Origin of the sequence: Crenobacter caeni, from assembly GCF_010435965.1 — a bacterium.
Classification (GTDB): Bacteria; Pseudomonadota; Gammaproteobacteria; order Burkholderiales; family Chromobacteriaceae; genus Craterilacuibacter; species Craterilacuibacter caeni.
On the sequence record NZ_JAAGAA010000015.1, the window covers coordinates 57,672 to 112,020 of the forward strand.

A 54,349-nucleotide genomic window follows, 5' to 3' on the forward strand; every position below is an offset into this window, starting at 1 on the left:
TGCCGGACAGGCAGCTCAGAAAGCCCCGCTTTGGCAGACACAGCGCCGGGTGCGGTTCACTGCCGGACAGGCAGCTCAGAAATGGAACACCACCGCCAACGCCGCCGTCACCGTGTTCACTGCCGGACAGGCAGCTCAGAAATGGAGGCGATGAGCCAGAAGCTGCTGGCGAAGGTTCACTGCCGGACAGGCAGCTCAGAAAATACACCTACACTGGTAACCAGATTGGCTGGTGTTCACTGCCGGACAGGCAGCTCAGAAACGTCAGCAGCGGCTACTACCGCATTCGCGCTAAGTTCACTGCCGGACAGGCAGCTCAGAAATGTCTGGCGCGTAGTTCAGCCGGTTGGTGCGCGTTCACTGCCGGACAGGCAGCTCAGAAAGGCAGGTTCAGGCGCCACACAAAACGCCACGGGTTCACTGCCGGACAGGCAGCTCAGAAATATAAGCGCATCGTGCTGTGCCTGGGCGGGACGTTCACTGCCGGACAGGCAGCTCAGAAAGAAACTGCCGCACGTGACTAGGGCGGCCAGCTGTTCACTGCCGGACAGGCAGCTCAGAAATTGCGCCCGGGCGGGCTGTTGGTGGTTGTGTGGTTCACTGCCGGACAGGCAGCTCAGAAATGATGCCCCGGCATCGCCGCCGGCGGCAAGTCGTTCACTGCCGGACAGGCAGCTCAGAAATGACCGACCGGGCCGAATACCTCTGTAGCCTTGTTCACTGCCGGACAGGCAGCTCAGAAAAAATGCTGCTGATCGTATTGGGACATGCTGACGTTCACTGCCGGACAGGCAGCTCAGAAAAGCAAGTACCACGCTTACGACAAGCAGGGCGAGTTCACTGCCGGACAGGCAGCTCAGAAAGGATGGCATCACGCTGCTGACCCCGCTCGACCGTTCACTGCCGGACAGGCAGCTCAGAAATCGTGCTCGGCCTGCGCTCTCGCTTCGCGGTCGTTCACTGCCGGACAGGCAGCTCAGAAAACATACAGATAGTTGGTGGCGCTGGCGGCCAGTGTTCACTGCCGGACAGGCAGCTCAGAAAGTATCAGTCTGTCGCGTGATGTCGAGGTGTGGGTTCACTGCCGGACAGGCAGCTCAGAAATTCTCCCGTGCCGCGTTGTGCTCGGCATAGGTGTTCACTGCCGGACAGGCAGCTCAGAAATCAACGTCTCACGGCTTCGGACGGTTCAAATGGTTCACTGCCGGACAGGCAGCTCAGAAAAAGCGCCGCCCGACCATGCTTGTCTACTGCGAGTTCACTGCCGGACAGGCAGCTCAGAAACGCTGCGCCTGGCGGTGCGCGTACTGGCCGACGTTCACTGCCGGACAGGCAGCTCAGAAAAGCAGAAACCAAGCGCACATCGTCGCGGTGATGTTCACTGCCGGACAGGCAGCTCAGAAAAAGAACGTCGCCCCCAAGCTGGGCCTGAACTGGTTCACTGCCGGACAGGCAGCTCAGAAAAGCCCCATGATGCCGATCTTCTGCCGAAAATCGTTCACTGCCGGACAGGCAGCTCAGAAATCATACGACTTGCCGCCACCTGGCGCACCAATGTTCACTGCCGGACAGGCAGCTCAGAAATTCGCGTTTCGATTTGATCTCAGTCCTCAACAGTTCACTGCCGGACAGGCAGCTCAGAAAACCCTGCACAAGCGATTGTTAAGCAACCGCTTGTTCACTGCCGGACAGGCAGCTCAGAAACTCCTGTTGCGGTGTTGGCCACTGGTCGCCGAGTTCACTGCCGGACAGGCAGCTCAGAAAATGCAGGTGAGCAAGACCAAGGTGCGGCTGGAGTTCACTGCCGGACAGGCAGCTCAGAAATCAGTAACAAACACGCACATACACACTTACCTGTTCACTGCCGGACAGGCAGCTCAGAAATGGCGCACACCTGGTCAGCCGGCCGCCGCCCGGTTCACTGCCGGACAGGCAGCTCAGAAAGACTTCCAGAAACGGCTGCAACCGCTGCTGGAGTTCACTGCCGGACAGGCAGCTCAGAAAAACGTGCAGCTAATCGTTGGCTATCGCGGGATGTTCACTGCCGGACAGGCAGCTCAGAAAAACTGGCGAAGGCCAACGCCGAACGGCGCCAAGTTCACTGCCGGACAGGCAGCTCAGAAAGCATCGAATGGGTGCTGGAGGCGACGCGCGACGTTCACTGCCGGACAGGCAGCTCAGAAAATACCAAAAACATTGGCCGACCATAAGCCGGCGTTCACTGCCGGACAGGCAGCTCAGAAATTCCTGCCATCCGCAAGACCGGCGGCTACCAGGTTCACTGCCGGACAGGCAGCTCAGAAAATCGCAGCCCTGCGCCAGAGCGGCTGGATCATGTTCACTGCCGGACAGGCAGCTCAGAAAAGGCTGATGAAGATTGGCAAATCGTTCAGATTGTTCACTGCCGGACAGGCAGCTCAGAAAGCCTCGCTTCTTCTCTTCCAAATCCTGCTCCTGTTCACTGCCGGACAGGCAGCTCAGAAAATAACCGTTTGACGGTAAATTCGCCATCAATCGTTCACTGCCGGACAGGCAGCTCAGAAAGTCCAGAGCGACCGGCGCCGGCTTGCGCGCTCGTTCACTGCCGGACAGGCAGCTCAGAAATTCGACGATCAGTGCCCCGGCGTCCGGGAACCGTTCACTGCCGGACAGGCAGCTCAGAAAATCCAGTAGCGCCAAAGTGCGCTCTATTTCGAGTTCACTGCCGGACAGGCAGCTCAGAAAAAATGACAACCCCGACACCGAACATCACCCAAGTTCACTGCCGGACAGGCAGCTCAGAAAAGCCAGCTCGTCACCGACACCCGCCCAGTACAGTTCACTGCCGGACAGGCAGCTCAGAAATATGCCGGCTGCAACTACGCGAAGGATGGCTAGTTCACTGCCGGACAGGCAGCTCAGAAAAGGCAGCCGCTTGAGCATGTCGCGCACAGCGAGTTCACTGCCGGACAGGCAGCTCAGAAAAGCGGCGGCACCGGGGTGTAGTCGTAGTCGATGTTCACTGCCGGACAGGCAGCTCAGAAACTGTGCGGCGGCCTTCATGGCAGGAAAGACGCGTTCACTGCCGGACAGGCAGCTCAGAAAACGTAGAGGCGTTCACCAGTGGACAGAAAGCCGTTCACTGCCGGACAGGCAGCTCAGAAATCAAGGGCCACTCCGTCACGCTCGACGTGATGGTTCACTGCCGGACAGGCAGCTCAGAAATAGCTCTTCTTGTAATCGCCGGCTTGTCCGGCGTTCACTGCCGGACAGGCAGCTCAGAAATGCTTCACCACTGTCTTGCGGCACATTTCGCCGTTCACTGCCGGACAGGCAGCTCAGAAAGGCAGCTACAAGGTCGTCGCGTGCGGCGCGATGTTCACTGCCGGACAGGCAGCTCAGAAATATACGCGGCGCCGCCTCCTGCGGCGGCCGTCGTTCACTGCCGGACAGGCAGCTCAGAAATTTCCGGTCTCAAGACCGGCAAGCGCAAGCGAGTTCACTGCCGGACAGGCAGCTCAGAAAGTCTTGCGCGACCAGGCGACCACGCCCGGCCAGTTCACTGCCGGACAGGCAGCTCAGAAAATTCCTGTATCCGCTTAGTGCCTGCTTGCTGAGTTCACTGCCGGACAGGCAGCTCAGAAACAAGTCTGGCGGCAAAACTCCGTTTCAGCTTTGTTCACTGCCGGACAGGCAGCTCAGAAATCAATCAGCCATCCAGCAAATGCGCCAAGTATGTTCACTGCCGGACAGGCAGCTCAGAAATTGCGGACGAACGTCTCCGAGCGGCTGATGCCGTTCACTGCCGGACAGGCAGCTCAGAAAAACAGCACCCGCTCCACCTCATCGTCACTGACGTTCACTGCCGGACAGGCAGCTCAGAAAACCCAATGGCTGGCGCTGCCGCTGCCGGGTACGTTCACTGCCGGACAGGCAGCTCAGAAAGCATCCTGGAGGACGCCGAGCAGGGGCAACTGGTTCACTGCCGGACAGGCAGCTCAGAAAAGCTGACGCTGGCGCGGCTGCTGATGGTCTCGGTTCACTGCCGGACAGGCAGCTCAGAAAGTCACAGCGTCAGGCAGCGGTGGCCACGCGCTGTTCACTGCCGGACAGGCAGCTCAGAAAAGTGCCGATTCGATGTCCGGGTAGATCGCCCGGTTCACTGCCGGACAGGCAGCTCAGAAATTGGGCAAGACCATCTTGGATTGAATAATGCAGTTCACTGCCGGACAGGCAGCTCAGAAATGCCCGGATTCGCGCCAACGCCCGGTACAAGCGTTCACTGCCGGACAGGCAGCTCAGAAATTGATAATGCCCAGGCTCTCCGCCAGCGACGCGTTCACTGCCGGACAGGCAGCTCAGAAAAACGTGATGCCGTCACGCGCGTCACGCTGCGTGTTCACTGCCGGACAGGCAGCTCAGAAATATATCGGAAGAAGCTAACGCTTCTTCCTCTTGTTCACTGCCGGACAGGCAGCTCAGAAACTGACATTCGGGACATCGACCCGACCGGCGCGGTTCACTGCCGGACAGGCAGCTCAGAAATGTTTGCTTCTGCGTGTGTAAGGCTGGTTGAGGTTCACTGCCGGACAGGCAGCTCAGAAAAACACCTTGATGCCCCCGCCTGAGCAGCTGCCGTTCACTGCCGGACAGGCAGCTCAGAAATCTGATCGTATGGCGGCCAGCTCGGCGCCTGAGTTCACTGCCGGACAGGCAGCTCAGAAAATCACCCAATGGGGCGAGCGTGAGCTGGAAGAGTTCACTGCCGGACAGGCAGCTCAGAAAAAAGGGAAAGACGCGGGGACGGTTTCTGGATTGTTCACTGCCGGACAGGCAGCTCAGAAATCGAGCAGCAGATAGCCGCCGTCCGCGCCCAGGTTCACTGCCGGACAGGCAGCTCAGAAAATCAGCTTGTAGAAGGTGGTGCCGCCCGGCCAGTTCACTGCCGGACAGGCAGCTCAGAAAAGCGCGGCGCCGCTACCAAACGTAGCGACGGCGTTCACTGCCGGACAGGCAGCTCAGAAAATGAAGCAACTTGTGGTTGCCGGTAATGCACTGTTCACTGCCGGACAGGCAGCTCAGAAACAAGAGTTTCAACTCCCGCTTGCACGTAGGATGTTCACTGCCGGACAGGCAGCTCAGAAAGACAACAGCCAGCAGGGCGGGGCCGTGGCCGAGTTCACTGCCGGACAGGCAGCTCAGAAAAACGTGCCCCCGTATTGCAGTCCTCAACCTCTGTTCACTGCCGGACAGGCAGCTCAGAAAGCGCCGGTGCCGCCCACGGCAAAACCGGTGATGTTCACTGCCGGACAGGCAGCTCAGAAATATCGGTTAACCGCCGATGACGATTTTACGGAGTTCACTGCCGGACAGGCAGCTCAGAAAGACGCATGGCCTCGCTGACGGCAGCGAGAGTCGTTCACTGCCGGACAGGCAGCTCAGAAAATGTAGCTCAGCAGCTTAACGCGGTCGCCCTCGTGCACTGCCGGGCGGGAGAAAGTGGAGAGGGTGTCACAAGTTGGCATGACTCAGGCGCAACATCAATATCAACGGATCTGCTGGAGAAGCTTGGAATCCGTAATGCTCATAAAACAACTTGGCGCGCTCGTGCAGGGCATGCACGAGTAAGGCACGAACGCCTGTATTCTGCGCAACGTTCACTGTACGGTTGACGGCATCCTGCAACAGTGAACCACCAAGCTTGATGCCTTGGGCACGGTGATCGACCGCAAGTCTGGCCAGGACAATCACGGGCACAGGATCAGGCATGTTTCTACGCACACCGCCTGTCGCGAGTTGATGCGATACGGCACCAGCCGCCATTGCGTAGTAGCCATAAACACGACGTTCTTTATCAGCAACGACAAAAGTTCGACTGGCTCCACTTACCTGATTGGCCATCCCCCGACGCTTGAGCCACTCATCCAGCACCGGCTCGCCACAGGAAAAATCTGTGCAGTGATGATCCGATGTCAGTGGCTGCGGCGCGATAAGGTCAAGGCTCATGCCTTGTCCCATGCAGGCTTCAGTGCAAACAGGCGTTCCAGCCCTGCGTTGGGCGTTGGAGGCGCATCGAGCAAGTCAACAAACTGCTGGAATTTGTCAGCGTCCAGCGTAAAGTGCACCTGATCGAGCACTACGGACTGGGCGCGCTCACAGGCGGCCTCCAGCATGAAGTCCGAACGATTCTTGCCCAACAAGTTAGCGGCGTGATCAATGAGGTCACGCTGCTCCGGCAGGGCGCGTAGATTTATAGCGGCAGCACGCATGGCGAGGCTCCTTGTGCATACACAACAGATATACAAAAGGTAGACGCATGTATAGCTATTGTCAACACACCCAGAACTGATTGGACAATTTCCTGTCTTTCGCTCCCAGCCAGCACTTCCCACTATCCCGGCGCGCGGCAAGTCGCGGCCTTCAGCCCGGGGGCGTTGACGCGCCCGCCGCCAAGCCGGCATCCGCCCAAAGCTGATCAAAATCCTCGCCTACGCCCCAACCGATATTTTGTCCCTGGTGACGCACCTGCTCGAGCCGCACCCAGAAGGCCACCTGCTGCCCCTGTGGCAGGGCAAGTACATATTTCAAAGCTTGCTCGAACATCCGCACCAGTGCGTCGTAAAAGCTTTCGTCTTCCACACCGCGCCACGTCAAAAGATTGAATGCTTCTTCACAGTAGAATACTGCCAACTCAGCCAAGCCTTCCGGCTGCCCCAAGGCCTTCTTGTAATCGCTGATCGCTTTCTTGGCTTTGGCCACCGAGACTGGCTTGCGAACATCGGCGGGGTTGATCCATTGCGTGATTGTGGCCTTGTAGTGCTTGATCGGATCGTCACCCAGCCCCAAGCGGGCATTCAAGAAGGCCTGGTTATCCTTGCTGGCCGAGTAAAGCTCCTTGAGCAAACCAAGCAGATCGGCACGGTCGAAATCAGCCAGCTTTGTTTTGACATCAATCCAGCTAAGGCTATTCTTTCCCGCTATTGTCATCTCTGATGTTCTCCGTGAATACAAAGCAAAATGGCCCCAGACATGTCTGGGGCCATTTTGGAGTCTACTCGGATTACTTGATTTCGATTGCTTCGAGCTGACCGCCAGCAGCTAGGTAGTCTTCCACCCAGCGCGGCTTGCGGCCACGGCCGGTCCACTCGTTGCCGTTGGCGTCGCGGTATTTGGCTGCAACCGGACCACGCGAACCCTTGCCGCTGGAGGCTTGCTTCAGGCCTTCGACGTTGACGGTCAGGCCAGCGGCGCGGGCGATTTCCAGGATCTTTTCAGCAGCTTCACGCTTGGCAGATTCTTTCTTGCTTTCCAGTGCGGCGGTCAGCTTTTCGATGGCCGCTTCGATTTCGGCCAGCGATGCGGTATTGGTGTCAATGATGACTTCGGACATTGTTTTCCCCATGATTATTTATTAGGCAACGCACAACACACGCCGTTGCAGGTTTTCATACTAAGGCACAGTTGATTTTATTGCAATGAATCCGTGGATAGCCGATTGGACATCATCGTTCACACCAATGCTATTGACTTGAATTTCAAAAGATAAATTCAATCATCACGGCATCCATTCAACCTCGGTCTATCCGCAGCTTTTCCATATCTTGATGTCGCGCATCAAGCTCGGTATGCAAATACCGGCTGGTCGTACTCAAATCGGCATGACCCAGCGTGTCCTTCACCGAATGGATAGACTGGCCCGAGCTAGCCATCCATGAGGCAGCCGTATGACGCAACCAGTGCGCAGATGCGGCCTCAAGCGCGCCCGCCTCGTCCGGTCGGCCATGGTCACGCAGATATTCAGCTGCCTGTCTGAAAAGCTGCTTCAAAATAATATGCGCGGCCTGGCGGGTCATCGGCGCCGTGTCCAGGGCCCCACCCTTGAGTGGCTTGACCTTGCACACCAAGGGCAAATGCTCATTGGCCGCAGGCGTGTCCGGCAAACCCAAGCCTCGCCGATAGTCGGCCAGCGCGGCCATCAGTTCGCTATTGACCGGCACCTGCCGGTGCTTGCTCCCCTTGCCCAACACATCTACATACCAGCACAGCTTGCCACTGCGGTTGGGCAGGGCATACAACTGGCTCATCCGGGTTTCCACAATTTCGCTTACGCGCAGGCCGGTCAGCAGGGCCAGCGTCAACAGCCATTGGTTACGTGCTACCGTCCGAGCGGCCGCGGGCGTGTCGCATGGCTGCATCTCCAGCACCGCAAACACCGTCTGGATCTGTGCCTCACTCAGCAATCGGGTAATCCGCCGGTCGCCGCGCTGCCGCTGTTTGCGCGCCAAGGTCAGCGGATTACTGCAGAGATAGCGCGCTTCGACCAGCCAGGTGAAAAGCGCATTCAGCACGGACATGGACAGGCGGATCGAGCTCTCGCTGAGCGGCCCGGTGAAGGGGCGCCAATCGGGGTGACTGCGCCGATGCCGGCACGCAGAGACCCAGAATGCGGCGGGCTGAGGGTTAGCCAGGAACCCCCGGTACAGCACGAAGTCCTCATGCCTGAGGTCGGACAGGGTTGCCCCACGCAAGGCCGCCCAGCGGTAGAGCCGATCGGCTTCGCGCAGATAGCTCTCGCGCGTATGCTCGGACTCGGCCACATTGGCCAGCCAGGCGATCACCGCCTCGCGGTCATTCTGAGCCCGCAGGCGGCAGCTCTGATCAAGGTTGCGGTTGGCGCCGACGGACTGCGCAAGCTGTCCGTGCAAGGCCGGCAGCGGCTGCGCGTCGAGCAGCGCAATCTCAGTGTCCCTCATAAAGCCGCTCCACCCTTTTCTGGCCGCACGATCCGCCCGGTCGTGTAGAAATAGTCGTCAAACAGCGCCGCGCCAAACCAGTCCTCCCCTGCCGGGAAACACACCAAAAACTGAGTCTCTGTACCCGAACCCCGCACCGCCTTGATGTAGCCATCTGCGTCCCCCTCCTCGGCCAAGCCGCAGGTCGCATGGCACGCCACGCTTTCATACAGTTCGGCCGACACGGTCATCGCCTGGATGACCTCTCCCGGCTTGGGCCGCGCGGGCCGTCCTTGCCGCCTGCGCTGTGCATGCAAGGCTTTCAATTCAGCGGCACGCAGCGTGGGCAAGGCGGCCAGTGCGAACAGCCAATGCGCCGGCCGATCGGGATTGGCAGCGATCCGACTGGCGGTCGCCACCGACACCTCCCACAGGAAGGCGGCATCCGACAAGGAAAGCCCTTTTTCGCGAAGCACACCGTGAAACTCGGCTTTGCTCAGGGCGCGTGGCTGCCATGGCTGATTTGCTGTTTCTGGAGGGGTGTTGGTGTCATTCCGCTTGACGGACATCCGGAGTCGTCCTTCGATATCGCGCAATAAATGTTTGCATATACGCAAACATTTTATCTCTATCTATTTGATTAATATGTACTTTGCCAGCAATGCACAACCCATGCAAAGCGACCTCATGCAGCAATTTTGGGCGTATTTTAGCACCATTGCATTTTATCTTAACATTATTGGTCTAATGTAAAAACATCAAACATAAAAGCCATTTATATAGCGCATTGTGGCGCATTGCGCTTAGATTCACTCGCCAAGATACACTCAAGGGAACTTCCAGAAACCTGCCGTTCAGGCATGAACTGAGCATACTCAGACCGAATGCGCCGATGAAGAACCCGTTCGCCACCGAAGGACGTGAAAGCAAGCGGTCCAAGCTGAACGACCCGCTGGAATCGCTAGGTCTCATGTCGACTTTGCCGTGCTGGGCTGGCGGCCAGCATCGACCGGACACTACCGGGGCCGAAGGAAGCTCGTGGCGTACTGGCCGACCCGATCATGCGGCGACCGAAGGGCGGCAATTGATCTACGAAGGAATCCTTCACAGTTCAACGGAGCGAACTACCGAGGCTTTCTCGATACTTCACTCGCGGCATCATCGTCCAACGGTGAAACGATGTCGCCCTCCCACTGAACCGTGCCGGCCATCGCGCCGAACAGGCTTTCGACCTCCGGGGACGGCGCATCGAAATCGCCGGGGCCTTGCAGCTTGCCTTTGAGTGCTCCAATCCGCTTGGGCGCCTCATCCAGCACCTCCGCCCCCACCTCGCCCATTGCCTCCCATGCCTCATCACGCGGCATGCCCTCCGGCATTTCGGCCAGCAGGTCGTCCAGTCGATAGCGTTTTCGCTTGTTTCGCATCGTCAAACCTCGATGATCTGTCTCGGATCGAACCCCGTCATTTCGCGCCCGTAGCCCTTGGGGTTCGAAATGACCTGCGTATCGCCCACAACGTAGCTCACCGCATGGTGCGTGTGGCCGTGGAACCAGAAGTCCACGCCGTCGAAAAGACGCTCCCAATCGTTGCAGAAGGCAGGCGTGATACCGTGCCCCTGATACTTCGGCGGCGTGGATCGCGGCGATGGCGCGTGGTGCGTCACCACCACCGTTTTGCCGTCGAACGGCTGCGCGATCTGCTCGGCCAGCCATGCCCGCGCCAGCAAGGCGCGACGGCGCACCTCCTGCGGATTCAGCAGATCAAAGCCACCCTCGCCGTGCGAAATGTTGGCGTAGTCATTCATACGCGGCCCGGCGAACGCCATTGCCACCTCGGGATCGCCGGCCACCTCGAAGTCCGTCCAGCCGGTCGCCGCGATGAAGCGCACATCGCCAATCACGATCACGTCCAGGTCGAGCACCCGCACGCGATCGTCGCCAGCTGCCCGCATGTCGGCCAGCATGGCGTCCATGTTCGACTTGTAGAACTCATGATTGCCGGGGACATAGAGCACCGTCCCGCTGAAAGCATCACGCGCCCACGCAACACCCGCACCCCTCGAGGCAATATCGCCGGCCAGCACCGTCACATCGGCGTCCGTCACCGCCGGCTGGTACGGATTGCCGAACTCGTTATGCAGGTCGGACAGAAGATGGACTCGCATCGATTCCGTGCTCCCTCTCGAAAATAATCAGTTCGGCCAGCATGGCAACCAGCATCGAGCGCCGGATCACGTTGACCACCTCGCCCCTGCCGTCCCGTTGCCACGCGGCCACCTGACGGCCAAGCTGGCTCGGCTTGCAGCGAATCGGCGCGTGCGAATCCTTGCCATCCAGCCGCGTGAACGCCAGAAACGATTCTTCCAGCTCTCGCCACCAACCAAACAGCGGGCGGGCGTCGGCGACGCCCCGCTCGCGCTCGAACACCATGATTTCGGCCAGCAGGCTTTCGAGCGTGTCCTTGTCCACGATGCCGGAAAGCTCGCCCTTGCCGGCACGGCGCAGCATGTCCGCTGCCCCGTCCAGTTCGCCAGCCTTGCAGCGCCCCGGCGTGTAGAGTTTTTCGCCGTCCAGCACCGTGAAGAACAGGACGCTAGTTTCCGGATCATCAGGCGTTGCGCCACCCGTTTCGAACCCGTGCATTCGCTTCCGCCCAAGCCTCACCACACCCTCCTTGCCTTGCGGTCATTCCACGACAGCCACCCCGCACGGTGCGCCTCAGCGTCGAACAGCGCATGATGCTCGGCCTTGCCTGTCCTGCGGCGAAACCGCGCCACGCCAAGCCGGAACGGCTCCAGATCGGTGATCGCGTTCAGGTCGATCCAGCCATCCAGATTCGCCGGCCATTGGCCGTCCAGCGCGTCATAGAGCAGATCACGATCATGAACCGAATCAGCGGCGATCTGTACGCTGCGCGGCAGGCTGGCAAAGAAGCCCAGCAGGCGCTCGCGCACTCGATCCCTACGAGTGATCGCCTCGGGCGAGCGGCCAAGCTGCGGCAGCACGGCCTCCCAAACGAAAGCCGAGCACTTGGCGCGGTCGAAGTCCTGCACCTCCAGATAGAGGCTATGCCGGCCGTCCTGGCTGACGGCACCAAGGCTCAGAAGCTCGCAGTCGAGGAAGTCGGTGAACTCTGTGTCGAGGAACAGGATCACGTCGTTTTCCTTGTTTGAAAGGGGGCTGCCCCGATCAATGAAAACAGGGCGTCGCCATGATCCATGACGCACACCTCGACCGGCTCTCGCAGCATCGCCTCGGCGTCTTCGGCATCAAGGCCGATCAGCGCAAAGCTGGCCGCGTCGCCCTCCAGCAGCAGCACGCCGGCATCGGGGAACACCCGCACGCACATGTCGGGCGTCATGCCCTCTACGATCGTCACCAGGACGAGGCGGCCGTGGTTATCGGGGTTGGCGGTCGAAAGCATGTCGTAGGCGATCCGCTTGCCGGGGCGCTCGCCCGTGAATAGCTCAGGGCGGTGCGCGAGTGCCCGCGCAATCTCTGGCGGTGGTCGCATCAGCGACGCGACCAATTCGGAGTGGATGGTCATCGGCTTTTCGGCTTGGCAGATCCCCTGCCAGACAATCTACCGACTCACGGGAAGACGGCGCAAGTTGGAGGCAATCTTTCAAGGCGCAACGGGTGCCCCTCACGTGCAGCCTCCATACGTACCGACCAGCACCTCGCCACAGCCGATGCCACCGTCGTGCCACAGCCTATCACAGCGGCCCACTGGCACTGAAAGCTGACCCGCGAAGTTGGCCAAACGCACCTCCTCTCCTCGGCTCAACATTCGTTGCGGCAGAAAGGTTCATGCAACACCAACCGAAGCATTAACATGCTATGCGTTGTAAAATCAAAATACATCACTTGGGTTGTTTTTCGCATTTACAACTCATAGTATGTAAAATACCGTACAGAGACGAGCACCATGCACTACCCCATCATCACGCCGGAACAATTGCCTGCCATGTTGCGTGGCCTTCGCCAGCGCGCCGGACTGACCCAGACACAGGCGGCCGAACGGCTCGGCATCAGCCAGCAAAGCTATGCACGACTGGAAGCCCGCCCAGCGACGGCCAGCGTAGAGCGGCTACACAAGCTGCTGCACGCGCTGGACGCCGAGCTGGCAATTCACACCCGCGAAGATAAACCGGCAGCAGCCAGCGACGAGGCTTGGTGAAATGGGCCGCAAAAGCCACCGGCAACAGTTGAACGTGTGGATGAACGGCCTGTTGGTCGGCGAATGGGCCCTCACCCGCAGCGGCGAAACTTTCGCCTACCACGACAGCTGGCTCAATCACTCGCAAGCGCGGCCTCTATCACTTTCACTGCCCTTTTTGCCCGGCAATGCCGCGTATCGTGGTGCGGTGGTCAACGCCTATTTCGATAACCTGCTACCCGATAGCGATGCCATCCGTCGCCGTCTGGCACAACGCTACCGGTTAAGCGACAGCGCGCCGTTTACCTTGCTGGCAGCGCTAGGGCGCGACTGCGTGGGCGCGCTGCAACTGTTGCCAGAAGACGAAACACCACAAGATCTGCAGCGCATCACCGGGGAGCCCCTGTCTGAAGCAGACATCGCGACCCTGCTGCGGCAAACAACGCAGGCCGGCTGGCCTGGCCAGATGGCTCATGACACCGACTTGCGCCTATCCATTGCCGGCGCGCAAGAAAAAACAGCACTGCTGTACCACGCCGGGCACTGGCAAAGCCCGCTGGGCAGCACACCGACCACCCATATCTTGAAACTACCACTGGGGCTGGTGGGCGGCATGCAGGCCGACATGCGCAGTTCGGTGGAAAACGAATGGCTGTGCGCGCAACTGGTTGCCGCATTCGGCCTGCCGGTAGCACGCTGCGACATCGCCCGCTTTGAAGAGCAGAAAGTTTTGGTGGTCGAACGCTTTGACCGACGGCTATCCGCCGACAACAGCTGGCTAATACGCCTGCCACAAGAAGATCTCTGCCAGGCTACGGGCACCCCACCCCACCTCAAGTACCAGAGTGATGGCGGCCCGGGGATGGCTCGCATCCTCGACATTCTGGCCGGGTCAGAGAACAGCGAAGTCGACCGCCGCCAGTTCTTCAAGACACAAGTCGTGTTCTGGTTGCTGGCCGCCACTGACGGTCATGCCAAGAACTTTAGCCTGTTCCATCTGCCGGGTGGCCGGTATCGAGCAACACCGCTATACGACATCCTGTCCGCCCATCCCGTCATCGGCCATGGTGCCGGCCAGATAGCACCACAAAAAGCTAAGCTCGCGATGGCTGTACGCGGGCAAAGCAACCACTACCTGATCGATCGCATCCAGCCACGCCACTGGCTGGCACAAGCGCGCAGCAGTGGCCTGACCGAAGCATGGGCCAAGGACCTGCTGAGCGAGTTGGCCGATAGCACAAGCGAGGTTTTACAGGCGGTTGAGCGTAATCTGCCGCCCGATTTTCCGACCGACGTAGCGCAGGCCATTTTTGACGGTATACGGCGCCAGCGCGACAGACTGACCGCCCGGCACAACTGATCCAAGCGTTGCGTACGCGACCAGGGTCTACACACTCGAATTGCATTGCGAACAGCGCTTATAGCGCAATGAAATTGCGCTATTATGCTTGTAATAATGCGCCACCCTTCAGAACCAGGATTCTCTTTGATCGACACCCTCACCCCCGAGCAACAGCGCGTTGCCCTGCATGGCGATGGCCACGCGATCGTCGATGCCGTGGCCGGCAGCGGCAAGTCACACACGCTGATCGCCCGCATCTTCACCCTGCTCGAGCGCGGCGTGTCGTACAAGCACATCCTGGTGCTGATGTTCAATGCTCAGGCGCGCGAGGAATTCGGCCACCGCTTGCAGAAGACCGCCGACGCGCAACGGGTGCTGCACACCCCCGACGTGGCGACCTTCCACGCCTTCGGGCTACGGCTGTGCAAGGCCTTCGCCAAACACGGCTGGTTGCCGCACCGGGCGCTGATGAAGGAAGGTCAGCGCGACGCGCTGGTGCGCGAGGCGATCAAGTCGATCAACGGCCGCCTCAAGGCCGAGGAGCAACTGGAGAGCGATCAGGAGGCCGTGCTGGCGGTAGCGGATCTGGACGCCTACCTCAAGGCCGAATTGCTCTACCACGACCCGGCCTTCACCGAAGCCAACTTGAAGGAGAAGGCCAAACGCCTGCAAGTCGTGCCACCGCTGGTGCGTGCTGCCATCGAGTACGAGTCGCTGCGGGTACGCCGCGGCCTGATGGACTACATCGACATGCTGCACGACCCGTACACCGTGTTGCAGCACGAGCCGGCCGCCGTCGAGCTGGTGCGCAACCGCTACGCGCACTGCCTGATCGACGAGTTCCAGGACATCGACGAGCTGCAGATGCAACTGGTCCGCATCGTCGCCGGCGACCGCGCACAGATGATGGTGGTCGGCGACGGCGACCAGTGCATCTACGCCTGGCGCGGCGCCAAGCCCGAGTACATCGTGCACCGCTTTGGCGAGCTGTTCCCGGACACGGTGCGCTACGCGATGACCACCACCTTCCGCTACGGGCCACAGGTGGCGACGCTGGCCAACGGCGCGATCCGCCACAACCAGGCGCGCATCGACAAGGCCTCGCACAGCGCCGCCGGTCTCGACACCGACGTGCGCCTCTACAGCTACGGCGGCGGCTCCGGCAACGCGGTGCTGCGTGCACTGGACCACTGGGACGGCCGGCGCGCCGACAGCGTGATCCTGGTCCGCGAGTTCGCCCACTCCATCCCGGTCGAGATCGCCCTGTCCAAGGAAGGCATCCCGTACCGGCTCGCCGGCGTGGATCCGTTTTGTGACCGCAAAGAGGTGCTGTCGCTGTACGCCCACCTCGCCCTGTGCCAGCCGGAACGCTGGCCAGCCATGGGCGAAACGCGATGCACCGCGCTGCTCGAAGCCCTGCTGACCGTGCCGACGCTGTACCTGCGCCGCGAAGTAGTGGAGTCCACCGCGCGCCAGATCGCCCAGGCCGTCACCGCCGAGGGCGCCCACCCTGCCCCCTTGTTGCTGAACACGCTGGGCCGCCTCGCGGCGGACTCGCGCGGCAAGGCGCTGCCCGAGATGGTCAAGCGCCTCGAACGGATGGCCAAGACTAAACCCGGCACTACCGCCGCCGACGTGCTCGACTGGCTGATCGACGACATGGCGTTGCTGCGCTTCTTCCTCAATTCGGCCGGCAGCAAGCCGCGCGCGCTGGCCAAGTGGGCGATGGTCAAGTACGTGGAGGCGTTCGCCGAGCAGGACAAGCTCTCCTGCGCCGGCCTGCTCGACGCGCTGGACGCCATCCAGTCGCAGCCGCACGACGGCGGCGACCGCGTGCTGATCACCTCGGCCCACCGCGCCAAAGGCCTCGAGTGGCCGCACGTCATCGTCAGCGAACTGGAGGAAGGCAGCTTCCCCGGCGAGCAAAGCGACGACCTCGAAGGCGAACGGCGGCTCTACTACGTGGCGATCACCCGCGCCCGAGCGCGCCTGTCGCTGGTGCTCCCCATCGACAAAACGCTGGAAGAGGTGCAGCGCTGCCAGCGGCGCAACCTGCCTGACCCTAAGGAGATGACCGCCAGCCGCTTCGTGTACGAGAGCCTGCACGCCGCGGCTCAAGGGACGACCACGCCGGCCGCCACGCCGCCTGCAGACTTCCCCCGTCCCGAGGACTGCGACTCGCGCGCGGCGTATGAAACCGCGCTCTCGAGCTACCTGCTGGAGAAAGGCATCGCCGAGGCCTTCACCGAGCAGGCGGTCACGCTGTTCAGCAAACACCACGCCCGCCGCTGGCGCTCGACCAGCAAGACCGAACACAGCAAGGACTTCTAATGGCCAGAACCTCTTCCCTCGCCTACGAACAAGTCGCCGCCATCTGCGCGCAGATCGCCGCCGGCGGCCAGCGCCCGACCATCGCCCGCGTCGCGGTAGCGCTGGGCAACAAGGGCTCGACCCGCGTGATCTCCAGCTACCTGACCCGCTACTTCGAGGAGAGCGGCAGCGCCCTGCAGATCGAGCGAAATACCCGCCCGAGGTGGAGTGACGCCGAGAACCTGCAAGCCGACCTCTTCCTCAACCAGTTGCGTGACCTGGCGTTTACCCACGCGCGCGCCGCCTTTGACGGCGAGCGGCTGGCACTGCGCGAGCAACACGAGGACATGCTTGAACGCGTGCAGGCGGCCGAGGACGCCGCGGCGGAGCTGGTCGAGAACAAGGAGAAGCTGGAGGCGGTCATCCAGCAGCAGACCGAGCAGCTGGCCACGCTGCGCGACGCGTACATCGGCCTGCAGGACGAACTGGAGAACACTCGTGCCGAGTTGGCCGGTTGCCAGACCCGCCTCGAGCACGCGATGGGCGAACTGGTCAGCCAGAAGGACGCGATGGCCACGCTGGAGCGCGAGCTGAACGCGCGCCGCGAGGTGGAAGTTGAGCAACTGCGCAGCCAGTTGACCGGCGAACTGCACGCCGCCGGCGCTGCGCACGCCGCCGAACTCTCGCGCGAGCGCGAGATCGCCCAGGGCGAGCGCGCCTACCTGATGGAGCAGACCCACGAACTGCGTCAGGCCCTCACCCGCGAGAAGGAAACACTGGAAAAGGCGCTCGTCGAAGCACGCAAGGACGCAGACGCGGCCCGCACGCTGGCCGCCCAGTACCGCACGGATCTCGCCGTCGAGCGCGGCCGGCTGGAGGAGCGCGCCGGGCAACTGGCCAAGGCCGAGCAAGGCATGGAGGTGCTGGCTGCGCGGGTTCAGGCACTTGAACTGCAATTACCGGTGGAGAGATCCGGCGACATGTCTTAGCGTGAAGCCCCGTCAGGAGAAAATCTTTAAGTTGCGTTTTCGGGTAGTCACGTTGACCTAGGCGGGACTCCTCAGCAGGAAGCACGGTTCTCGATCAAGGCTCATCTGCTGACCCATTGCTCACCCGCCTTCTCCTCGGGGCTTTGGGCCCAACCATCACACCACCTTTCTCAAGCGCGGCCTGAGCCACAGGATCATCCTCGACGCTAATCGACCACCACGCTTCGATCTCGCTGCGATTTCGACGTAGATACTCGGCTGTACGCGCCAGTGTGGCGACATGGCTCATATCAAGCTGAACCGGTTTGCCAACTATGCTGGCATCGATTTTATGATTTTTCCCCATACACCCCTCAGTCGATAAGGAAATTTTTGACATCCTCCCCACCACCTCGCTTCGCGAGCCGGCCTTGAAACCGTGGCGGGGATTCCCAACGCGTCTGGCCGCTAGGCAGCCAGATCGCCTCGACGGGTCAATCATGCCTAAAGCATGAACATACCCCTCACTTCGCAGGCTAGCTGGCAATGTCCTGCCCTTGCTCCAACACGGCCTCGCCATGGTGAAGCACATTCATCGCCCCCACCAGATCAGCATTTTCCTCGAAGCTGCATTCAACACAGCAAAACCGCGCTTGCATCTGACGATTCAGTTTCGAGACATGGCCGCAGGCCGGGCAAGTCTGACTGATGTGGTGCGGCGGCACCGTGATCAGGTGCCCTCCGCGCCAAGCCAGCTTGTAGTCCAACTGGCGCCTGAACTCGAACCAGCCCTGATCGAGGATCACCTTGTTCAGGCCGGATTTTGCCCGCTCGTGCCTACCCAGTTGTTCGGCATCGCCCGCCACAGACTTCGACATAGCCCACAGCTTCAGGTCTTTGATACAGACAATCACGCGGTTTTGGTTGATTGTGGTCGTGGCCTGGAGCAGGAAGTCTTTGCGGACGTTGCCGATGTGGGCATGATGCAACTGGACGCGGGCTTTCGCCTTCTTCCAGTTGTTCGAGAATTTAGTTTTCCGACTCAACGCCTGCTGCGCCTTGCGTCGCATGGCCTGATGCCGTTTGAAGCTGTTAGCCGGGGCGATAAAGCCGCCATTGCTCAAGGTGGCGAAGCGGGCGATCTCCAGGCCAATACCGACAATACAATGACCACAATACCGACTTGCCGGAAGACGACGCAAGGGTGCTTCTTAATCAAAGGACGCCCGCGTCGCCCGCACTCTTGACATTGGGCTGAACATCGAGGTTTGTCGCGCACCTCGGTCACCGTAGCCCATGGCTCGCGTTTTTTTGATAGTACCAAGGATCAGCGCAGAGTGTTCGGGGGGGGGGGCGATCCAGTCTTCAAACAGGCCACGCTAAACTTGAGCGCAGCCCTGAATAAGCGCGGTTTCACCTACGAAAAACTTGCGCCCATGCACTTTAACCATCTCAGTTTCGGCGCGGCGTGTCTCTACGTCATCACTGATCGCGATCAGCCCGTTGCCGTAGCCGCTTGGCGGCGGCTACACAGAGGCCGCCTTCACCGCACTGTGGCCAACGTCCAAACCGAAAACCGACTAATGTTCATCTTCGCACCTCTTCACTTTTAGGGTCAGGGCGACGCTCTCCGCCGCCTCTCCGTCATTTCCAACTTACATTGTGCATCATGCATCTGTGCATCTTGCACCGGTGCATCTTGCGCTGGATTTAAAGGTATTTATTCACGCTTCGCTCATGCGACTAATACTTACAATAAAAATATTATTTTCATTGCGGTATTGAGTCGACCCAACCCACTTCACCACGCTTGGCTCGTCGTTTTTTCGACTCGATCAGGATGCAGAACTTGGCCAGTTTCGACACCCTAGTAGCCCCCCGACATCGGAAGTGTGCCGACACCCTAGTAGCCCCCCCGTAACCCCATTAACTTTATTTATGCGTGAAGCCCCCCCTTACCTCGATCGTCAGGACACTTCGGAAAACGGCGTTATCACCTTTGCCGACACCTACCGCGCCCCGTTTTTTCCGGCCTCGAAACAAGAGTGTGAAGCCGCGCTCGCACCACCCAACCAGCCAGCAAGGAACGACATCGCGGAAGGTCACACATCACTGAATGCCCCGACCCAATGGAGGACTGCGCAGATGCACAAGTGCAAGATGCACCAGCGCAAGATGCACAGGTGCATGACTGTGCATTGCTGGGTCGGCAGGCAGACCCAGATAGCTACCTACCACCCGATAACCGCGCTGCACCGGAAGCAACCTTGCCCATGGTTGGCGGCGACGAGGACTGGCCGATGGCCGATGACAGGACACGACGGGAAGACGCCTGCCCAAGGGTGGCACGATGACAGGCTGGCTGCCGGCCGGATGACGGGTCGAGGAGGAAGCCTGCCGCCCAAGGGTTCCAAGACGGAGACGCTGGCCGCCGACGACGAACAGGCCAAGCAGGAAGATGGATGCCCATGCCGGCACGACGGCGAGGGTGTGATTTTTGATAGCGCGTGGAGATGGAAGCGGACAGCCCATCGAGCGCAATGCACGACAGGAGACAGACATGAACAACGGCGCACTGAGCATGTTGCCGGAGACGAGCACCCCCAGCTCAATCGGGCGGGACCACTTCACCTGGATGGAGAACCGCATGGAGGAGCGGCTGCAGCGAATACGCACGGCCCATGCGATGCTGGTGAACGTGGATCTGCTCATCGACCTCGCGGGCAAGATCCTCGAGATCTCGCAACCGCCCATGGAGGGGAAGCTCGGCCTGCGGTGGTGGGTCAAGAACGAAGGGCGGCGCACGCCAACCCTAGTCCGCTGGGAGAAAGGCAAGTCGAAGCGGTTTAAGCCCATTGCCATCCCTGTAGCTGGTTGCGAGCGGCGGGTGAAGACGCGGGAGGCATTCGAGCCTGGCGCCCCCCTGACGCTGGCGACGATGGGCATTCTGGCCAAGCTGCTCAAAATGCACGAGAGCCTGCAGAAGACCCAGCTCAACTTCGAGCGCTCCGTGATCCCGCAGATCGAGGAGTTCGGCCCATTGCTGGCAGACCAGCTCAACACGCTCGAGGGGCTGGAGCGGGACGCCCATGCACGACTCGCCATGTACGCAAAGATCCCGCCCATGACCACGGACACAGCCGAAGACTTCGAGTGAGCAGACTGGCCGGCACAGCGCTGGCCGCCCATGTCTTCCCCCGTCCAACCTTGCCGAGCACGCTCGGCTTAACAGTTCGTGACGCGCCCCGTTCCCCTGTCGACCAACCTTGTCGATCAAGCTGGCTTAACAGTTCGTGACATCCCCGTTCGATCATCGACCAACCTTGTCGACCACACCGGCTTAACAGTTCGTGACACACCCCGTTCGACCAAGCCACAACCTTGCCAACCAAGCTGGCTTAACAGTTCGTGTCGGTCGTGCCATCCCCGTTCGCACGCTCCCAACCTTGCACCGCCGACTGACGTAACAGTTCGTGACGCGCCATCGCCTGCAACTTCCTCGCCAGCGCCCGCCATGAACCCCGCCCATGCGGCATGCGCCGCAATAGGTGATATGCTATGAACGTATCAATGAGGATTTGCCATGCCCACCCCATCGCTCATCGAGCGCGTCGCCGAATATCACCAACTGTCTAGCGCAGCGGTGGAAGACCTATGCGAGCGCTTCCCCGCGGCCGACATCACGGACTTGCGACAGCCATCCCCTTTCCAGCCGGAAGGGAAAGACGGCCAGTCCTCCAAGCTGCTGCTCCGGCTGCCGAGCGCCGCACGCGCTAGCGCGAGCCAGTGGGTGCAACAGCTCGACTCCTTCGCCCAGGGCGTCCTGGCCGAGTTCAAGCTCGAGGAGCTGCGCGCCATCCGACCGCCGACGCTTCACCTCGACGTGCTCCACTCGTCGATCAACTTCAACGTGGCAACGTCCGTCGAGAAGATCGACCTCATCGAACTGGTGAACCTGCTCAGCGAGTGCCGGCGAGCCCTTCCCAGCTTGTCGCCTGAAGACCAGGTACGCGTGACCGCCGAGCTGAAGGCCGTGAACGCGGCAGACCCGACAACGCTTCGGTTCATCCGCACGAGTGGCACGGCGTATGTCCTGCGGTCGATCACCATCGACGACCAGTCCCTTCGCTCGAACGTGAACCACCTGGTCGTTCTGGTTGGCGCGGGTGACGCGCTGCCTGAAGTGTTCTGGGGACGACCACGCCGACGTCGCAACGACATCAAGACCAGGATTCCCCTGCTTAGCTGGCCTGGTGGCTACTACGTCGACGATGGCAAACGACGGAACGTCGCACCCCGTCAGATTCACCAGCTCTGAGCCTGCACCTGGTCGGCGACCAGACCAGTATTCGCGGTAGATGATAGGCTTTTCCCCTATCTTTTATTGAAAGCGCTTTCGCCGCCAACGAGCGGCGCGCTGTCGGCTCACTGACCTTGAGCCGAGAGTCGCTCAAGGGGCAGACCGGCCGCTGGCGCGGCCCGCAGCCCGCAGGGTGAGGACACGGGCGGACGGCTGCGCGAAGCCTTGCCCTTGACCGACGACGGCGACCCCAAGCCTCTGCGTCTGGATGCAGGGAGGGGGGTTCTCCCTGCAATCCTGACGCTCAAGCGGGCGACGCTTGCGGCGTGCGGGGCCGCCCCCGCATGAAACATCCCGCGCAGCGAAACATTTTCCAATTATCCGAACACCATGCATACGCAGTGTGGCAAGCTTGCTCAACACGACCAAACCTGCAAGCTTTCGCACAGATATTGCCAACATCTGATATTCACAATTTCTGTTGAAAACCCGGCCGCGACGGCGCCGGCCACCCTCGCAACCCTTGCCCTGCCTGCCTTGCGCGTGCCGCCTGTTTTTTAGGCAAACTGGCGGCCAGGTGTACCAATGCCGCCGCCCCATTGCACGGTGGCGTTCACTGCGGCACACTTGAATAGTGCTTCTTTAATCAAGTGTGCCGTGATGACACAGTCCCTGCACCCCGTCGCCCTTGCGCCGGCCGCCGCCACTACCACGCTGATGCTCGCGCGCGTGCAGGCAGGCTTCCCGTCACCGGCGGCCAGCTACGCCGCCGGCGCGCTCGACTTCAACCAGTATCTGGTCGCCCACCCGCCGGCGACCTTCGCGCTGTACGCGGCGGGCGACTCGATGAGCGACGCCGGCATCGACGACGGCGACCTCCTGGTAGTCGACCGCGCGCGCGAGGCGGCCAGCGGCGACATCGTGATCGTGCAACTCGCCACCGAATTCACCGTCAAGCGCCTGCGCAAGACGCCGGCCGGCCTCGAGCTGCATCCGGAAAACGCGCGGGTGCCCTACCCGGTGCTGCGCCCGGGCGGCGACGAGGAGTGGCGGCTCATCGGCGTGGTCACTTTCATCGTCAAGCACGCATGCCCACGTTCGCGCTGATCGACGGCAACAGCTTCTACGCAAGCTGCGAGCGGGTGTTCCGGCCGGACCTGGCCAAAACGCCTATTGTGGTGCTCTCCAACAACGACGGCTGCGTGGTGACCCGCACCCGCGAAGCGAAGGCGCTCGGCATCCGGATGGGCGAGCCGTATTTCGAGGTCGCGCATCTGGAACGCAAGGGGCTGCTGACGGTGTTCTCCAGCAACTACGAGCTGTACGCCGACATGAGCCGGCGCATGATGGACACCATCGGCTCGCTGGTGCCGCGCTTCGAGGTGTACTCGATCGACGAGTGCTTCGCCGACCTGACCGGCCTGCCGGACGACCCCACCGGCCTTGGCCAACGCATCCGCGCGCGCGTCGAGCAGTGGGTCGGGATCCCCACCTGCGTCGGCGTCGGCCCGAGCAAGACACTGGCCAAGTTCTGCAACCATCTGGCCAAGCGGCACGGCAGGCTTGCCGGCGTGCTCGACTGGGGCAGCCTATCCCCGGAACGCCAGACCAAGGCACTGGCGAGCGAGCCGGCGGCCGAGGTGTGGGGGATCGGGCGCAGGCTCGCCGGGCAACTGGCAGACATGGGCGTGGACAGCGCACTGGACCTTGCCCGCGCCGACCCCGCGCTGATCCGCCGCCGCTTCGGCGTGGTGGTGGAAAGGGTGGTGCGTGAGCTACAAGGCATTTCTTGCCTCACGCTGGAGGACGTCACGCCGCCGCGCCAGCAACTGGTGCGCAGCCGCAGCTTCGGCACGCGGCTTGACGAGCGCGACGCACTGGCCGCCGCCCTCGCCCACCACACCGCGCAGGCGGCGGCCGATCTGCGCGCGCAAGGCAGCGTCGCCGGCCTGATTGGCGTGCAACTGCACACCCACCGCTTCCGCGAGCAGGACGCGCAGTATCACGCCTGCGACTGGCAGGCGCTGCCGGTGGCAAGCTGCGACACGCTGGCGCTGACCCGCGCGGCGCTCGCGCTGCTAGACACGCTGTACAGGAAGGGTTTTGCGTACAAGAAGGTCGGCGTAATGCTGAGCGAGCTGCAAACGGGCGCCGCACGGCAGGCCGACTGGCTCGCGCCGGAAACCGCCCCCGCGCGCCTGGCGCTGTTGGGCGCGCTCGACACCGTCAACCACCGCTACGGGCGCGGCACGCTCAGGCTGGGCATCGAAGCGATCGGCCACGGCTGGCAGATGCGCCGCGACAAGGCGAGCCCGTGCTACACCACCCGCTTCGCAGAACTACCGCGCACGAAATCACCTAAATCGGTTGTCCAGTGTCTGTCGTAACGTGCGCTCGACAGAGTTTTTTCAGGAAAAAAATCCAAAACTCTGCCCATCAAGACGCAACATTGTCTGTTTTTTACCAAAAACAAACAAAATTCTGCATCAAACATACCAAAACATGACCGAATCCAATTGACTAAGGATAGGTACTCAACATAAAGTCACCAGTATCTAACCTATGGTGTACTCACATGTCTTCTGACGGCACCCTCAACAATCTGAGCTTCAGCCCGAAATTCGTATCCGACCTGCTTGGAACGACGCCTGGCTACATCCGTAAACTGGAAGAAGATCTGGGTGTCGAAGTGGGCCGGGTAATGCGCGGCTCGGTCGAGGCGCGTTCCTACTCGCCAGACAATGTCTTTGAGTTGCAGTGGCGACGTCGAGCAAAGGGAGACCTCAAGGGGCTCTCCAGCCAGAAGATCATCACCGTTTTTGTCCGCAAGGGCGGCGTGGCAAAGACCACCTTGGCGGTCAACCTAGCCATCAACCTCCAGTTGCAGGGTTTGCGTGTCCTGTTGGTTGACAACGACCCTCAGGGCGATGCGACCTCGATGCTGGGCTACGACCCGGATCGCTCCCCCGAAGACCTCAAGGAAGAAGGCCTGTCCGCAGACCTTGGCATCACAGGCCACTGGGGCAACCTGCTGCCGCTCCCGAATTCGCGCAACGAAGCAATGACGCTAGACCAGCTGATCAAGTACCCCTTTGGTCAGTACGGGCCCCATCTGGTCCCGGCTTATGAAGCGTTGGAGGACATGAATACCAGCCTCAATGCCTCGATGCATAGCGACTTGCGCTACAGCCTCTTCATCGCCAAGGCACGCAATGGTGAAATCCCGGGTGTCGACCTGTCGGTCTACGATGTGATCATTTTTGACAACTCGCCGTCGAGTGCTGCACTCAGCCGCAACGCGATGGTCGCTGCAGACATGCTGGTCTGCCCGATCCGTTTCGATAAGTTCTCTTTGCGCGCACTGAGCCGCCTAGAAGACATGCTGGTCGAGTTCTCTGACGCTACCGGCCGTTCTCCCGACGTCGTGCCCGTGCCGACGATGTTCAGCCGGACCCGTCCGCGCATGCAGCGCAACTTGGCCACACTTGCCGAGCGATTCCCGAACCACATCACCGAACATCAGTTGCACCAGACCGAAGACTACAACAAGGCGCTGGATGAAAACGTGCCGATTGCTTTCTTCAAACAGGCGACGCCACTGAGCATCGAGGCGATGCGCTCGGTCAGCATGGAAATCCTCGGTCGACTGAAGGCACTCGATGGAGGCAAGAAATGACCCGCGGCCGTCCCCTTGGCGTCGACCAGTTCCAGCGCGGACCTTCCCGCCTGCCTAAACCCAGCGGGTCCGTCTCGCTTGAAGATCTGGTGCGAAACTTCGACGAGCAAGCGCCCTCCCCTGCTCCCGACTCGCCCGCCAAGCTGCCGACTCAGGGAGAATCGTTCGACATCCTGTCGATGGAGCTAATCGACGAACCGAAAGTCAGGCCGCGCTGGCATTACAGCACTACAGATGTTGAGCGGATGGCGCTGGACTTTCTGCGCGTTGGTGACGGCAATCCGCTCAACGGCCAGATCACACCGATCACTGTGTTTGCCAAACCTGATGGACGCTACGAAGTGATTGATGGATTGACCCGATTGAAAGCCATGCGCTCGATCCAGGTCACGGACACCATCAAGGCCGTCATCAAGCCTGCAATGAGCGCTGCGGACGCCTACCGGATGGGCTTCGATGCCAACGAAGCCCGCACCTCGATGTCTGACTACGACCGGGGCATGAGCTTCCATGCAGCACTCGAGCAAGGCGTGTTCGCGAGCCAGGATGAAATCGCGCAGTCGCTTGGCGTCAACAAATCCCTCATTTCGATGGTTTTGAAGTTTTCCAAGCTTGACGTCAGCCTGCTGGAAATCATCGAGTCGAACAAGACGCTGTTTGGCAGCACTGCTGTCGACCGCATCCACGCCCTGCAGGAACGTGCGGGGCTCGACAAGGCTAAATTCGCTGCAACCAAAATCACAGAAGGCTGGTCACAGCAGAAATTGCGCGAATACGCCACCAAGCAACTGGAGCATTCCAGCGGTAAAGGCCGCAAGCGGGCATCGTCCAATTCCCGTCCGATCGCCGGCGTTGGCAAGATCAAGTTCAACGACAAGGCTTTCAGCGTCGCACTGGACCTGACCAACCTCCCGGCAGACGGCATTGCACGCATGGCAGAAGAAGTCGAACGCGTATTGCTCAACCACCTCAGTCAGATGAGAGACACGGATTGAGGTCCGCATTGGAAACATGCGCCTATCAGTTCAGTCGACTGACCTTATTAGTCGACGAACAGGCCATCGCACTCCCTCCCACTGAGTTCAGTCAACTGAACTCAGTGGGTTCATGCATTGTTTTCAGGCATTTCTCGAGCGGGTTCAGTCAACTGAACTTCCCATGGACAACAACCGTCTCCACCCGACTGAACATGCTGAACGGCGCCCCGAAAAGCGCATGCACCAACAACGTGTTCAACCGAGTGGCAGTGGAAGCATTACCCCATCACCTCGCACCCAAGTTCAGTCAACTGAACTGCGAACATCTTGATGCACTCGCACGAATGATGCTCGCCCAGTTCAGTCGGCTGAACTCGCAATTTTTCCTGCAACGGACCGATACGTGGAAAAGCCAGTTCAGTCAACTGAACTGGCCTTCTATCCACGCCTCGGCAGCAACCGCATCCACCCGACTGAACTTGCTGAACGGTTTGCCGAAGGCGGCAAACCAAATCAGCGAATTCAACCAAGTGAACGGGGACGCACCAGTTCAGCTGGCGACAGCACAGTTCAGTCAACTGAACTGTGTACATGTATATGCACAAGCGTGCCAAACTCACGCACGGTTCAGTCGACTGAACCTATCGTTTTGGCCGTTCAACGCAGGCGGGCGCAATCGCCAGTTCAGTCAACTGAACCAGACGACAACGCCAGCGCCGCAGCACTCCCTTCTGACCAGACAGTTCAGTCAACTGAACTGTCCACCAACCAAGCATGATCCGAGTGGCGGTAGACCACCACATAGGGATCCAAGACCGCCGCACACTCGGCGGACCAAGCCAAAGGCCTCAGTCACACGACTGAGGCCTTTTTCATTCCAGATCATTTTCAGCAAGACGCCCACCCCGCACACACACAGCCAGGTGGGCGTCGGCTTTTATGAGGGTCAACCATGTCTACATTGACCAACTTCCCACACAAGCTTCTGGTACTACAGACCGCCTTGCGCATGAACCGCCTGGCCATCAACACCGAATTGTCCGGTGCCGGCGAAAAGGACCTGGTCGCCGCATTGATCTGCTTTCTCGACTCGGCGGACTACACGCGCCCGATCACGGCTCACCGCAAGAAAATCGCGGATTTCGCAGATTTGGCAAAAACAAGCTTTTTTAAGATTTTGGGAAATTTAAGAAAAAAAGGAATTATTGAGCCAATGGGGGACGACAAGACCCTACGCTTCACCGCCCGCGGTGCGGCGCTGCTCGCCGAAAAGATTGAAAGCAAGCCCACCAATGCCAAGACTGGCTTGCCGGAAGGCTTCTTTCGGGTCGGCCGCTTCACCTTGCCGCGTCCGTCGATGACACTCCTCGACAGAGGCGTGCAGCCCATCCAGATCGCGACCCTGTTGCGCGAAGCGAAGCGCCTAGGCGTCAACCTGCAGCAGCGCCTGAAAGAATTCGGCCAGTTGATTACGCGTTACAGCGGAGAAAACCTGTTCCTGGTGTTCCGCAGCTTCCTCAAAGAACCGGAGAAGTACCGCCAGCATGTGCAAGCCGCCAGCGCGATCAAGCAGCTCACCCAGAGCCAGCGCCTGTTGCTGCACCGGATCACCGACGGCTCGTTGCCATTACTTGCCAGCGGCGAAACGCTGCGCAGCGAAGGAAACACCTTCATGCTGAGCCGACCGGAAGTGCAGGGCGGTGCACCGCTGCCAGTCGGCCAGGCGGATCTCTCGCGGTTCGAGCAGCGAGCCCGCCAGGCATGCGAACAGTCCCGCTACACAAACGAGCAAACAACCGTCGCACCTGCTGCCGCAGACTGGTTCGAGCAGTTCGCCCGGCTGCCAGAAGCGGACCAGATCCTTGCCGAGAACAAGCCGCGGCACGCCTGCGAAGGCCGCTACTTCGAGCGCGCAGGCGTTCAGTACAAAGTCGAGCTGATAGAAGGTGAGCGCGTCACGCTGCTGGAGTTTGGCCAAGACCAACAGGTGCGGGTGGCCTACCGCACACTGGCCGACCTTAACTGCAATCGGATCCACTGGCTGGACGAGGAGGGTGGTTCGCGTAGCGAACAGTATTAATCCAGCCTTTGGCTGACCAGAGTAAACAAAGGTTTAACCAACAGCGGTCGTTGCTTGAATGCAGGAAAAACGGCGACCATTCGTGAATGGTAAGTTTCCTGCGATCAGGGCTGCCTTGGCAGAATCTCCAGTCATGGGTCTGGTGAAGGGGAGAAGGTTTTTGGGAAGCGCAGTTACCACTTCAGTTGATCAGTTGCGCGGTAAACCTCGCCCTTCATGGCGGAGAAGGATAGCGCGGACGGCGTAGCCATCCTTGCTTTTGCCGTTCAGTGTGGCGTCTGCTGTTGTTCGATGTATTGGCGGATGATTTCGATGGGTGCGCCGCCGCAGCTTTCGGCGAAGTAGGAGGGTGACCACAGCGCACCGCCCCACAGTTTCTTGCGGATGCTGGGGTAGTTATTTTTGCGGATCATCCGTAAGTGCTCCACCAACCCCATCCTTGCAAGGGGCGTTACGCAGTGATGAGATGTGTGTGGGGGGGAGAGATTCCACGGCAGCAGGGCTTCATAGTGCTCGACGGTCGTGGCATGCGGGAGCGTCCGCAGCACGTGGCGCAGCCACAGGTAAGACTCTATCCCGTTGGCCTTGGCAGTCACCACCTGCGAGTAGAACAGCGCGCTGGCGTGCGCGCAGGCCGGCGTGTCCGAGAACAGCCAGGCCTTGCGCCCCACCACGAAGGGGCGGATCTCGTTTTCGGCGGGATTGTTGTCGATCGGCAGGTCGACACGAGCCAGGTAGCCGGTCAGCCGCGGCCACTGCCGGCGCAGGTAGGCCAACGCACCGCCCAGCACCGATTTCGGCGACATCGTCGGCTGTACTTCGTCGAGCCAGTTCAGCAACTGGTCGAGGGTCGCGCGGCTGTGCTGTTGCCGTTGCGCCCGGCGCGCGTCGTCGCTCAGGTCGCGGCACGCCTTTTCGATGGCATACGGTTGGCTGATCAGTTTCAGCGCATGGTGAGCATGCGCCGCGCGTGCCCGGCGGTTGGATCTTGCCCGCTTCGACGAAGCGGCGCCGTGCGTGCACCCTGCAGCCCAGTCGGGTCACGCCTTCGCGCTCGCCGACTGCAGCGTAGCTCTCCAGTCCGTCGGTCATCAGATAGCCCTGCCAGCCTTCGAGCAGCCTGAGCGGTACGGCCTGCGACCGGCTCCTGTCGTAGTCGAACAGGATTACCGGCCGCCCCGCTGCACCCACATCTGGCTCTTGCTGGTTGCGGCGCGGTCCTCCTCCTTGAGGACTTGTAGCGGCGTTTCATCCATATGGATCACATCGTGCGAAAGCAGCGCGTCGCGCATCAGGTTGGCGATCGGTTGCAGGGCCTGTGCGGCGCCGATCACCCAGCGGGCCAGCGTCTGCCGAGGCTCCTGCACACCGCTGCGCGCCAGCACGTACTGGAAGCGCGCCAGCGGCAGTCCGTCGACGTACTTCGTGGTCAGAGCATGGCCAGCAGGTCGTTACTGGCATTGCTCTTGGGGAGCACCTGCGCCGGCGGCGGCGCGCTGATGGGGGCGTGTTCGCCCGAAGGACAGGCATAGCGGACGCGCAGATGGCGCAGGATGCGCACCTGCATCGGAATGAGGTCAAGCTGTTCGCTGGCGCTCAGCCCGATCTCGACCATCGGTTTGTCGCAGCACGCGCAGATACGCTCATGCTCGGGCAGTTCGTGGCGGATCTCGATGCGCGGCAACTCGGCCGGCAGCGGTTTGCGCTTGCCGCGGGCCTTCGGCGGGCGGGACGTTTCGGTGGGCGGCGGCAACGGCGCGACTTCGCTGGCCTCGGGTGCTGCCTCGAGCAGCGCCTCAGCTTCTTCAAATAAGTCATCCTAGCCGGCCGACTCGCTGCGAGACCCGAAGGTGCGCCGCCGGGCCAGCATGATCTGCTCGTAGAGTTCGATGACCCGTGCGTTGAAGGCCTGCTGCAGTTGCTGTTCGCGGTGCTCGAAGGTTTGCTGAATCTGCTGTTCGCGATGCTCGGGGGCTTGCAGAAGCAGAGCCTCGCGCTCGCTGAACGCCTGTTGTTGTGCGAGCAGCATCGCCTTGAGTGCAGCCGGATCATCCGGCAATGACTCTTGGGTCACCGGAGGGGTATTGCAGCGTAGGCTCAAGGCATCAGCATGTCTAAACATGCTGCCATTATATCCTAACGTGCTACGAAACAGCTTTGAAATGTAGCGATTGATGGGGTTTGGCCGCCCACAGGTCGAATTCTTCCAGCAGCCATTCCAACTCTTTGGCCGTGAGCGTGCAGGTGGCCTCGGTTGTGCTTGCGGCAGGCCAGGCGAAGCGCTCGGCCTCTACCAGAGGCAGAAGCCGTTCCGGTGCCAGTACAACGCCTTGATCTTGTCACGGCGGCGGTTGATGAACAGGAACAGCGCGTCGGCGAACGGATTCAAGCCCAGCGACTGCTCGACCAGGGTGGCCAGGCCGTCGATGGATTTGCGAAAGTCGATGGTTGAGCGGTACAGATAGACGTCGCCGATGGGGGGCCCGGGATGCATCAGCGACGCCCACCATCCAGCGCGCGGGCCAGCGCCGCCAGCCAGGTGGCATCCGGCAGGCTGGCGCAGCTCAGGCGCAACGCGTCGCCGATGGCCAGCGTGCAGGCAACGGGTGGCAGGTCGGTCTGCAGCCGCACAGCGACAAAGGGGTTACCTGCGCCGCCCGCCTCGGCATGCAGGCGCTTGCGCCAGTCATACAAAGCGGAGACTGACAGGCCCTCCTGCTCGGCGTAGGCCTTGGTGGTGATGCTTTCGCGCTCAATGGCCGTAAGGTGTGCCGCCCAGAACTGGGAGCGATTGGACATGCCCGGACTCCGTGAAAGATGGGATCACGAGCATGACCTAGTCAGCCTGAGGGTGTAAGGATGGGGGTGGTGGAGCACTTACGAACAAACGGTGCAACGGCTGTCTCGACCGGCCTTTGGTGCGAAGGTGCTTGCGGTAGGTGCGCTGCGCTTCCGATGCCCTGTAGCGGCCGGAGACTGAGCGATTACGCCGCAGCTCACGGCTGATGACGCTCTTGCAACGCCCGACACGCTGGTCGATGGCGGTCGGCCCGTATCCTTCACTCGCCAACAGTTGAATCTGGTATCGTTCACCCTCGTGAGGTGGTGGTAAGACATTCTCCATGCCCTAGGCTGGCCGGCCAAAAGTCGGGAAAACTACCCCATCTCACCGCCCTTCGCCCAGCACCACACCTGTTGCACTTATTCGCTGAATCCGCCCTGTAAGAGTCTGTTATGTTGTTGTTTTTCTATGACTTTGAGCGTTCCATTATCCGGCTGTAGTAGACGGTGGTCAGAAGGTCGCCCATTTTTCGACACTAAAACGCACCTTTAGCCTGGCCTCTAGGGCAGGCTGTGGATTGATTTTCTAAGACATTGATTTATATGGAGGCTGATTTTTGGACACTATAACGCACCTTTAGCCAGCGTCCCTCCCAGAAAACCAGTGCATGCCATTGTTTTGTATGGGTTTTTTCTAGCGCCTATTTTCGGACACTAAAACGCACCTTTGCAGAATTTCGGACACTGGAACGCACCTTTAGTAGTGGGAAAGTGGCGTATGTTCTTGATTTTTCGCAAGAAGTGAATTTTGGACACTGGAACGCACCTTTGAACTGACCCTAGTTCGGTAAGTCCTTGATTTTTCATGGGCCGCACCTTCCTCCAGCGACCTGAATTTCGGACACCAGAACGCACCTATGACAATTCACCCACAGGGATGAACTTGCATCAAGTGCTTGAATTTTCAGGTATTTTACCTCCTCCCTCGCGTGCGCGCGCGTAGGCGTGCGATTGTTGTTGTTTGTATTTAAAAATAAACAACAAGAACTAAGTAGGTCCTACTAGATAACTACAGCGCGCACGGAACGCTGGCCAGGTCTGTAACCACCAACCTGCAGACATCACAGAGGGCATCCTGCCGACGAGATAAGTCGATAGCGACAAGTCACAGTCACTATGCGAGACGTCAGCGCACGAACTGGTGTGGCAAACAGCTAACCATGCTGCATGGCAGTGGCGGGTGCATCCAAGTCCTCAAATGCCGGCCATGACGTGAAATGCGACACAAACTTTGATTTGCAGGTGCATAGAGGCCGCTAGGATCGACGATCTACTCGCTGGGTGGGTGGGGGTGGTCAAGCGAGATAAAAATCGAATCTTGGCATGTTTGCGTCGATTTTTAGGGGGTCGTGTCAACGAGTGCGTGGTGAGCAATGCTGGACTGCGCGGGTTCGCAGGCCTCGCTATCTCGGCGAGATGCGGCTTGTGGTTGCGGTGAATACGCGGCTTAATCTCCGTATGGAATGCGGTGAAAATCTCTATGGGTGGCAGGAGTCAGACTGGACGAAGTGGTGCTACGACCTGAGCAAGCTCGTTGCTCCCCTAGTTGAGGTCAGTCGCGCCCAGGGTTTGTTGCTCGGCCGACTGGCGGATGTCGGCCTGGCGCTGCGCAACCAGGCCTGCTTGGCCGCGCTGACTGAAGATGTCGTGAAAACCAGCGAGATCGAAGGGGACGTGCTCAACGTAGCGTCCGTACGATCATCCATCGCGCGCCGCTTAGGCGTCGACATCGGCGCGATTGTGCCCGTTGATCGGCACGTCGAGGGCGTCGTGGAGATGGTGCTCGATGCGGTATCCGGCCATGCAACGCCTCTGAGTGCCGACAGGCTGTTTGGCTGGCACGCTGCGCTGTTCCCCACTGGCTTCTCAGGGATGAGCCGAATTACGGTCGGCCAGTGGCGCGATGATGCAGACGGCCCAATGCAGGTGATCTCGGGCCCTGTCACGCGACGCAAGATCCACTACCAAGCGCCACCTGCTAGCGAGCTGCCGACCGAGATGGCGCGGTTCATTGAGTGGGCGAATGCCGACCCGGGAGAGCCGGCGCTGATCAAGGCAGGGCTGGCGCATCTGTGGTTCGTGGCCTTGCATCCTTTCGACGATGGTAACGGCCGCATCGCCCGCGCGGTGGGGGATCTGTTCCTCGCTCGGGCAGATGGGAGCCGGCTGCGCTTCTATAGCCTGTCGGCGCAGATCCAGCGCGAGCGCAAGGACTACTACGAGATCCTTGAGCGCACGCAGAAGGGGACGCTCGACGTGACCGTTTGGTTGCTGTGGTTCCTTGGCGCGCTGGAGCGAGCGATCGCCAACGCACACCTCGTGCTGAATGGCGTGCTGACCAGGGCGCTATTCTGGCAACGCTGGGCGGCCACACCGATGAACGCGCGGCAAATCAAGTTGCTCGGGCGGCTACTCGATGGGTTCGATGGAAAGCTCACTTCGAGCAAGTGGGCGGCGATTGCCAAGTGCTCGCCGGATACCGCGCTTCGGGACATCACGCACCTGCTGGACCTGGGCGTGCTGAAGAAGCAGGCAGGAGGCGGGCGAAGTTCGAACTACGAGCTCACAGATTGATTGATCATACCCCGTATCATTATTGGCGATGAGATGGCCTGCCGTTAGCGTTGAAACGGCAGGCTTATTATACTGCCTTCCATGCAAACTATATTTCGCGAAAACGCATCAAAAAAAGAAAAAGCATACACGCTATTTCTTTATTTTTGGATTGCGCTAATTTTATATGGTGCGTGGACTAACTTTGATTCAAGGATTCGCTTTGATGGAAGTATGTTCTTTTTGTCTTTATTATGCGGTTGCGTTTTAATCTATCCTCTTTACGCTGCAAATCGGCAACGTATTAAGATGGATGATTGGGAGGCTTTTAAGACGAAAGTTTCTATATTGTTCATGGTGCTTTTTTCATGCGTATCAGTTTGGTTTAATTTTTCTGAATCAATTCCTGCCATCTACACAGAATGTTTCGGAAAGCCATATTTAGAAATAGTTCAAGTTGAAGAGAAGTCCAATGGCCCCCGTAGGGGGTGTGGGCCAAGAATAAAAACTTCAAATGGCGAGTACTGCGTTCAAAATGATTTCTTTAGCAAGGTTCGCGTGAATGATTCAGTTGTTCTTTATGGAAAATCTTCTGGCCTTGGTTTTAAGATCACGCATTTCTCGCTAAAGTAAATTAGGAGTCTTTTCATGCGGTGCCGAGTGTATTGGTGGCTGCGGTGTTTATTGATACTACCGTACTCGCGTACAAAAAGCGCGAACACGCGGAGGAAGATCACTGCCATAGTTCGAGCTACGAGCTGACAGTCTGATCAATGGTGCCATTGATCGCGGACGTAGGCGGCTGCTGTTGGACTGGCCTGATGGGGGGCGATCTGTAGGCATCGTACAGCGCAGGCGTAAAATATGTCCTGCTATTTCAGAGCGAATCGGTAAACAAACATGGAACTAGCTAAAGAACTGGCCGCACGTATGAACGTCGACCCTAGCACTATCGAGGAGTATTTTCGACAGATGGCTAAGCTGATCGAACGCGAGATCTCAGAAAAAGGCGAGGTGGCTGTGCCCCACCTCGGGCGGTTTGAGCGGCTGACCCTGCCTGGTGGCGTGCGGTATGACCCGCAAACGCGTCTGCCAACAATGTTGCCCCAAACCGACACGATCACTTTCGCGCCGATGATTCGGGCTAGGGCCTACTGCTCCAAGGTAGCGCAGCTGAACCAGTGCGGCGTGCTTCACATGTTCTGACTATCGACGACGATGCGACCCTAGAAAGGAACTAGCAATGTGGTATGACGAATTCGTACCTTTGCTCCCGCTTACTGTGACAGTAATTTTTCTCTGCGTGTTTGCGATTCTTGGAACGCGAGACGATCACGCCGACAAACACCGCGGTCGTCGACAAGCTTGGCGTCGCATGAAGCGGCCGTGACAAAAAACCGACCCGGCAGGGACTGCGAAGTTGTTGGTAAGACAAAGCATGCACACTCGGGCGCTTCAAGAGATTGACCGGCTGGCCAGGCGGCTGCAGAAGGCACCTGCCATGTAAGCAGACGCACGACAGAATTCTCCCAAGCGTCCACCCAGCTGGTCGCAGTAGCGCCAAGACCCCTTGTCCGGCGGAAACCGTAAGTCGATCACGTTCAAACGGCGACACGCAAATCCCGTTAAGACTTCACATCTATGGACTAATCAGGTGATCAGCCAGACCACTTCGCTCGCGGCCACTCAACCTTGCAGGTGGCGGACAAAGGTGAAGAAGTAGGGGCAGAGGCTGCCGCCGAAGCGCGGGTTGATCTCGAACACTTTGGGCACGCCGCCTTCTTCCTTGTAATTCACGCAGCACAAGCCCTCGAAGCCGAGCGCGGACAGCATGTCGCCGAACAGCGCGAGGTGGCGTACGGCGACCGGCGCCCAACTGGCGGGCGTCTTGCCCTTGACCGGGGTGTCGTCGTCGAAACGGTAGCGGATGTTCAGCGCGTGTTCGACGCGGCCGCCGCGAAACAGCAGGTGGGTCGCGAACTCCTCCTTTCCCTGCACCAGCGCCTGGCAGAAGTAGTCCGGGTCGGCGAATAGCGGGGCGTAGCGGCGCAAGTCCGTTTCGTCGCGCACCACGTGGCAGTGCTGGCCCATCACGTCGTGCCGCCGCTTGACGATGAAAGGCAGGACGAGCTCACTGGCCTCGGCGATGCGCGGCAGCGCATGGGCAAAGCCTGCGGTGTACAAATGTTGGTAGAAGTGCTGTTTGTCGTCGCACAGCATAACGCTTTCGGCGTTAGGCAGCGGCAGCGGATTATCCGCCCACAGCCTTTGTGGCTGCTGCCTGAGCGCGAGCAGCGGTTCGATGTCCAGCGGGACGACCAGGTCCGCGTCCGCGAGTGCCTGACCTTCCAGCGGCGCAAAGTGCAGCGTATGCGGGCTGCCGGCGAAACCCTTCCTGAGCGTGTCCTCCCACCCCGGCTTGGGCGAGAACAGGATGCGCCATGCGTCCGGCGTGCCGCGCCGGCGTACCTGCCAGCGGGACGAAAGCAGGAAGGCTGCCTTGCGCAGACGGGCGTCGGTGCGTTGTAGCGCGGGAATGAGGGTGCTCATCGGGGACTCCTGTCCGGTTACGCCTTATTTTTAGCAAATACGCCAATGTGTTTTTTTAAATATTTAAGATTGCAAAATCTTGCTGGCAAACACTTCAATATTCGTCGTAATATAGAAACATGGAAAACCAGACCGCCACACTACTGTTCGAGTCGCTCGCCTCCGGCATCCGCCTCGACGCCTTCCGCCTCTTGGTCAAACACGGCCACGCGGGCCTTGTCGCCGGCGAGATCGCCAGTGCGCTCGATATCGCGCCGAACAAGCTCTCCTTCCACCTGAAGGCGCTGACCCATGCCGGCCTGGTGTCGGTGACGCAGGAAGGGCGCTTCCAGCGCTACCGCGCCAACCTCGCGCTGATGCTTGAGTTGATCGCCTACCTGACCGCCGAGTGTTGCAGCAGCGAGCCCGGGCAATGCCTGGACGCGCGCGCGGCTTCATCGTGTTCTGCCGCACTGCTGCCTCCTGTTTCAACCGTTACGGAACCCAAACCATGAACGTGCTGTTTTTGTGTACCGGCAACTCGTGCCGCTCCATTCTCGGTGAAGTCACCTTCAACTATTTGGCGCCTGAAGGCTGGCGGGCGATGAGCGCCGGCAGCCAGCCCACCGGCTACGTCCACCCGCGCTCGGTCGCGTTGCTTGCGCGCGAAGGCATGAATGTAGACGGCCTCGCCAGCAAGAGCTGGGACGCGCTGCCGGCCACGCCCGATATCGTGATTACCGTGTGCGCGTCGGCCGCCGGCGAGACCTGCCCGGCCTACCTGGGGCCGGTGCTGCGCACGCACTGGGGTGTGGACGACCCGGCGCACGCGACCGGCACCGACGAGCAAATCGACGCGGCCTTCATGGCGGCCTACCGCACCCTGCGTGCACGTATCGAAGCGATGTTGGCGCTACCGCTGGATACGCTGGACCGTGCCGCGCTCAAGGCCGAACTCGACCGCATCGGCCGCGAGGTGAGCTGATTTTTTCGGCAATATTTCAATACCAATAGGAGCGTTGACATGACAAAGATTGAAATCTTCGACCCTGCGCTGTGCTGTGTCAGCGGCGTGTGCGGCACCGAGGTCGACCAGGCGCTGGTGACGTTCGCCGCCGATTTCGACTGGGCGAAAGCGCAGGATGCGGACATCCGCCGCTACAACCTGGCGCAGGAGCCGCTCGCGTTCGCCGAAAACGCGGTGGTGAAGGGCTTTCTTGAACGTTCCGGCGCCGACTTGTTGCCACTGACGCTGGTAAACGGCGAGATCGCGCTGACCGGCCGCTACCCGCGCCGCGCCGAACTGGCGCGTTTTGCCGGCATCTCGACTTTTGCCGCTGCCAGCGCACCGGCCCAGTCGTGCTGTGGTGGCAACACCGGCTGCTGTTAAGGAGTCGACCATGCATTTTCTCGACAATCCGCCACCCTTCCTGTTCTTCACCGGCAAGGGCGGTGTCGGCAAGACTTCGCTTGCCTGTGCCAGCGCGCTGCGGCTGGCCCGCGCAGGCAAACGGGTGCTGCTGGTGAGCACCGACCCGGCGTCCAACGTGGGGCAGGTGTTCGGCCAAACCATCGGTCATGCGATCCGTCCGATCGCGGCGGTGGAAAACCTCTCGGCGCTGGAGATCGACCCGCAGGCTGCGGCACAGCAGTACCGCGACCGCATCGTCGGCCCGGTGAAAAACGTGCTGCCCGAAGCGGTGGTCAAGGGCATCGAAGAGCAACTGTCCGGCGCCTGCACTACCGAGATCGCCGCCTTCGACGAATTCACCGCGCTGCTGACCGCCCCCGCGCTGATCGCGGACTACGACCACATCGTGTTTGACACCGCGCCGACCGGCCACACCATCCGTCTGCTGCAACTGCCCGGCGCCTGGTCGGGCTTCCTCGACGCCAACCCGGACGGCGCGTCTTGCCTGGGGCCGCTGTCCGGCCTTGAAAAGCAGCGCACGCAATACCACGCGGCGGTCGACGCGCTGGCCGACCCGGCCAAGACCCGGCTGGTGCTGGTCGCGCGTGCACAAGCATCGACGCTGCGAGAAGTCGCGCGCACCCACGAAGAGCTGGCCGCCATCGGCCTTGGCCAGCAGCATCTGGTCATCAACGGCGTGTTCCCGGCGACAGAAGCCGGCGACGACGCGCTGGCGCAGGCGATTGTCCGTCGTGAGGCGGCGGCGCTCGGCCAGTTGCCCGCCGCTCTGGCCGGCCTGCCGCAGGACCGCCTGCCGCTCAAGCCTTACAACCTAGTTGGCCTGGCTGCCTTGGAGGCTTTGCTGTCCGACGCAGTTGAGCCAGGTGCAGCGCCGGCAACGGTGGCTCTGCTACCGGCCGGCATGTCCTCGCTCGCGCAACTGGTCGACGGCATCGCCGAGGCCGGCCACGGCCTGGTGATGGTGATGGGTAAGGGCGGGGTCGGCAAGACCACCATCGCCGCCGCCGTCGCGGTCGAGCTGGCGCGGCGCGGCTTGCCGGTGCACCTGACCACCTCCGACCCGGCGGCGCATCTGGGCGAGACGCTGGGCGAGGCGGTGCCTGCGCTCACGGTCAGCCGCATCGATCCGGTAGCCGAGACCGCGCGCTACCGCGACGAGGTGCTGGCGAGCAAGGGCAGGGATCTGGACGCGGCGGGCCGTGCGTTGCTGGAAGAAGACCTGCGCTCGCCCTGCACCGAGGAGATCGCGGTGTTCCAGGCGTTCTCGCGGGTGATCCGCGAGGCCGGGCGCAAGTTTGTGGTGATGGACACCGCGCCGACCGGGCACACCCTGCTGCTGCTGGACGCCACCGGCGCCTACCACCGCGACATGGTGCGCCAGATGGGCGACAAGGGCCTGCACTTTGTCACGCCGATGATGCAGCTGCAGGACCCGGCGCGCACCAAGGTGCTGATCGCGACGCTGGCCGAGACCACGCCGGTGCTGGAAGCCGCCGCCTTGCAGGCCGACCTCATGCGCGCCGGCATCACGCCGTGGGCGTGGGTGGTCAACCAGAGCGTCGCCGCCGCCGGCGCGCGCTCGCCCTTGCTGGCGAGGCGTGCGCAAAACGAGGCGCGTGAAATCGACGCAGTGCTGACCCGCCACGCGCGGCGTGTTGCCTTGTTGCCGCTGCTGGCCGAAGAGCCGGTAGGCGCGGCGGCACTGGCGACGCTCGCGTCATCGTCCTGAATCAGCAGCCCCGCTTCGGGGCTGCTGCCGCAATCGTTTGCCTGTATGCTTTGCGTCATTTCAATAATTGTTGTATCGTAGAAGCGATGAAATTTAATCACTCCCGTCCGGAGTGAAGAAAGAGCTTGTCATGTTTTCGTTTTCCATGGCGTCGCTGCAGTCTGCGGCGGCTATGTTCGTGTTTCTGGCGCTGGAGCTGTCCCTGCTGTTCGTGCTGATCAGCTTCGCCGTCGCCGTCATCCAGCACAAGCTGCCGGCCGGCAAGGTGCAGTCGCTGCTCAGCAGCAAGAAGGGGAGCGGTTATCTGACCGCTGCCGCGATCGGCTCGGTCACGCCGTTTTGCAGTTGCTCGACCATTCCGATGCTGAACGGCCTGCTGCGCGCCGGCGCCGGCTTCGGTCCGACCATGACCTTCTTGTTCGTGTCGCCGTTGCTCAACCCTATCGTGGTGGGGCTGTTGTGGATAACCTTCGGCTGGAAGGTGACGCTGGTCTATATGGCGGCGACCTTGCTGGTCTCGCTGCTGGCCGGCGTGCTGCTGGAGCGCTTGAATTTCGGTCGCTACGTGAAGCAGACCGCGCCGAAGGCGTCATCGTGCTGCGCACCCAAGCCGGTCGAAGCCAAGACTCCGTGCTGCGCGCCCAAGCCGGTCGAAGCCAAGGCGTCGTGCTGCGCGCCCAAGCCGGTCGAAGCCAAGGCGTCGTGCTGCACGCCCAAGGCGGCGCAGCAGCCTGCGCCAGAGAAGGCGAAGCTGCCCTGGCGGCAGCTGTGGCGCGACGCGCTCGGCCAGTTCCGCGCGGTGTTCCCCTACCTGATGCTGGGGGTGGCCATCGGCGCCTTTACCTACGGCTTCGTCCCCTCCGAGTGGATCGCCGCGCACACCGGCCGCGACAACCCGCTGGCCGTCCCGCTGGCGGCTGTGGTGGGCATTCCGCTTTACCTGCGTGCCGAAACACTGATCCCGATGGCGTCGATGTTCGCGCTCAAGGGCATGGGACTGGGCGCGCTGATGGCGCTGATCATCGGTGGCGCGGGTGCCAGCCTGACCGAACTGATCCTGCTCAAGGCGCTGTTCCGCAAGCAGATTCTTGCCGCCTTCCTGGTGGTGATCATCGGCACCGCCATTTCGGCCGGCTATCTCTTTACCGCGCTGACGCCGTGGCTGGCGTGAGCGTCCTCGCAGACAACAAGGAGAGCATCATGGACAACAAAACCTACAACGTACTTTTCATCTGCACCGGTAACTCCGCACGCAGCATCATGGCCGAGTCGCTGCTGCGCAAACTGGGTGACGGTCACTTTCGTGCCTTCAGTGCAGGCAGTTTCCCCAAGGGCCAAGTCCACCCGCTGACGCTTGAGACACTGGCGAGTCATGGTTACGACACCGCAGGCCTGAGCAGTAAAAGCTGGTCGGTCTTTACCGGGGACGATGCGCCCAAGATGGATTTCGTGTTTACCGTCTGCGACAAGGCCGCCGGCGAGGCGTGCCCGGTCTGGCCGGGGCAGCCGGTCACCGCGCACTGGGGGTTTGCCGACCCGGCTGCAGCCGAAGGCGACGATGAGACCCGCCGTGCCGCGTTCAACCGTGCGCTACTCGAAATCAGTCACCGTTTGCGCCTCTTCCTGAGCCTGCCGCTTAACAAGCTCGACCGCATGTCGCTGCAAACCCAGTTGCAGCAGCTTGCATCGGCACCTGCCAACACCAAGGACTGAACAGCATGCATACCGAAAGCAAACGCCTGTCCTTCCTCGACCGCTACCTGACGCTATGGATCTTCGCCGCGATGGCGCTGGGCATCGTGCTGGGCACCGTCATTCCGGGCTTTCCCGAAACGCTTAACAGCCTGTCGGTCGGCTCGACCAATGTTCCGATCGCCATCGGCCTGATCGTGATGATGTACCCGCCGCTCGCCCGCGTGCATTACGAAGATTTGCCGCGCGTGTTCGCCGACAAGCGCATGCTGGCGCTGTCGCTCATGCAGAACTGGGTGATCGGCCCGGCGCTGATGTTCGCGCTGGCGGTGCTGTTCCTCAGCGATAAGCCCGAGTACATGACCGGGGTGATCCTGATCGGACTCGCGCGCTGCATCGCGATGGTGATCGTGTGGAACCAGCTCGCGCGCGGCGACAACCAGTACGTCGCAGGCCTGGTCGCGTTCAACTCGATCTTCCAGATCCTGTTCTTCAGCGTGTTCGCCTGGGTTTATCTCTCGGTGTTGCCGCCGCTGTTCGGCTTGCAGGGGCGGATTGTCGACGTCGGCTTTACCACCATCGCCGAGGCGGTGCTGGTCTATCTGGGCATTCCGTTCGCCGCCGGCTACCTGACCCGAAAACTGCTGGCCGCGCGTCGTGGCAGCGACTGGTACCAGACGCGCTTTTTGCCGAAGATCGGCCCGCTGACGCTGGTGGCGCTGCTCTTTACCATCGTCGCCATGTTCAGCCTGAAGGGTGCCGACGTGGTACGCCTGCCGCTGGATGCGCTGCGCATCGCGCTGCCGTTGACCATTTACTTTGTGGTGATGTTCTTTGTCAGCTTCCTGATGGGGCGGCTGATCGGCGAGGACTACCCGAAGACCACGGCCATGAGCTTCACCGCCGCCAGCAACAACTTCGAACTGGCGATCGCGGTGGCCATCGCCGCCTTCGGTCTGGCCAGCCCGGTCGCCTTTGCCGCGGTGATCGGCCCGCTGGTCGAAGTGCCGGTGCTGATCCTGTTGGTGAACGCGGCTCTGTGGATAGGCCGGCGCTGGTTTATCGGGCGCGGCGCGCCAGTATAATTGGCGCTAACAAAACCGCTTGGCTCATCGGCAAGTTACTGGTCCGCTAGACTCGCGACGACCGGAGATATAGGTTTTTTTAGCCGGACTAAGAGCCGCTAACAAAACTTGTCGATAAATCGTAGGCAGATCAAGGAGCAGGCCAGCTTGAGCAGGGCGTAATGGGTATCAAGTCGTCGTTCGAAACGGATGCGCAGTTTGCCGAAGCCAGCAAGCCACGCATGGGTACGTTCAACGACCCAGCGATGCCGACCCAGTTTCTCGCTGGTTTCGACGCCACGACGGGCAATGCGCGCCAGAATCCCACGACGCTTGAGATGTTCGCGGCAACGACGGAAGTCGTAGCCTTTGTCAGCATGTAACTTGTGCGGACGTTTCCGGGGTCGGCCTGGCAGGCCGGGAACTGCCGGAATGGCATCGACCAAAGTCTCGAATGCCATCGAGTCGTGACGATTGGCGCCAGTGATGCTCAGAGCCAGCGGTACACCGCGTCGGTCGACGATGATGTGTCGTTTGCTACCTAGCTTTCCCCGGTCTGTGGGATTGGGGCCGGTTTCTTGGCCCCCCGGGGGCTGGCGACACTTGCCCCATCAATACTGGCCCGGCTCCAGTCGATCTGGTCGCATTGGCGCAACTGGGTCAATAACGCCAAGTGCAGACGATCCCAAACACCTTGAGCCTGCCAGTCGCGTAGACGCCGCCAGCAGGTCATACCACTACCGAAGCCCAGTTCTTGTGGCAGATCTTCCCACGGGATTCCCGTGGTGAGGACGAACAGGATGCCGTTCAGTGCCGCCCGGTCGTCCAGCCGAGGACGACCGCCCTTGCGTGAACGGGGCACGACCGGCAGCAGTGGCTGCAATGATTTCCAAAGCTTCTGGCTGACAATACTTCGCTTCATGCCAGCCAGATGGGGGCTCACTCCCGTGGCATCAAGATGGTTTTGTTAGTGGCTCTAAATCCGGATACCCCGTTGCTGTTTACGGCTCAAAAGCGGCTGGTCAAATCGATACGGACCAACTGGTCCTGCTCACCAGAAACCCCGAGCGAAGTTTTGTAGCCGATACCCAGCAGCCACAGTTTCCCCAGGTGGATATCGGCGCCCAGATCGATGTTGACGAAATCGCTTGACAGCGGGTCGGTATCAAGTCGATAGACCGACCCGCCGGGCAGGTTGGCATAGCGGATGTCGACCCCGCCGTTGCTGCTGAAGTTGTGCCCCCATTCAACGCGCAAAGTTGGTGTGACCATGCCCCTGCCGGTTGGCAGATCGTAGGTAGAGCGCAGTCCAAGGAACGAAGTCACATAACGCTGGGACTGCGTGCCGTAGTGCAGAGCGTGCAGGCTGCCGCCACTTTCACTGAAGGCATCGAAGCGGGTGCTGGCAGCATTCAGCCGGCCATACGCTGCCAGCAGCAGATTACCTTGGCGATGCTCGTAACTACCAGTGATCGAACCGAACACCTGATTGGCATCGCGAGAACCGCGTGCATGGCTGCCGGTTGGATCAGCAGTGACAAATCGGCGTGAATCGAAGCTGATCCTGCTGTAGCCAAGCACCCCATCGATAAATACCTGCGGCATCGGGTGGAAGCTGGCGTAGAAAGCAGCGCTGACGGCATCGGCGTCACTTCGGGTATCTCTGCTGCCGATCTGGCTGCGGTCGCTGCCGTAACCCAGTCCCAGACCGATGGTGAAATCGGACGTTACGCGATAGTCGATACCGCCACTGAGGCCGATCGTAGTGAAGTCAGTACCTTGGTCCTGACGGCTGTCGTTTGAGCCAAAGTTGACGAAGCCATCTGTCCAGAACGCAAGTGGCTCATTACCGCAGGCATCTGCTGTCCCAGGCGGGGCTGTGGTAAGGCGACGGTCTTCGTCCGAAACGGGGGCCAGCGTGGCAGGTTGCTTATTGCCTTCCGCGATGGCGCTGTCCTGTGTCTTGTCCAGCAGGCCATCCACAGCCAACACAGCGAGCTCGAAAACCGGAATGGTCGTGCCTCTGACGCTGAGGTTAATACCGAAGGAACTGGCGTTGCAGGTGTTCTGGTGCAGCCGCTCAAGGCGACGGTTGAAGTTGGCCATCTGGGTGCTGGCAAAACGCTCGGCGGCACGGCTCTGCGCATTGATGAGGCCGATCACTTCCGCATCCTTCGACGGGTCAGGAACAGCCCGAACGGTAATGGTGACGGTGGCCGGGCTGGAGGTGCCGCCAGCACTGGTCACGGTGTAGGTGAAACTGTCCGCTCCGGAATAACCGGCAGTCGGGGTATAGGTGATGTTGGTTCCTCTTGCCACGGCAGTGCCATGGCTGGGCGCCCGGGCTACGGCGACGCTGGTGGTAGCGTTGCCGAGGTTCAGCGTGATCTCGTTGTTACTGCTGTTGGCGTTGACGGTGGCGTTTACGTCAACAGCAGTGGGCGGCTGAACGCCTATGACTAATGCGTAATCGCTGGAGCCGGTGGCGTTGTTGGCGTCCGTAGCGGTCACGCTAAAGTGACTGGTGCCATCGCCAGTTGGTATGCCACTGAGCTCGCCAGTTGCAGCATTCAGGCTCAGACCGGCCGGCAGGCTGCCAGCGGTGATGGCGTAGCTGTATGGCGCCGTGCCAGCGCTGGCGCTGAAAATGGCGCTGTAGGCGGTGCCGACATTGCCATCGCTCAATGTGGATGGGGTCAGGCTCAGAGTGGGGGCACTGACGGTGATGTTAACGGTGGCCGGGCGGGAGGTGCCGGCCGCATTGGTTGCGCCATAGGTAAAGCTGTCTGATCCGGAATAACCGGCAGTCGGGGTGTAGGTGATGCTGGTGCCACTTGCCGTCGCGGTGCCGTGGCTGGCGCTGGTGGCAATGTGGACGTGGGTGGCGGTTCCGCCACCGAGATTCAGCGTGATCGGGTTGTTATTGCTGTTGGCGGTGACGGTAGCGGTGACGTCACCAGCGGTGACTGGCTGAACGCCAATGACTAATGAGTAGGCTCTGGAGCCGGTGGCGTTGTAGGTGTCCGTAACCGTCACCGTAAAGTTACTGGTGCCATCGCCAGTTGGTGTGCCACTGATCTCGCCGGTAGCAGGGTCCAGGCTCAGACCGCCCGGCAGACTGCCTGTGGTGATGGAGTAACTGTATGGCGCGGCGCCAGCGCTGGCGCTGAAAGTGGCGCTGTAAGCGGTACCGACGGTGCCTCTGCTTAGTGTGGATGGGGTGAGGTTCAGAGTGGGCGCAGTGACGGTGATGCTGACGGTGGCCGGGCTGGAAGTGCCGTCGGCATTGGTTGCGGTATAGGTAAAGCTGTCTGAACCGGAATAGCCGGCAGTCGGGGTGTAGGTAATGCGGGTGCCAACTGCCGTGGCGGTGCCATGGCTGGCAGCGCTGGTTATCGCGACGCTGGTGGCGGGATCGCCGCTGAGGTTGGCCGTGATCTCGTTGTTACTGCTGTTGGCGGCAACGGTAGCCGTGACGGGATTGGCGGTAGGAGGGGCAGCGATCGCAACGGAGGGAACGGCAAACGCAAGCGTGAACAGTAGCAGGCAAAATGCCTGCTGTATTGTGGTTCTGCATCCGGCGGCCAAGGGGAGCAACAGTCTGTTCATTTCAGCCTCTTATGGGTGTCATCCGGGAAGTGCCCCCCGTTGGGTAATTTGGTTCTGTCGATGGGTGACTGCCACGGTTTAGCGGACAGAAAGACCATGCTGGCTTGCGATGGTAGCAACAACCCAAATTGGGCATAAAATGCCATATGCGCATACAGAAAAATTCATCTTGAAATTTACATCCAATGTAAACAACCAAAATATGCAAAAACGTTGATTGATATCATTAAGTTTTTTATTGGCGAATTCAAAAAATAAGATTCGCCAATAAAAACAGCTTGATGCCACGAATACGAAAAATATACTAATGGCATGATTGGCGCGCTGAACAAATACGATCCAGCGCGGCATTGTTGGTAAAGTCGATTGTGAACGATAGATTTCTCGCTCGATCAGGCGTGCCAGATACGGCTTTGTTGAACAAATCGACTGAAGGCTATGTTTTCCCTTTACCTAGATGCAGTTACGCCACGCGTACCGTAACTGGCCTACCTGTCGCATCCCCTACGATCATCTGTTTAAACGTATCTGGAAACTTACCCTTGCCCGCGAGGGTTTGGGTAACTTGTCGGCTGTCACCAGCGGCCTGCGCCCATCTCTGCGCTCGCGCGCAGTCGCCGATTCCTGCGCGGCTCTGGGGCGCTCTCGGGTCCGGTTTCGCTCGAACTGGCCGAGTGCGCCAAATAGGTGGAGAAACAGTTGTTCACCAGATGTGGTGGTATCGCAGGGGTATCCAATTTCTCGGCGAAGGCGAGTGGAAGCGTAAGAAACATGGTGTCGAATACCGGCGCCAGTGGCGCAAAGTGCACTGGGGATCGATGCAGACACGCTGGAGATCCGCGCGATCGAAGTGGCCGGCAATGGCGTGGGTGACACCTCCGATGTTGCCAGCGCTACTCAAGCAGATTCCATCTGACGAGGCGATTGTGAGCGTCAGCGCCGACGGCGCGTACGACACCAAAGCCTGCCACGCGGCTATTGTGGCACGCCATGCCGAAGCAATCATCCCGGTTCGCAAGAATGGCCGACTGTGGAAGGAGGATGATTCGGGCGCCAGGGCGCGGAACATAATTCTACGTGTTACCCGCAGGCTAGGCGAAACGATCTGGAAGCGCTGGAGTGTCTACCACGGGCGTAGCTTGGTCGAAACGAAGATACGCTGCTTCAAGCGGCAGGGTGAGCGCGTCATGCGCGAACGTTTGAACGTCAGGTGGTAGAGTTACAGATTCGCGTAGCATTTCTCAACCGCTTCACGTAGTTGGGCAGGTCTCTCACGGTGCGCGTGGGGTAACTGCGTCCTGGGAAAGGGGAAGCCTAGCCTTCAGGCGATTAAAGCCGAAGCAAGCCATATAATCGATTGTTACCGCGCCTTTTCCGCCTGCGACTGGGACACCATGCGCCGCATGATGCACCCACACTGTGTGCTCGACTTTTCCGGCGAGCCCTTTGGTGGAAGGACCGAAGGACGGGAGTCTATCCTCGACATGTTCCGGGCGATCCAGGGCATGATGGTCGGCTCCCTGGTGTTTCATTGCCACTGGTCGATACTGTCGGGCGATCTGACGGCCGCGCACTGGTTCACCACCGGCAAGCCGGCACACGGCGGTCTCTACCTGCACCGGGTCATTGCCTGGTACCAGTTGCAGGATAGCCTGATCTACCGGTTCGAGGACTTCCTCGATACCCAGATCCTTGCCGCCTTCTGGCCAGGCGGGCAGCCTTGCACCGATTTTACCGAGGCCGAAAGGCTGGTGGCCCGGCTGGAGAGCATCGCCAGCCCCGAGGCTCTGGCGCGGCTCGTCGCCTTGCGGTCAGCCGGCTGAGTCTCTGGCCGGTCGGATGCCGGTCTATAAAGTCTCGAGGCAGTCCGTCGGCTGCCCTGCTTGAGGGGACTTCCAGAAACCTGCCTCCAAGTGAGCAAGTCCTCTTGCTGAGCAAATTTTCCGCAGATTGGCGCAACTGGCGTTGCTGATCCTGCTGTTTTTGCCTCCGAAGCCCGCATTTCGCGGACTCCGGACGCACTCCGAGCGTCAGAAGGCGGCCACCCCGTTGTTTTTCAGCCAGCACATCCGCTTCAGGTTGTAGGTCAGCACCTTGAGATGCAACTGCAAGTTCGCCCGTGCCAAGCCGACGCTGCGCAGGAACTTGCCACCCAGCGCACGCAGACCCGCAAACGGATGCTCACCACGTGCACGGATCCTGGCGATGCGCCGGTTACGACCGGCCTGCGTTTCGGAGAGTGCCTGTTTCGGCTTGGCTCGGCGTTGGATGTGTTGCCGCCAGCCGTCCGCTTTGAGGACCTCCCGCGCGGTGTAGCCGCGGTCGGCGTACAGGTCACGGCTGGTATTGTTCCGGTCGAGCACGTTCAACAGATGGGGCTGGTCGCCTTCGTTGGCCGGGCTGACATGCACGGTGCGGATCAGCTTGTAGCGGCAGTCGGTCGACACCGATAACTTGTAGCCAAAGGTCTGCTTGCCATGCTTCTCGGTCTAGCGGGCGTCGACATCCTTGTGCGCCCGCTTCTTGGCCGACCAGTCCTCCGGCGTTTCACCCTGCTTGATCTGTGCGTTCTCGGTCCGGCCGTTGCGCTGGGTCGGCACCGGCACCAGGGTGGCGTCGATGATCTGGCCACAACGGGCGAGGTAGCCTTCGGCCTGCAGTTGGCGGTTCACTTCGTCGAACAAGCTTGCACCCAAGCCCGCCTGCACCAGGCGCTCACGGAAGGCCCACACCGTATTGCGGTCGGGCACCGTGCCGCTGTCGCGGATGCCGAGGAAACGCTGGAAGCTGGCGCGGTCGAGCACTTGGAATTCAAGCTGGGCATCGGACAGGTTGAACAGCTGCTGGATCACGAGCAGGCGGATCATCAACTCGGTTGGGTACGGCGGCCGACCGCCAAAGTAGCGGTGCGGCCTCGGCAATGCCCGGTCGACGCTGGTCGCTAACGCGGCAAAGTCGACATGGCGGCCCAGCGACTCCAACGGATCACCCAGCTTGGACAGCTTGCTTTCACGTTTTCCAGCGGCGAACAGGCTCTTCATCAGGGCATCTCGGTTAGCGAGCTGTCAGATCAAGCCAGAACGGGAGGTTTCTGGAAGTTCCCTAGAAGCGGGCGTCGTGCCAAAGTGATTAGTTCCATCGGGCAATAGTCATGCAAGCGGCAAGACATGATCATGCCAACATCCATTGTGTGATGTCTTCAAGGCAGGAGAGATGTATGACTGGGCACCCGGATCGGCGCGTCGTTCCTTTGGTCTATGCCTGCAGCGGCTGTTCAAATGTGGCTCAGTTGTGCAACAACATCGCACTTGATCTTGATCGGAGTGGCCGGGCGCGGATGTCATGCATTAGTGGCGTTGGTGGCGGTGTGCCATCGCTAGTCCGACTGGCTAGGTCGGGATTGCCCATTCTTGCCCTGGATGGGTGTGAACTCTCCTGCGTGGCAGCCTGTCTTGGTCAGGTCGGTATCGTCCCGGATGAGCATTTGGTGTTGACAAATATTGGTTTGCGCAAGCGACAGGGTTGTGATGCTGCAGAAGAAGCTACGGCACTCGCGAATGCCCTCGTCGAAGCATCACTTGCCAAACTCTCAAATGAAGGTAGTAGCGATGCAGTGACTGTTGCGTCACCTGTTTGCTACCGGGAATTGGAAGAGTAGTCCGCTCCTATGAGCAGGAATATTTTGAATGAATGCGGGCGATTAAATGTCAAATAAAAAAAGGCTGATCGATGGTTTTGGACGGCAGATCAACTATTTACGGGTGTCTGTGACAGATCGATGTGATTTGCGCTGTAGTTACTGTTTGCCTAAGGGGTTCAAAAGCTTTGAAGAACCTGCACACTGGCTTTCTCATGAAGAAATGGCAAGACTTGTTGGTGTGTTTGTATCGCTTGGCATTGCTAAGATCAGACTGACCGGAGGAGAACCACTGACCAGAAAAGGAATCGCCGATTTCGCGGCTATGGTTTCGTCTTTGGATGGGGTTGAGGATTTGTCACTCTCGACTAATGCTACTCGACTTTCGGGTCAAGCCCAGGCACTTTACAGTGCAGGAATTCGTCGCCTCAATGTCAGTTTAGATACCCTTGATAAGGCTTGCTTTGCAAGCATCACAGGGCGTGATTGCCTAGAAGATGTTTTGGCAGGCCTTGATGTGGCTAAGTCAGTCGGGTTTAAGCCTATAAAACTTAACTGTGTCGTTCAGTCTGGTGTAAATGTAGAAACACTTCACACCCTATTTGACTATTCGTTGAATAATGGATTTGTTCTAAGGCTGATAGAGACTATGCCAGTTGGAGATACCGGGCGTGCTGCCGGATATGTCGATGTTACCCAACTTGGGGCAAGTCTGGCCAGAAAATACGGGTTGCTACCCCATTTGGATGACGCAGGGGCCGGTCCTGCCCGTTACTGGTCTAGGGGGGATGGTTTGGTGAATTTTGGTGTCATCACTCCACGTTCACAACATTTCTGCGAACGTTGCAATCGGGTTCGCTTAGGTGCAGATGGAACATTATATTTGTGCCTTGGGCACGAAGACAGTGTTCCGCTTGGCACTATGCTGCGAGATGGTGCAAGTGATTCCGCGATTGAATCGGAAATTCTCTCGGCAATTTCAGAAAAGCCAGAACGTCATTATTTCAATACGCAACCTGATAAGGTTGTGCGCTTTATGGCCCAGACTGGTGGTTAGGAAAGTGGTTGCGCATGCATGACATTGAGCGGTTTATTCATGGGTTCGAAAAATTTCAGAGCCACTATTTTGAAGATTCTCCAGGATTGTTCAATGATCTTAAGCATGGACAACGTCCAGGTACCTTGTTGATTGGGTGTTGCGACTCTAGGGTAGATCCCGCTTTACTACTTGGTTGTGATCCGGGAGATATTTTTACTGTCCGCATTGTTGCAAGTCTGGTGCCGCCTTGTGGTTCGGCCAGAAGTCATCACGGTGTGTCAGCGGCCATCCAGTTTGCAGTCGAGTCTTTGAAGGTCTCACGTATTATTGTTCTTGGTCATGCGCAATGCGGGGGCATTCGCGCACTTGTTGAACAGGACATTAACACATCGCGTGAAGATGATTTCATAGGTAAATGGATGTCAATCGCAGAGCCTGCGCGCGCGCGCGTGATGTCTACGATGCAAGGCGCTTCGCTGCTGGAACAACGGAGAGCTTGTGAGCTTGCATCAATTTTGGTGTCTCTAAAGAATCTGGAGACTTTTCCTTGGGTGAAGGCAGCAAAGTCCGCAGGAAATCTGACTTTGCATGGCTGGTATTTTGATCTGGATTCTGGCGCGCTGCTTGGATATGCGCCGCGTTCAGATGCTTTCTTGCCTTTGGTGTGTCCTATTGTACCAAAATTGGCTTGCACTCTATGACGGATGGGGTCATTCTGCTCGTAACGGCACATCTGGTCAAATGTGCACAAAATGTATGAATAGTTGGTGATAGATACTGATGGGCAAGGAAAAATTTGTTTGGAGGCACCGCCTTTCAACCAGAATTCTGGCACTCAACATTGGTGGACTGATTGTCATCATGTCCATGATCGTTGGGACGCTGTGGCTCTCATGGCAACTCGAGGGTGCTGGTGCTGCTATTAACGATGCAGGAAGCTTACGAATGCGGGCTAATCTAGTGCAGATTAAGCTGGATCGCGAAGAGGGCATTGACCAATCTGATGTAGATAAAGCAGTTCAAGAACAGAATAGACTCCTCGATAGATTGCTTTCTGGTGATCCAAGTAGACCTTTATTTATTCCTAATGATTCAGATGTAAGAAAACAGTTTTTGAAAGTCGCAGATCATTGGCGTAATAAGATGGTTCCGGCAATATATTCGAAAGACATCGAGAATCGTAGCAAAATATATTATGCTTTGCTGCCTGATTTTATAACGCAAACAAATTTGCTTGTTTCGATGATTGAGCGAGCGAACGAGCAGAAAAGCAATCTTCTTAGATTTTCCCAAGGCGTGCTGGCGTTGACAGTATGTTTGGGGGCGCTTGCTATTGCATACTTGCTGTATCTATGGATAATTCTTCCTTTGGGTAGACTTCAGAATGGCGTGCATAGAATGGCAAGCCATGATTTTACAGTTAGATTGCCTATCGATAGTCGGGATGAGTTTGGTGGTTTGATGCAAGGTTTCAATGCAATGGCTGACGAACTAGAGAGCCTGTATCGAGACCTGGAAGCTCGGGTAGCAGATAAAACGGCGCGAATGGAAAGGCAGAACCATGAGTTAACAACTCTTTACGATGTCCTTGTTTTTCTGAATCAACCTGCAGAAATTGAGACACTTTGCAGTGGTTTCCTTGGCAAGGTGATGCGACACTTCAATGCGCAAGGTGGTAGCTTAAGGGTTTTGGATGGCCGAAGCGATCGTCTGCATTTGGTTGTTTCTGAAGGACTTCCACAAGATCAGATTGGCGCTGAGCAGTGCACTCATGTAAATGCTTGTCATTGTGGTCATGCTACCTTCCAGAACAAGATTATTATTCAGAATCTGAATTATTCTAATAATAAGTTGCCATGTTCAAAGAGTGGTTTTGTTTCTCTAGCAGCATTCAGAATTGCGTGTTTAGATCAATCGCTTGGTGAATTCACGCTTCTCTTTTCTAAAGAACGCAATCTCAGTGCTGCGGAGGCGCAAGTGCTCTCCCTGCTGGGTCAACATCTTGGTGTCGCGTTGGAAAACAGGCGACTTTCAGCGCGTGCCCGCGAAATGGCAGTTGCTCAAGAACGGAATTTGTTAGCACAGGGGCTGCATGATTCCATCGCGCAGGGTCTCAATTTCCTGAAGATGCAAGTAGATCTTTTGAAACGAGCACGGAATGTAGGTGATCATGCCGAAGTCGAAGAAATTGTAGAGTTGATTTCGGGTGGGATTGATGAGAGTTATCAGGATGTCAGAGAGCTTTTGTTGAATTTCCGCAGCAAGCTGGGTCCTGGAGAGTTGTTTGAGGGAATAAGGGAGGCTGCAGATCGCTTCTCGCGTCAGACCGGCATTTCGGTTTCTTTTTTTGTGGAGGATGCGGGGGGAGCCCCGTTGCCGCCTGAACAGCAGCTGCAACTACTCTTCATTGTGCAAGAGTCGCTTTCAAACATTAGAAAACACGCGAATGCCCGCAGCGTAAGTATTAATGTTTTAAATAGTCCAGATTTTCAAATAGAAGTGACTGATGATGGTTCTGGCTTTGATCTGGCGGAGGTCGATGCCCGGGGTGAAGGTCACATCGGCTTGCACATCATGAGGGAACGTGCTGAAAGGATAGGGGCGCAGTTGGAGTTCAAAACAAGCCCGGGGATGGGGACCAAGATCAGATTGATCCTGAGTAAGCGTCTTCGTAAAGCCGCGTAGAATAAGAGAGAAAACATGCCGATTAGAATTCTATTGGTTGATGACCATAATCTGTTTAGATCTGGATTGAGGCTGCTTTTGCAGAAGCAGGATCACTTCGAAGTGGTCGGTGAAGCCTCTGATGGCGGGGAAGGTCTCAAGCTGACGAGAAAGCTAAATCCTGATGTCGTTCTGCTTGATTTAAACATGCCCGGCCTTTCCGGCCTGGATACACTCAGGTTGATTATCGCAGAGTTTCCTGACATCAAAGTTATTATTCTTACCGTCTCGGAAGAGAGTGATGAATTGGCTCAGGCACTGCGTGAAGGTGCTCGTGGATTTCTCCTGAAAAACATCGAAAGTGCAGATCTTGCTTCTGCTATAGAGCAGGTTAATTCTGGACAGTCTGTTGTTTCTCCTGCGATGACTGCAAAGCTTGTAGATTGTGTCAGGGAAGGAAATAATCGGCAGGCACCAATCCCCGCTGACTATGAAAAACTGACGACGCGCGAACGTGAAATTGTTCGCTTTCTTGTTCAAGGAAAGAGCAATAAAGAAATTGCGCTATGCCTTAATCTTGCAGACAGCACTGTCAAGATACACGTTCAGAATGTGTTGAAGAAGCTTGGCTTGAATAGTCGGGTTCAGGTTGCAGTGTACGCGGTTGAACGTGGACTGACTGATTGAAGGTAGTTTCATGAGGGATTGATCATTCGTTGAAGATTGATATTCATGAAATAATATTTTTATATTACACGATATGTCATCTGCGCAAATTAGGTTGGTCTGCCGACTGCTTTTCGATATTCGAGTGGTGGCCTGAGAATATGTCGACCCTGCCCGAACTGGTCTGCCCCGCCGGCAGCCTGCCCGCCCTGAAAACCGCGATCGACCACGGCGCCGACGCGGTATACATGGGGCTCAAGAACGAGACCAACGCCCGCAACTTCGCCGGGCTCAACTTCGACGAAAAATCCGCCGCCGCCGGCATCCGCTACGCGCACGACAAGGGGCGCAAGGTGCTGATGGCGATCAACA

At 59.3% G+C, this 54,349-nt stretch carries 47 protein-coding genes, 3 pseudogenes and 1 CRISPR repeat array (1 of these 51 running past the window's edge); of the genes and pseudogenes, 29 read left to right on the plus strand and 21 right to left on the minus strand.

All coding sequences use genetic code 11. From position 1 onward, the window contains the following. Window positions 1–5,424: direct repeats of the CRISPR family, unit length 28 nt; unit sequence GTTCACTGCCGGACAGGCAGCTCAGAAA; it begins 1,087 nt to the left of the window's first position. A gap of 66 nt (window positions 5,425–5,490) precedes the next feature. The 11 genes from GZH52_RS14900 to GZH52_RS14950 all read right to left on the minus strand — a co-directional run bounded on the left by GZH52_RS14900 (window position 5,491) and on the right by GZH52_RS14950 (window position 12,257). Beyond that, window positions 5,491–5,985 carry a GNAT family N-acetyltransferase gene (locus tag GZH52_RS14900; RefSeq protein ID WP_163317624.1) on the minus strand — a complete coding sequence of 165 codons (495 nt, stop codon included), beginning with the start codon at window positions 5,983–5,985 and terminating at the stop codon, window positions 5,491–5,493. After that, window positions 5,982–6,248 carry a type II toxin-antitoxin system TacA family antitoxin gene (locus GZH52_RS14905; protein WP_163317626.1) on the minus strand — a complete coding sequence of 89 codons (267 nt, stop codon included), beginning with the start codon at window positions 6,246–6,248 and terminating at the stop codon, window positions 5,982–5,984. Before GZH52_RS14905 ends, GZH52_RS14900 begins: the two co-directional genes overlap by 4 nt. A gap of 151 nt (window positions 6,249–6,399) precedes the next feature. Beyond that, window positions 6,400–6,966 (minus strand): DUF6155 family protein, encoded by a 567-nt coding sequence (locus GZH52_RS14910; RefSeq protein ID WP_203525789.1) that lies wholly within the window; start codon window positions 6,964–6,966, stop codon window positions 6,400–6,402. Between the two features lie 73 nt (window positions 6,967–7,039). Continuing rightward, window positions 7,040–7,369: an H-NS histone family protein gene (locus GZH52_RS14915; RefSeq protein ID WP_163317628.1), complete on the minus strand. Its 330-nt coding sequence runs from the start codon at window positions 7,367–7,369 to the stop codon at window positions 7,040–7,042. Between the two features lie 178 nt (window positions 7,370–7,547). After that, entirely contained in the window at window positions 7,548–8,732 is a 1,185-nt protein-coding gene (locus tag GZH52_RS14920) for a tyrosine-type recombinase/integrase (RefSeq protein WP_163317630.1), read from the minus strand. Then, window positions 8,729–9,307 (minus strand): hypothetical protein, encoded by a 579-nt coding sequence (locus GZH52_RS14925; RefSeq protein ID WP_163317632.1) that lies wholly within the window; start codon window positions 9,305–9,307, stop codon window positions 8,729–8,731. The genes GZH52_RS14920 and GZH52_RS14925 overlap by 4 nt, the downstream gene beginning before the upstream one ends. Before the next feature lie 528 nt (window positions 9,308–9,835). Next, a complete protein-coding gene (locus tag GZH52_RS14930) occupies window positions 9,836–10,135 on the minus strand; it encodes a hypothetical protein (RefSeq protein WP_163317634.1) in 300 nt (99 codons plus the stop codon). Between the two features lie 2 nt (window positions 10,136–10,137). Beyond that, window positions 10,138–10,875: a metallophosphoesterase gene (locus tag GZH52_RS14935; protein WP_163317636.1), complete on the minus strand. Its 738-nt coding sequence runs from the start codon at window positions 10,873–10,875 to the stop codon at window positions 10,138–10,140. Beyond that, the gene (locus tag GZH52_RS14940) at window positions 10,844–11,353 is read right to left on the minus strand and encodes a hypothetical protein (RefSeq protein ID WP_163317638.1); all 510 of its coding nucleotides are present in this window, start codon (window positions 11,351–11,353) and stop codon (window positions 10,844–10,846) included. Before GZH52_RS14940 ends, GZH52_RS14935 begins: the two co-directional genes overlap by 32 nt. 17 nt (window positions 11,354–11,370) lie before the next feature. Next, a complete protein-coding gene (locus GZH52_RS14945; protein WP_163317640.1) occupies window positions 11,371–11,865 on the minus strand; it encodes a hypothetical protein in 495 nt (164 codons plus the stop codon). Beyond that, a complete protein-coding gene (locus GZH52_RS14950) occupies window positions 11,862–12,257 on the minus strand; it encodes a hypothetical protein (protein WP_163317641.1) in 396 nt (131 codons plus the stop codon). Before GZH52_RS14950 ends, GZH52_RS14945 begins: the two co-directional genes overlap by 4 nt. A 381-nt stretch (window positions 12,258–12,638) precedes the next feature. On the opposite strand from GZH52_RS14950, the gene GZH52_RS14955 reads away from it, so the two are divergent. The 4 genes from GZH52_RS14955 to GZH52_RS14970 all read left to right on the plus strand — a co-directional run bounded on the left by GZH52_RS14955 (window position 12,639) and on the right by GZH52_RS14970 (window position 17,510). Beyond that, the gene (locus GZH52_RS14955) at window positions 12,639–12,890 is read left to right on the plus strand and encodes a helix-turn-helix domain-containing protein (protein WP_163317643.1); all 252 of its coding nucleotides are present in this window, start codon (window positions 12,639–12,641) and stop codon (window positions 12,888–12,890) included. 1 nt (window position 12,891) lies between these two features. Continuing rightward, on the plus strand, window positions 12,892–14,229 hold the full coding sequence (locus GZH52_RS14960) for a type II toxin-antitoxin system HipA family toxin (protein WP_163317645.1): 1,338 nt from the start codon (window positions 12,892–12,894) through the stop codon (window positions 14,227–14,229). Window positions 14,230–14,355: 126 nt separating this feature from the next. Beyond that, window positions 14,356–16,542, plus strand: coding sequence for an ATP-dependent helicase (locus GZH52_RS14965; RefSeq protein WP_163317647.1), 2,187 nt, complete (start codon window positions 14,356–14,358; stop codon window positions 16,540–16,542). After that, a complete protein-coding gene (locus GZH52_RS14970; RefSeq protein ID WP_163317649.1) occupies window positions 16,542–17,510 on the plus strand; it encodes a DNA-binding protein in 969 nt (322 codons plus the stop codon). Before GZH52_RS14965 ends, GZH52_RS14970 begins: the two co-directional genes overlap by 1 nt. 515 nt (window positions 17,511–18,025) lie before the next feature. On the opposite strand, the gene GZH52_RS14975 is transcribed toward GZH52_RS14970, so the two are convergent. Beyond that, complete coding sequence (locus tag GZH52_RS14975) at window positions 18,026–18,691, minus strand: RNA-guided endonuclease InsQ/TnpB family protein (protein WP_203525790.1); 666 nt, start codon at window positions 18,689–18,691, stop codon at window positions 18,026–18,028. A gap of 1,358 nt (window positions 18,692–20,049) precedes the next feature. On the opposite strand from GZH52_RS14975, the gene GZH52_RS14980 reads away from it, so the two are divergent. From GZH52_RS14980 to GZH52_RS15010, 7 genes are all read left to right on the plus strand, one after another. Then, complete coding sequence (locus tag GZH52_RS14980; RefSeq protein ID WP_163317651.1) at window positions 20,050–20,646, plus strand: hypothetical protein; 597 nt, start codon at window positions 20,050–20,052, stop codon at window positions 20,644–20,646. Window positions 20,647–21,072: 426 nt separating this feature from the next. Beyond that, a complete protein-coding gene (locus GZH52_RS14985) occupies window positions 21,073–21,807 on the plus strand; it encodes a hypothetical protein (RefSeq protein WP_163317654.1) in 735 nt (244 codons plus the stop codon). Between the two features lie 642 nt (window positions 21,808–22,449). Further along, window positions 22,450–22,896, plus strand: coding sequence for a LexA family protein (locus GZH52_RS14990; RefSeq protein WP_163317656.1), 447 nt, complete (start codon window positions 22,450–22,452; stop codon window positions 22,894–22,896). Beyond that, the gene (locus GZH52_RS14995) at window positions 22,878–24,176 is read left to right on the plus strand and encodes a Y-family DNA polymerase (RefSeq protein WP_163317658.1); all 1,299 of its coding nucleotides are present in this window, start codon (window positions 22,878–22,880) and stop codon (window positions 24,174–24,176) included. The genes GZH52_RS14990 and GZH52_RS14995 overlap by 19 nt, the downstream gene beginning before the upstream one ends. A gap of 188 nt (window positions 24,177–24,364) precedes the next feature. Continuing rightward, the gene (locus GZH52_RS15000) at window positions 24,365–25,465 is read left to right on the plus strand and encodes an AAA family ATPase (RefSeq protein WP_163317660.1); all 1,101 of its coding nucleotides are present in this window, start codon (window positions 24,365–24,367) and stop codon (window positions 25,463–25,465) included. Further along, the gene (locus tag GZH52_RS15005) at window positions 25,462–26,460 is read left to right on the plus strand and encodes a ParB/RepB/Spo0J family partition protein (protein WP_163317662.1); all 999 of its coding nucleotides are present in this window, start codon (window positions 25,462–25,464) and stop codon (window positions 26,458–26,460) included. Before GZH52_RS15000 ends, GZH52_RS15005 begins: the two co-directional genes overlap by 4 nt. 934 nt (window positions 26,461–27,394) lie before the next feature. Further along, on the plus strand, window positions 27,395–28,522 hold the full coding sequence (locus GZH52_RS15010; protein WP_163317664.1) for a hypothetical protein: 1,128 nt from the start codon (window positions 27,395–27,397) through the stop codon (window positions 28,520–28,522). A 266-nt stretch (window positions 28,523–28,788) separates the two neighbouring features. On the opposite strand, the gene GZH52_RS16930 is transcribed toward GZH52_RS15010, so the two are convergent. The 5 genes and pseudogenes from GZH52_RS16930 to GZH52_RS17155 all read right to left on the minus strand — a co-directional run bounded on the left by GZH52_RS16930 (window position 28,789) and on the right by GZH52_RS17155 (window position 31,646). Beyond that, complete coding sequence (locus GZH52_RS16930; protein WP_163317722.1) at window positions 28,789–28,959, minus strand: transposase; 171 nt, start codon at window positions 28,957–28,959, stop codon at window positions 28,789–28,791. Between the two features lie 39 nt (window positions 28,960–28,998). Continuing rightward, window positions 28,999–30,644: pseudogene (gene tnpC / locus GZH52_RS17150) on the minus strand (IS66 family transposase); the annotation flags it as partial. Window positions 30,645–30,812: 168 nt separating this feature from the next. Next, entirely contained in the window at window positions 30,813–31,016 is a 204-nt protein-coding gene (gene tnpB, locus GZH52_RS15025; RefSeq protein ID WP_163317666.1) for an IS66 family insertion sequence element accessory protein TnpB, read from the minus strand. After that, window positions 31,016–31,321: an IS66 family insertion sequence element accessory protein TnpA gene (tnpA, locus tag GZH52_RS15030; RefSeq protein WP_163317669.1), complete on the minus strand. Its 306-nt coding sequence runs from the start codon at window positions 31,319–31,321 to the stop codon at window positions 31,016–31,018. Before tnpA ends, tnpB begins: the two co-directional genes overlap by 1 nt. A gap of 37 nt (window positions 31,322–31,358) precedes the next feature. Further along, window positions 31,359–31,646 carry a helix-turn-helix domain-containing protein gene (locus GZH52_RS17155; protein WP_163317671.1) on the minus strand — a complete coding sequence of 96 codons (288 nt, stop codon included), beginning with the start codon at window positions 31,644–31,646 and terminating at the stop codon, window positions 31,359–31,361. 1,175 nt (window positions 31,647–32,821) lie between these two features. Here GZH52_RS17155 and GZH52_RS15040 point away from each other — a divergent pair. The 3 genes from GZH52_RS15040 (at window position 32,822) to GZH52_RS15050 (ending at window position 35,122) form a co-directional block, all read left to right on the plus strand. After that, window positions 32,822–33,937 (plus strand): Fic family protein, encoded by a 1,116-nt coding sequence (locus tag GZH52_RS15040; protein WP_163317673.1) that lies wholly within the window; start codon window positions 32,822–32,824, stop codon window positions 33,935–33,937. 81 nt (window positions 33,938–34,018) lie between these two features. Continuing rightward, window positions 34,019–34,549, plus strand: a complete 531-nt coding sequence (locus GZH52_RS15045) for a hypothetical protein (RefSeq protein WP_163317675.1) — start codon at window positions 34,019–34,021, stop codon at window positions 34,547–34,549. Window positions 34,550–34,816: 267 nt separating this feature from the next. Continuing rightward, on the plus strand, window positions 34,817–35,122 hold the full coding sequence (locus GZH52_RS15050; protein ID WP_163317677.1) for an HU family DNA-binding protein: 306 nt from the start codon (window positions 34,817–34,819) through the stop codon (window positions 35,120–35,122). Window positions 35,123–35,602: 480 nt separating this feature from the next. On the opposite strand, the gene GZH52_RS15055 is transcribed toward GZH52_RS15050, so the two are convergent. Further along, on the minus strand, window positions 35,603–36,466 hold the full coding sequence (locus GZH52_RS15055; RefSeq protein ID WP_163317679.1) for an ATP-grasp domain-containing protein: 864 nt from the start codon (window positions 36,464–36,466) through the stop codon (window positions 35,603–35,605). A gap of 119 nt (window positions 36,467–36,585) precedes the next feature. Between GZH52_RS15055 and GZH52_RS15060 the strand changes: the two genes are divergently transcribed. From GZH52_RS15060 to arsB, 7 genes are all read left to right on the plus strand, one after another. Then, a complete protein-coding gene (locus GZH52_RS15060) occupies window positions 36,586–36,960 on the plus strand; it encodes an ArsR/SmtB family transcription factor (RefSeq protein WP_163317681.1) in 375 nt (124 codons plus the stop codon). Continuing rightward, complete coding sequence (locus tag GZH52_RS15065; protein ID WP_163317683.1) at window positions 36,957–37,430, plus strand: arsenate reductase ArsC; 474 nt, start codon at window positions 36,957–36,959, stop codon at window positions 37,428–37,430. Before GZH52_RS15060 ends, GZH52_RS15065 begins: the two co-directional genes overlap by 4 nt. Window positions 37,431–37,469: 39 nt before the next feature. Next, entirely contained in the window at window positions 37,470–37,835 is a 366-nt protein-coding gene (gene arsD / locus GZH52_RS15070) for an arsenite efflux transporter metallochaperone ArsD (RefSeq protein ID WP_163317685.1), read from the plus strand. A gap of 10 nt (window positions 37,836–37,845) precedes the next feature. Further along, a complete protein-coding gene (gene arsA, locus GZH52_RS15075) occupies window positions 37,846–39,606 on the plus strand; it encodes an arsenical pump-driving ATPase (RefSeq protein ID WP_163317687.1) in 1,761 nt (586 codons plus the stop codon). Between the two features lie 130 nt (window positions 39,607–39,736). After that, window positions 39,737–40,777 carry a permease gene (locus GZH52_RS15080; protein ID WP_163317689.1) on the plus strand — a complete coding sequence of 347 codons (1,041 nt, stop codon included), beginning with the start codon at window positions 39,737–39,739 and terminating at the stop codon, window positions 40,775–40,777. A 29-nt stretch (window positions 40,778–40,806) separates the two neighbouring features. Beyond that, the gene (locus tag GZH52_RS15085) at window positions 40,807–41,319 is read left to right on the plus strand and encodes an arsenate reductase ArsC (RefSeq protein ID WP_163317691.1); all 513 of its coding nucleotides are present in this window, start codon (window positions 40,807–40,809) and stop codon (window positions 41,317–41,319) included. A 5-nt stretch (window positions 41,320–41,324) separates the two neighbouring features. Then, window positions 41,325–42,383 (plus strand): ACR3 family arsenite efflux transporter, encoded by a 1,059-nt coding sequence (gene arsB, locus GZH52_RS15090; protein WP_163317693.1) that lies wholly within the window; start codon window positions 41,325–41,327, stop codon window positions 42,381–42,383. A 98-nt stretch (window positions 42,384–42,481) separates the two neighbouring features. On the opposite strand, the gene GZH52_RS15095 is transcribed toward arsB, so the two are convergent. Beyond that, a protein-coding gene (locus GZH52_RS15095; protein ID WP_432417443.1) for an IS5 family transposase occupies window positions 42,482–43,284 on the minus strand; the annotation gives its coding sequence in 2 pieces (ribosomal slippage) (window positions 42,482–42,954 and window positions 42,954–43,284; 804 coding nt in all). Window positions 43,285–43,370: 86 nt separating this feature from the next. Continuing rightward, window positions 43,371–45,971, minus strand: a complete 2,601-nt coding sequence (locus GZH52_RS15100) for an autotransporter family protein (RefSeq protein WP_163317704.1) — start codon at window positions 45,969–45,971, stop codon at window positions 43,371–43,373. Window positions 45,972–46,699: 728 nt separating this feature from the next. Here GZH52_RS15100 and GZH52_RS15105 point away from each other — a divergent pair. Together GZH52_RS15105 and GZH52_RS15110 are read left to right on the plus strand one after the other, a co-directional pair. After that, window positions 46,700–47,229, plus strand: a pseudogene (locus GZH52_RS15105) (IS5 family transposase); the annotation flags it as partial. Between the two features lie 94 nt (window positions 47,230–47,323). Then, complete coding sequence (locus GZH52_RS15110; protein WP_349290665.1) at window positions 47,324–47,794, plus strand: nuclear transport factor 2 family protein; 471 nt, start codon at window positions 47,324–47,326, stop codon at window positions 47,792–47,794. 207 nt (window positions 47,795–48,001) lie between these two features. Here GZH52_RS15110 and GZH52_RS15115 read toward each other — a convergent pair. Beyond that, window positions 48,002–49,012 (minus strand): annotated as a pseudogene (locus GZH52_RS15115) (IS5 family transposase). Window positions 49,013–49,188: 176 nt separating this feature from the next. On the opposite strand from GZH52_RS15115, the gene GZH52_RS15120 reads away from it, so the two are divergent. The 6 genes from GZH52_RS15120 to GZH52_RS15145 all read left to right on the plus strand — a co-directional run. After that, on the plus strand, window positions 49,189–49,629 hold the full coding sequence (locus GZH52_RS15120; RefSeq protein ID WP_163317532.1) for a putative zinc-binding protein: 441 nt from the start codon (window positions 49,189–49,191) through the stop codon (window positions 49,627–49,629). Between the two features lie 46 nt (window positions 49,630–49,675). Next, complete coding sequence (gene moaA, locus GZH52_RS15125) at window positions 49,676–50,665, plus strand: GTP 3',8-cyclase MoaA (RefSeq protein ID WP_163317534.1); 990 nt, start codon at window positions 49,676–49,678, stop codon at window positions 50,663–50,665. Between the two features lie 14 nt (window positions 50,666–50,679). After that, window positions 50,680–51,348: a carbonic anhydrase gene (locus tag GZH52_RS15130; RefSeq protein ID WP_163317537.1), complete on the plus strand. Its 669-nt coding sequence runs from the start codon at window positions 50,680–50,682 to the stop codon at window positions 51,346–51,348. Between the two features lie 79 nt (window positions 51,349–51,427). Further along, window positions 51,428–53,332, plus strand: a complete 1,905-nt coding sequence (locus GZH52_RS15135) for a type IV pili methyl-accepting chemotaxis transducer N-terminal domain-containing protein (RefSeq protein WP_163317539.1) — start codon at window positions 51,428–51,430, stop codon at window positions 53,330–53,332. A 15-nt stretch (window positions 53,333–53,347) separates the two neighbouring features. Next, window positions 53,348–53,998 (plus strand): response regulator, encoded by a 651-nt coding sequence (locus tag GZH52_RS15140; protein WP_163317541.1) that lies wholly within the window; start codon window positions 53,348–53,350, stop codon window positions 53,996–53,998. A gap of 140 nt (window positions 53,999–54,138) precedes the next feature. Further along, on the plus strand, window positions 54,139–54,349 hold a 211-nt coding region (locus GZH52_RS15145), incomplete at its 3' end, for a peptidase U32 family protein (RefSeq protein WP_432417444.1).

Bases quoted from the DNA above. Each gene is read 5' to 3' on its own strand.
- GZH52_RS14900 (WP_163317624.1), bottom strand. From the start codon at position 5,985: ATGAGCCTTGACCTTATCGCGCCGCAGCCACTGACATCGGATCATCAC.
- GZH52_RS14905 (WP_163317626.1), bottom strand. From the start codon at position 6,248: ATGCGTGCTGCCGCTATAAATCTACGCGCCCTGCCGGAGCAGCGTGAC.
- GZH52_RS14910 (WP_203525789.1), bottom strand. From the start codon at position 6,966: ATGACAATAGCGGGAAAGAATAGCCTTAGCTGGATTGATGTCAAAACA.
- GZH52_RS14915 (WP_163317628.1), bottom strand. From the start codon at position 7,369: ATGTCCGAAGTCATCATTGACACCAATACCGCATCGCTGGCCGAAATC.
- GZH52_RS14920 (WP_163317630.1), bottom strand. From the start codon at position 8,732: ATGAGGGACACTGAGATTGCGCTGCTCGACGCGCAGCCGCTGCCGGCC.
- GZH52_RS14930 (WP_163317634.1), bottom strand. From the start codon at position 10,135: ATGCGAAACAAGCGAAAACGCTATCGACTGGACGACCTGCTGGCCGAA.
- GZH52_RS14935 (WP_163317636.1), bottom strand. From the start codon at position 10,875: ATGCGAGTCCATCTTCTGTCCGACCTGCATAACGAGTTCGGCAATCCG.
- GZH52_RS14940 (WP_163317638.1), bottom strand. From the start codon at position 11,353: ATGCACGGGTTCGAAACGGGTGGCGCAACGCCTGATGATCCGGAAACT.
- GZH52_RS14950 (WP_163317641.1), bottom strand. From the start codon at position 12,257: ATGACCATCCACTCCGAATTGGTCGCGTCGCTGATGCGACCACCGCCA.
- GZH52_RS14955 (WP_163317643.1), top strand. From the start codon at position 12,639: ATGCACTACCCCATCATCACGCCGGAACAATTGCCTGCCATGTTGCGT.
- GZH52_RS14960 (WP_163317645.1), top strand. From the start codon at position 12,892: ATGGGCCGCAAAAGCCACCGGCAACAGTTGAACGTGTGGATGAACGGC.
- GZH52_RS14970 (WP_163317649.1), top strand. From the start codon at position 16,542: ATGGCCAGAACCTCTTCCCTCGCCTACGAACAAGTCGCCGCCATCTGC.
- GZH52_RS14980 (WP_163317651.1), top strand. From the start codon at position 20,050: ATGAACAACGGCGCACTGAGCATGTTGCCGGAGACGAGCACCCCCAGC.
- GZH52_RS14985 (WP_163317654.1), top strand. From the start codon at position 21,073: ATGCCCACCCCATCGCTCATCGAGCGCGTCGCCGAATATCACCAACTG.
- GZH52_RS14990 (WP_163317656.1), top strand. From the start codon at position 22,450: ATGACACAGTCCCTGCACCCCGTCGCCCTTGCGCCGGCCGCCGCCACT.
- GZH52_RS14995 (WP_163317658.1), top strand. From the start codon at position 22,878: ATGCCCACGTTCGCGCTGATCGACGGCAACAGCTTCTACGCAAGCTGC.
- GZH52_RS15000 (WP_163317660.1), top strand. From the start codon at position 24,365: ATGTCTTCTGACGGCACCCTCAACAATCTGAGCTTCAGCCCGAAATTC.
- GZH52_RS15005 (WP_163317662.1), top strand. From the start codon at position 25,462: ATGACCCGCGGCCGTCCCCTTGGCGTCGACCAGTTCCAGCGCGGACCT.
- GZH52_RS15010 (WP_163317664.1), top strand. From the start codon at position 27,395: ATGTCTACATTGACCAACTTCCCACACAAGCTTCTGGTACTACAGACC.
- GZH52_RS16930 (WP_163317722.1), bottom strand. From the start codon at position 28,959: ATGGGGTTGGTGGAGCACTTACGGATGATCCGCAAAAATAACTACCCC.
- tnpB (WP_163317666.1), bottom strand. From the start codon at position 31,016: ATGCATCCCGGGCCCCCCATCGGCGACGTCTATCTGTACCGCTCAACC.
- tnpA (WP_163317669.1), bottom strand. From the start codon at position 31,321: ATGTCCAATCGCTCCCAGTTCTGGGCGGCACACCTTACGGCCATTGAG.
- GZH52_RS17155 (WP_163317671.1), bottom strand. From the start codon at position 31,646: ATGGAGAATGTCTTACCACCACCTCACGAGGGTGAACGATACCAGATT.
- GZH52_RS15040 (WP_163317673.1), top strand. From the start codon at position 32,822: ATGGAATGCGGTGAAAATCTCTATGGGTGGCAGGAGTCAGACTGGACG.
- GZH52_RS15045 (WP_163317675.1), top strand. From the start codon at position 34,019: ATGCAAACTATATTTCGCGAAAACGCATCAAAAAAAGAAAAAGCATAC.
- GZH52_RS15050 (WP_163317677.1), top strand. From the start codon at position 34,817: ATGGAACTAGCTAAAGAACTGGCCGCACGTATGAACGTCGACCCTAGC.
- GZH52_RS15055 (WP_163317679.1), bottom strand. From the start codon at position 36,466: ATGAGCACCCTCATTCCCGCGCTACAACGCACCGACGCCCGTCTGCGC.
- GZH52_RS15060 (WP_163317681.1), top strand. From the start codon at position 36,586: ATGGAAAACCAGACCGCCACACTACTGTTCGAGTCGCTCGCCTCCGGC.
- GZH52_RS15065 (WP_163317683.1), top strand. From the start codon at position 36,957: ATGAACGTGCTGTTTTTGTGTACCGGCAACTCGTGCCGCTCCATTCTC.
- arsD (WP_163317685.1), top strand. From the start codon at position 37,470: ATGACAAAGATTGAAATCTTCGACCCTGCGCTGTGCTGTGTCAGCGGC.
- arsA (WP_163317687.1), top strand. From the start codon at position 37,846: ATGCATTTTCTCGACAATCCGCCACCCTTCCTGTTCTTCACCGGCAAG.
- GZH52_RS15080 (WP_163317689.1), top strand. From the start codon at position 39,737: ATGTTTTCGTTTTCCATGGCGTCGCTGCAGTCTGCGGCGGCTATGTTC.
- GZH52_RS15085 (WP_163317691.1), top strand. From the start codon at position 40,807: ATGGACAACAAAACCTACAACGTACTTTTCATCTGCACCGGTAACTCC.
- arsB (WP_163317693.1), top strand. From the start codon at position 41,325: ATGCATACCGAAAGCAAACGCCTGTCCTTCCTCGACCGCTACCTGACG.
- GZH52_RS15100 (WP_163317704.1), bottom strand. From the start codon at position 45,971: ATGAACAGACTGTTGCTCCCCTTGGCCGCCGGATGCAGAACCACAATA.
- GZH52_RS15120 (WP_163317532.1), top strand. From the start codon at position 49,189: ATGACTGGGCACCCGGATCGGCGCGTCGTTCCTTTGGTCTATGCCTGC.
- moaA (WP_163317534.1), top strand. From the start codon at position 49,676: ATGTCAAATAAAAAAAGGCTGATCGATGGTTTTGGACGGCAGATCAAC.
- GZH52_RS15130 (WP_163317537.1), top strand. From the start codon at position 50,680: ATGCATGACATTGAGCGGTTTATTCATGGGTTCGAAAAATTTCAGAGC.
- GZH52_RS15135 (WP_163317539.1), top strand. From the start codon at position 51,428: ATGGGCAAGGAAAAATTTGTTTGGAGGCACCGCCTTTCAACCAGAATT.
- GZH52_RS15140 (WP_163317541.1), top strand. From the start codon at position 53,348: ATGCCGATTAGAATTCTATTGGTTGATGACCATAATCTGTTTAGATCT.